This is a genomic window from Ruegeria sp. AI2 (assembly GCF_056541275.1).
In genome coordinates this window covers 57,672-112,070 of sequence record NZ_JBQFYB010000007.1, presented here as the reverse complement: position 1 = coordinate 112,070, position 54,399 = coordinate 57,672, and the positions used below count along the sequence as shown (strand labels likewise).

At 58.2% G+C, this 54,399-nt stretch carries 59 protein-coding genes, 1 tRNA gene and 1 riboswitch (2 of these 61 running past the window's edge); of the genes, 26 read left to right on the top strand and 34 right to left on the bottom strand.

Annotated features, from left to right (window positions below; all coding sequences use genetic code 11):
• A protein-coding gene (locus ACR0LL_RS13750) for an adenosine kinase (RefSeq protein WP_480587631.1) crosses the window boundary here: on the top strand, positions 1-719 show its 3' portion. The gene continues 271 nt to the left of window position 1, outside the view; 719 of the gene's 990 nt are visible here — the last part of the coding sequence; its start codon lies off the left edge, out of view; its stop codon occupies positions 717-719.
• 446 nt (positions 720-1,165) lie between these two features.
• Here the strand turns inward: ACR0LL_RS13750 and ACR0LL_RS13745 are convergent, their stop codons facing one another.
• Complete coding sequence (locus ACR0LL_RS13745; RefSeq protein ID WP_480587628.1) at positions 1,166-2,071, bottom strand: LysR family transcriptional regulator; 906 nt, start codon at positions 2,069-2,071, stop codon at positions 1,166-1,168.
• 97 nt (positions 2,072-2,168) lie between these two features.
• Between ACR0LL_RS13745 and ACR0LL_RS13740 the strand changes: the two genes are divergently transcribed.
• The gene (locus tag ACR0LL_RS13740) at positions 2,169-3,695 is read left to right on the top strand and encodes a sulfatase family protein (RefSeq protein WP_480587625.1); all 1,527 of its coding nucleotides are present in this window, start codon (positions 2,169-2,171) and stop codon (positions 3,693-3,695) included.
• Positions 3,696-3,733: 38 nt separating this feature from the next.
• Positions 3,734-5,320 (top strand): ABC transporter substrate-binding protein, encoded by a 1,587-nt coding sequence (locus tag ACR0LL_RS13735; RefSeq protein ID WP_480587622.1) that lies wholly within the window; start codon positions 3,734-3,736, stop codon positions 5,318-5,320.
• Positions 5,321-5,768: 448 nt separating this feature from the next.
• Here ACR0LL_RS13735 and ACR0LL_RS13730 read toward each other — a convergent pair whose 3' ends face one another.
• Positions 5,769-5,942, bottom strand: a complete 174-nt coding sequence (locus tag ACR0LL_RS13730; protein WP_480587618.1) for a hypothetical protein — start codon at positions 5,940-5,942, stop codon at positions 5,769-5,771.
• Positions 5,943-6,097: 155 nt separating this feature from the next.
• A tRNA-Lys gene (locus ACR0LL_RS13725) sits at positions 6,098-6,173 on the bottom strand.
• Between the two features lie 220 nt (positions 6,174-6,393).
• Between ACR0LL_RS13725 and dapF the strand changes: the two genes are divergently transcribed.
• Entirely contained in the window at positions 6,394-7,227 is an 834-nt protein-coding gene (gene dapF / locus ACR0LL_RS13720) for a diaminopimelate epimerase (protein WP_480587615.1), read from the top strand.
• Positions 7,224-8,480: a tRNA (N(6)-L-threonylcarbamoyladenosine(37)-C(2))-methylthiotransferase MtaB gene (mtaB, locus tag ACR0LL_RS13715; RefSeq protein ID WP_480587612.1), complete on the top strand. Its 1,257-nt coding sequence runs from the start codon at positions 7,224-7,226 to the stop codon at positions 8,478-8,480. The genes dapF and mtaB overlap by 4 nt, the downstream gene beginning before the upstream one ends.
• Here mtaB and ACR0LL_RS13710 read toward each other — a convergent pair.
• From ACR0LL_RS13710 to petA, 6 genes are all read right to left on the bottom strand, one after another.
• A complete protein-coding gene (locus ACR0LL_RS13710; RefSeq protein WP_480487822.1) occupies positions 8,462-9,007 on the bottom strand; it encodes a helix-turn-helix transcriptional regulator in 546 nt (181 codons plus the stop codon). The two genes, mtaB and ACR0LL_RS13710, sit on opposite strands and share 19 nt — an antisense overlap.
• Positions 9,004-9,579, bottom strand: a complete 576-nt coding sequence (locus ACR0LL_RS13705; protein ID WP_480474557.1) for a cytochrome b/b6 domain-containing protein — start codon at positions 9,577-9,579, stop codon at positions 9,004-9,006. The genes ACR0LL_RS13710 and ACR0LL_RS13705 overlap by 4 nt, the downstream gene beginning before the upstream one ends.
• Positions 9,580-9,584: 5 nt before the next feature.
• Positions 9,585-9,836 carry a PepSY domain-containing protein gene (locus ACR0LL_RS13700; protein WP_480587609.1) on the bottom strand — a complete coding sequence of 84 codons (252 nt, stop codon included), beginning with the start codon at positions 9,834-9,836 and terminating at the stop codon, positions 9,585-9,587.
• Between the two features lie 199 nt (positions 9,837-10,035).
• A complete protein-coding gene (locus ACR0LL_RS13695) occupies positions 10,036-10,827 on the bottom strand; it encodes a cytochrome c1 (RefSeq protein ID WP_480482771.1) in 792 nt (263 codons plus the stop codon).
• A 17-nt stretch (positions 10,828-10,844) separates the two neighbouring features.
• Positions 10,845-12,176 (bottom strand): cytochrome b, encoded by a 1,332-nt coding sequence (gene petB, locus ACR0LL_RS13690; RefSeq protein ID WP_267363184.1) that lies wholly within the window; start codon positions 12,174-12,176, stop codon positions 10,845-10,847.
• A 15-nt stretch (positions 12,177-12,191) separates the two neighbouring features.
• Complete coding sequence (gene petA, locus ACR0LL_RS13685) at positions 12,192-12,776, bottom strand: ubiquinol-cytochrome c reductase iron-sulfur subunit (protein ID WP_267363183.1); 585 nt, start codon at positions 12,774-12,776, stop codon at positions 12,192-12,194.
• Between the two features lie 461 nt (positions 12,777-13,237).
• On the opposite strand from petA, the gene ACR0LL_RS13680 reads away from it, so the two are divergent.
• Positions 13,238-13,684, top strand: coding sequence for a c-type cytochrome (locus ACR0LL_RS13680; protein WP_480587606.1), 447 nt, complete (start codon positions 13,238-13,240; stop codon positions 13,682-13,684).
• Between the two features lie 19 nt (positions 13,685-13,703).
• On the opposite strand, the gene ACR0LL_RS13675 is transcribed toward ACR0LL_RS13680, so the two are convergent.
• Positions 13,704-14,315, bottom strand: a complete 612-nt coding sequence (locus ACR0LL_RS13675; protein WP_480587603.1) for an FMN-binding negative transcriptional regulator — start codon at positions 14,313-14,315, stop codon at positions 13,704-13,706.
• 54 nt (positions 14,316-14,369) lie between these two features.
• A riboswitch (FMN riboswitch) is annotated at positions 14,370-14,517 on the top strand.
• A gap of 130 nt (positions 14,518-14,647) precedes the next feature.
• Between ACR0LL_RS13675 and ACR0LL_RS13670 the strand changes: the two genes are divergently transcribed.
• The 5 genes from ACR0LL_RS13670 (at position 14,648) to cobO (ending at position 18,599) form a co-directional block, all read left to right on the top strand.
• A complete protein-coding gene (locus tag ACR0LL_RS13670) occupies positions 14,648-15,088 on the top strand; it encodes a 6,7-dimethyl-8-ribityllumazine synthase (RefSeq protein WP_480587601.1) in 441 nt (146 codons plus the stop codon).
• A 127-nt stretch (positions 15,089-15,215) separates the two neighbouring features.
• On the top strand, positions 15,216-16,316 hold the full coding sequence (gene aroC, locus ACR0LL_RS13665) for a chorismate synthase (protein WP_480482762.1): 1,101 nt from the start codon (positions 15,216-15,218) through the stop codon (positions 16,314-16,316).
• Positions 16,300-16,962 (top strand): HD domain-containing protein, encoded by a 663-nt coding sequence (locus tag ACR0LL_RS13660; RefSeq protein ID WP_480587599.1) that lies wholly within the window; start codon positions 16,300-16,302, stop codon positions 16,960-16,962. The genes aroC and ACR0LL_RS13660 overlap by 17 nt, the downstream gene beginning before the upstream one ends.
• 45 nt (positions 16,963-17,007) lie before the next feature.
• Positions 17,008-17,943, top strand: coding sequence for a DMT family transporter (locus ACR0LL_RS13655; RefSeq protein ID WP_480560140.1), 936 nt, complete (start codon positions 17,008-17,010; stop codon positions 17,941-17,943).
• Positions 17,944-17,999: 56 nt separating this feature from the next.
• Positions 18,000-18,599, top strand: a complete 600-nt coding sequence (cobO, locus tag ACR0LL_RS13650) for a cob(I)yrinic acid a,c-diamide adenosyltransferase (RefSeq protein ID WP_480560138.1) — start codon at positions 18,000-18,002, stop codon at positions 18,597-18,599.
• A 34-nt stretch (positions 18,600-18,633) separates the two neighbouring features.
• On the opposite strand, the gene ACR0LL_RS13645 is transcribed toward cobO, so the two are convergent.
• The 4 genes from ACR0LL_RS13645 to ACR0LL_RS13630 all read right to left on the bottom strand — a co-directional run bounded on the left by ACR0LL_RS13645 (position 18,634) and on the right by ACR0LL_RS13630 (position 21,416).
• Positions 18,634-18,840: a hypothetical protein gene (locus tag ACR0LL_RS13645; RefSeq protein ID WP_480587595.1), complete on the bottom strand. Its 207-nt coding sequence runs from the start codon at positions 18,838-18,840 to the stop codon at positions 18,634-18,636.
• 172 nt (positions 18,841-19,012) lie between these two features.
• Positions 19,013-19,378 (bottom strand): SPW repeat domain-containing protein, encoded by a 366-nt coding sequence (locus tag ACR0LL_RS13640; RefSeq protein WP_050604526.1) that lies wholly within the window; start codon positions 19,376-19,378, stop codon positions 19,013-19,015.
• Between the two features lie 111 nt (positions 19,379-19,489).
• The gene (locus tag ACR0LL_RS13635; protein ID WP_480587592.1) at positions 19,490-20,440 is read right to left on the bottom strand and encodes an AraC family transcriptional regulator; all 951 of its coding nucleotides are present in this window, start codon (positions 20,438-20,440) and stop codon (positions 19,490-19,492) included.
• A gap of 109 nt (positions 20,441-20,549) precedes the next feature.
• Positions 20,550-21,416, bottom strand: coding sequence for a branched-chain amino acid aminotransferase (locus ACR0LL_RS13630; protein ID WP_480506925.1), 867 nt, complete (start codon positions 21,414-21,416; stop codon positions 20,550-20,552).
• A gap of 159 nt (positions 21,417-21,575) precedes the next feature.
• On the opposite strand from ACR0LL_RS13630, the gene ACR0LL_RS13625 reads away from it, so the two are divergent.
• From ACR0LL_RS13625 to dxs, 6 genes are all read left to right on the top strand, one after another.
• Positions 21,576-22,088, top strand: coding sequence for a MarR family winged helix-turn-helix transcriptional regulator (locus tag ACR0LL_RS13625; protein ID WP_209598920.1), 513 nt, complete (start codon positions 21,576-21,578; stop codon positions 22,086-22,088).
• On the top strand, positions 22,085-22,786 hold the full coding sequence (locus tag ACR0LL_RS13620; RefSeq protein WP_209506983.1) for a response regulator: 702 nt from the start codon (positions 22,085-22,087) through the stop codon (positions 22,784-22,786). Before ACR0LL_RS13625 ends, ACR0LL_RS13620 begins: the two co-directional genes overlap by 4 nt.
• A 68-nt stretch (positions 22,787-22,854) precedes the next feature.
• A complete protein-coding gene (locus ACR0LL_RS13615) occupies positions 22,855-23,781 on the top strand; it encodes a histone deacetylase family protein (protein WP_480587589.1) in 927 nt (308 codons plus the stop codon).
• Positions 23,778-24,020: an exodeoxyribonuclease VII small subunit gene (locus tag ACR0LL_RS13610; RefSeq protein ID WP_480587586.1), complete on the top strand. Its 243-nt coding sequence runs from the start codon at positions 23,778-23,780 to the stop codon at positions 24,018-24,020. Before ACR0LL_RS13615 ends, ACR0LL_RS13610 begins: the two co-directional genes overlap by 4 nt.
• Positions 24,021-24,887: a polyprenyl synthetase family protein gene (locus ACR0LL_RS13605; RefSeq protein ID WP_480587583.1), complete on the top strand. Its 867-nt coding sequence runs from the start codon at positions 24,021-24,023 to the stop codon at positions 24,885-24,887.
• Between the two features lie 16 nt (positions 24,888-24,903).
• Entirely contained in the window at positions 24,904-26,832 is a 1,929-nt protein-coding gene (dxs, locus tag ACR0LL_RS13600; protein WP_480587581.1) for a 1-deoxy-D-xylulose-5-phosphate synthase, read from the top strand.
• A gap of 281 nt (positions 26,833-27,113) precedes the next feature.
• Here the strand turns inward: dxs and ACR0LL_RS13595 are convergent, their stop codons facing one another.
• The 4 genes from ACR0LL_RS13595 to ACR0LL_RS13580 are packed head-to-tail and all read right to left on the bottom strand — an operon-like array spanning position 27,114 to position 31,952.
• Complete coding sequence (locus ACR0LL_RS13595) at positions 27,114-28,565, bottom strand: aldehyde dehydrogenase family protein (protein ID WP_480587578.1); 1,452 nt, start codon at positions 28,563-28,565, stop codon at positions 27,114-27,116.
• Positions 28,562-30,196 carry an ABC transporter ATP-binding protein gene (locus ACR0LL_RS13590; RefSeq protein ID WP_480587576.1) on the bottom strand — a complete coding sequence of 545 codons (1,635 nt, stop codon included), beginning with the start codon at positions 30,194-30,196 and terminating at the stop codon, positions 28,562-28,564. The genes ACR0LL_RS13595 and ACR0LL_RS13590 overlap by 4 nt, the downstream gene beginning before the upstream one ends.
• Entirely contained in the window at positions 30,193-31,008 is an 816-nt protein-coding gene (locus ACR0LL_RS13585; RefSeq protein ID WP_480487846.1) for an ABC transporter permease, read from the bottom strand. The genes ACR0LL_RS13590 and ACR0LL_RS13585 overlap by 4 nt, the downstream gene beginning before the upstream one ends.
• Positions 31,005-31,952 (bottom strand): ABC transporter permease, encoded by a 948-nt coding sequence (locus tag ACR0LL_RS13580; RefSeq protein ID WP_480587573.1) that lies wholly within the window; start codon positions 31,950-31,952, stop codon positions 31,005-31,007. Before ACR0LL_RS13580 ends, ACR0LL_RS13585 begins: the two co-directional genes overlap by 4 nt.
• Before the next feature lie 263 nt (positions 31,953-32,215).
• On the opposite strand from ACR0LL_RS13580, the gene ACR0LL_RS13575 reads away from it, so the two are divergent.
• Positions 32,216-33,220: a GlxA family transcriptional regulator gene (locus ACR0LL_RS13575; protein WP_480482737.1), complete on the top strand. Its 1,005-nt coding sequence runs from the start codon at positions 32,216-32,218 to the stop codon at positions 33,218-33,220.
• Positions 33,221-33,228: 8 nt separating this feature from the next.
• Here ACR0LL_RS13575 and ACR0LL_RS13570 read toward each other — a convergent pair whose 3' ends face one another.
• From ACR0LL_RS13570 to ACR0LL_RS13545, 6 genes are all read right to left on the bottom strand, one after another.
• The gene (locus ACR0LL_RS13570) at positions 33,229-33,789 is read right to left on the bottom strand and encodes a sarcosine oxidase subunit gamma (protein WP_480587571.1); all 561 of its coding nucleotides are present in this window, start codon (positions 33,787-33,789) and stop codon (positions 33,229-33,231) included.
• Complete coding sequence (locus ACR0LL_RS13565; protein WP_480587569.1) at positions 33,782-36,727, bottom strand: sarcosine oxidase subunit alpha family protein; 2,946 nt, start codon at positions 36,725-36,727, stop codon at positions 33,782-33,784. The genes ACR0LL_RS13570 and ACR0LL_RS13565 overlap by 8 nt, the downstream gene beginning before the upstream one ends.
• A complete protein-coding gene (locus ACR0LL_RS13560; RefSeq protein ID WP_267366303.1) occupies positions 36,724-37,011 on the bottom strand; it encodes a sarcosine oxidase subunit delta in 288 nt (95 codons plus the stop codon). The genes ACR0LL_RS13565 and ACR0LL_RS13560 overlap by 4 nt, the downstream gene beginning before the upstream one ends.
• Positions 37,012-37,024: 13 nt before the next feature.
• Positions 37,025-38,275, bottom strand: coding sequence for a sarcosine oxidase subunit beta family protein (locus tag ACR0LL_RS13555; protein WP_480474535.1), 1,251 nt, complete (start codon positions 38,273-38,275; stop codon positions 37,025-37,027).
• 248 nt (positions 38,276-38,523) lie between these two features.
• Entirely contained in the window at positions 38,524-39,483 is a 960-nt protein-coding gene (locus ACR0LL_RS13550; RefSeq protein WP_480587567.1) for a ligand-gated ion channel, read from the bottom strand.
• A 167-nt stretch (positions 39,484-39,650) separates the two neighbouring features.
• Positions 39,651-41,138 (bottom strand): ABC transporter substrate-binding protein, encoded by a 1,488-nt coding sequence (locus tag ACR0LL_RS13545; RefSeq protein WP_480587564.1) that lies wholly within the window; start codon positions 41,136-41,138, stop codon positions 39,651-39,653.
• A 168-nt stretch (positions 41,139-41,306) separates the two neighbouring features.
• Between ACR0LL_RS13545 and panB the strand changes: the two genes are divergently transcribed.
• The 3 genes from panB to glpK all read left to right on the top strand — a co-directional run bounded on the left by panB (position 41,307) and on the right by glpK (position 44,541).
• On the top strand, positions 41,307-42,146 hold the full coding sequence (gene panB / locus ACR0LL_RS13540; protein WP_480487855.1) for a 3-methyl-2-oxobutanoate hydroxymethyltransferase: 840 nt from the start codon (positions 41,307-41,309) through the stop codon (positions 42,144-42,146).
• On the top strand, positions 42,143-42,994 hold the full coding sequence (gene panC, locus ACR0LL_RS13535; RefSeq protein ID WP_480587562.1) for a pantoate--beta-alanine ligase: 852 nt from the start codon (positions 42,143-42,145) through the stop codon (positions 42,992-42,994). Before panB ends, panC begins: the two co-directional genes overlap by 4 nt.
• A 68-nt stretch (positions 42,995-43,062) precedes the next feature.
• Positions 43,063-44,541, top strand: coding sequence for a glycerol kinase GlpK (gene glpK / locus ACR0LL_RS13530; protein ID WP_480587559.1), 1,479 nt, complete (start codon positions 43,063-43,065; stop codon positions 44,539-44,541).
• Here glpK and smpB read toward each other — a convergent pair.
• From smpB to arfB, 6 genes are all read right to left on the bottom strand, one after another.
• Positions 44,538-45,014 carry an SsrA-binding protein SmpB gene (gene smpB, locus ACR0LL_RS13525; RefSeq protein WP_209505165.1) on the bottom strand — a complete coding sequence of 159 codons (477 nt, stop codon included), beginning with the start codon at positions 45,012-45,014 and terminating at the stop codon, positions 44,538-44,540. The genes glpK and smpB overlap by 4 nt on opposite strands.
• 58 nt (positions 45,015-45,072) lie before the next feature.
• A complete protein-coding gene (gene idi, locus ACR0LL_RS13520; RefSeq protein ID WP_209505166.1) occupies positions 45,073-45,615 on the bottom strand; it encodes an isopentenyl-diphosphate Delta-isomerase in 543 nt (180 codons plus the stop codon).
• 200 nt (positions 45,616-45,815) lie between these two features.
• Positions 45,816-46,229 carry a c-type cytochrome gene (locus ACR0LL_RS13515; protein WP_480587556.1) on the bottom strand — a complete coding sequence of 138 codons (414 nt, stop codon included), beginning with the start codon at positions 46,227-46,229 and terminating at the stop codon, positions 45,816-45,818.
• Positions 46,230-46,342: 113 nt separating this feature from the next.
• Positions 46,343-47,359 carry a P1 family peptidase gene (locus ACR0LL_RS13510; RefSeq protein ID WP_480587553.1) on the bottom strand — a complete coding sequence of 339 codons (1,017 nt, stop codon included), beginning with the start codon at positions 47,357-47,359 and terminating at the stop codon, positions 46,343-46,345.
• An 82-nt stretch (positions 47,360-47,441) separates the two neighbouring features.
• Complete coding sequence (locus ACR0LL_RS13505; RefSeq protein ID WP_480587550.1) at positions 47,442-48,188, bottom strand: SDR family oxidoreductase; 747 nt, start codon at positions 48,186-48,188, stop codon at positions 47,442-47,444.
• Positions 48,189-48,248: 60 nt separating this feature from the next.
• Complete coding sequence (arfB, locus tag ACR0LL_RS13500) at positions 48,249-48,668, bottom strand: alternative ribosome rescue aminoacyl-tRNA hydrolase ArfB (protein ID WP_480587748.1); 420 nt, start codon at positions 48,666-48,668, stop codon at positions 48,249-48,251.
• Between the two features lie 203 nt (positions 48,669-48,871).
• On the opposite strand from arfB, the gene ACR0LL_RS13495 reads away from it, so the two are divergent.
• Positions 48,872-49,240, top strand: coding sequence for a Cif family virulence factor (locus tag ACR0LL_RS13495; RefSeq protein ID WP_480587547.1), 369 nt, complete (start codon positions 48,872-48,874; stop codon positions 49,238-49,240).
• On the opposite strand, the gene ACR0LL_RS13490 is transcribed toward ACR0LL_RS13495, so the two are convergent.
• Both ACR0LL_RS13490 and mgtE read right to left on the bottom strand, forming a co-directional pair.
• Positions 49,229-49,729, bottom strand: coding sequence for a CBS domain-containing protein (locus tag ACR0LL_RS13490; protein ID WP_480587544.1), 501 nt, complete (start codon positions 49,727-49,729; stop codon positions 49,229-49,231). The genes ACR0LL_RS13495 and ACR0LL_RS13490 overlap by 12 nt on opposite strands.
• An 8-nt stretch (positions 49,730-49,737) precedes the next feature.
• Positions 49,738-51,102 carry a magnesium transporter gene (mgtE, locus tag ACR0LL_RS13485; protein ID WP_480587541.1) on the bottom strand — a complete coding sequence of 455 codons (1,365 nt, stop codon included), beginning with the start codon at positions 51,100-51,102 and terminating at the stop codon, positions 49,738-49,740.
• Positions 51,103-51,198: 96 nt separating this feature from the next.
• On the opposite strand from mgtE, the gene ACR0LL_RS13480 reads away from it, so the two are divergent.
• Genes ACR0LL_RS13480 through ACR0LL_RS13465 form a run of 4 tightly spaced genes read left to right on the top strand, consistent with a single transcriptional unit; the run spans position 51,199 to position 53,925 of the window.
• Positions 51,199-51,477 carry a hypothetical protein gene (locus tag ACR0LL_RS13480; protein WP_480482704.1) on the top strand — a complete coding sequence of 93 codons (279 nt, stop codon included), beginning with the start codon at positions 51,199-51,201 and terminating at the stop codon, positions 51,475-51,477.
• Positions 51,478-51,482: 5 nt separating this feature from the next.
• Entirely contained in the window at positions 51,483-51,983 is a 501-nt protein-coding gene (locus ACR0LL_RS13475; protein ID WP_480587538.1) for an ATP-dependent zinc protease family protein, read from the top strand.
• A complete protein-coding gene (gene rimK, locus ACR0LL_RS13470; RefSeq protein WP_480487873.1) occupies positions 51,980-52,885 on the top strand; it encodes a 30S ribosomal protein S6--L-glutamate ligase in 906 nt (301 codons plus the stop codon). Before ACR0LL_RS13475 ends, rimK begins: the two co-directional genes overlap by 4 nt.
• A 5-nt stretch (positions 52,886-52,890) precedes the next feature.
• Positions 52,891-53,925 (top strand): succinylglutamate desuccinylase/aspartoacylase family protein, encoded by a 1,035-nt coding sequence (locus ACR0LL_RS13465; RefSeq protein ID WP_480587535.1) that lies wholly within the window; start codon positions 52,891-52,893, stop codon positions 53,923-53,925.
• 48 nt (positions 53,926-53,973) lie between these two features.
• Here the strand turns inward: ACR0LL_RS13465 and ACR0LL_RS13460 are convergent, their stop codons facing one another.
• Positions 53,974-54,207 carry a hypothetical protein gene (locus ACR0LL_RS13460; RefSeq protein ID WP_480587532.1) on the bottom strand — a complete coding sequence of 78 codons (234 nt, stop codon included), beginning with the start codon at positions 54,205-54,207 and terminating at the stop codon, positions 53,974-53,976.
• Positions 54,208-54,357: 150 nt separating this feature from the next.
• On the bottom strand, positions 54,358-54,399 hold the 3' end of the coding sequence (locus ACR0LL_RS13455; protein WP_480587530.1) for an EF-hand domain-containing protein. It continues 207 nt past the right edge of the window; 42 of the gene's 249 nt are visible here — the last part of the coding sequence; its start codon lies beyond the right edge, outside the window — the gene reads right to left on this strand; it ends in the stop codon at positions 54,358-54,360.

Sequence of the window (54,399 nt, the reverse complement as noted above, 5' to 3'; positions counted from 1 at the left end):
CGGATGCGATGAACGAAGATGGCGTCGATTTCGTCAACCCGCCGGTTCCGGGCGGGGAATTGCCGACCTCGCGCTCGATGATCTTTGTCTCGCCCGATGGCGAGCGGTCGATGAACACCTATCTGGGCATCTCCTCGGAACTGTCGTCGCATGACGTGCCCGATGAGGTCGCCGGAAGCAGCCAGATCATGTTCCTTGAGGGCTATCTGTTCGACAAGGAAAAGGGAAAGGCCGCGTTTCTTGAGGCCGCGCGCGCCTGCCACAAGGGCGGCGGCAAGACCGGGATCGCCATTTCCGACCCGTTTTGCGTGGAACGCCACCGGGTCGATTTCCTGCTGCTGATCGAGAATGAGCTGGATTTCGTCATCGGCAACGAGGCTGAAATCAAATCGCTGTTTGAAACCGACGATCTGGAAGAGGCGCTGATCAAGACCGCCGAGATTTGCCCGCTGGTGGTTTGCACGCGCTCGGGTGATGGCGTGACCGTCCTGAACGGAGGCGCGCGCATCGACGTGCCGGTCAAGAGGATCGTGCCGGTAGACGCAACCGGTGCCGGTGACCAGTTCGCCGCGGGGTTCCTGTATGGAATGGCCACAGGGCGCGATTACGAGACCTGCGCCAGGATCGGCAACGTCTGCGCCCGCGAGGTCATCAGCCATATCGGCCCAAGACCCGAGGCGGATATGCTGGAATTGTTGCGGGACGAAGGGCTGCTTTGAGCCCATTTTGTTGAAAAACCCCTCCTTTATCGAAGGCTGAACGGCCAATCCGCATGTTGCGGGCTGGGTATTGCTTTGTGATCCGGTCCGCGCGGTGGTTTTGTGAAGAGGCGCAACTGGCTTGAAGTCATTCGGACTATGGTTGCCCACTCATTGAAGCGTGCTGCTTTTTTGAGCGTCCAATCATTCTTACCCTTGAGGGTGTTTGCTTGATTTAACCTCTGTCTGCGCGCAAGTGCCTTGGATTTTGGTCTTCGTTGCCCCAAGTTTGCGCCGGAGTACACAACGCAGATCCAGAAACACGTGCGGCGTGCCAGTGTCGATTGGCGCGTGGACGAGAGGCATATCCTAGTCGGCGGCAAAAGCGGGACCCATCAACGCATGCAACAGTCCCGCAATGCCGGTGTATCCGAAGAAGTCTGAACGTCAATGAACGCTCTTGTATTTTAGCCGAGTTGTTTGGTCCACAAAACAACGCGTTCGATCTCTTGGATCAGGCAATCTTGAAAATCCCTGTCTATCTGTGAAGCGTTGATGCCAATTGGTTCAACGACCGCAAACCGATAGAGAGGAAGGTCCTCTACGATCCGCGGCCGTCCTTTGTTCCCTTGCAACCAATGAAAAGCCGTAAAAGCATCCACGAGAGGCAACCCACCGCAGGATTTGCTAAGAGTAAGTGCAGCTAAAGATGTTTCGACAGTCACCGGTGGGCGCTCACCCTCTAGCAAGTCACTTAGCGACAAAGCACTCTCAACTTCGTTGCGCAGCCCGATGATCTGACAGGGCGCCATCTGTTCCAGTGTCAGCGCTCCCTGACCTGCGGCTAAAGGGTGACCTTCGTGAACAAAACAAATATGTGGTAAGCTTCCCTCAAACAGGACGTTCATTTGCTTCAGAGAGCGCGAAACATAGGCGAAGCCTGTTCTCATCGCGCCGAAACGGGCATAGTCCAGTATCCAGTTTGAAGATCGTACCCGCCAATCGATCCGGATGTTCTTTTCCGCTATGTTCAGCCGTCTTAGGGCCTGAGGCACGAGGTCTAATGAGGCGGCGGTTATTGTGGCAATTGACAAGGACCCGCGATCCTTCCGAGCGATCTGAGAGGCGATCTCGTCCAAGTTCGCAAGGGCCGAAAAATTGCGTTTAACCTCTTGATAGAATTCTTCTGCTTCGGGGAGCGGTGTCACACCCTTACTTCGGCGACGAAACAAAGGAACGCCAAACTCCCGCTCCAGATCCGACAAAAGCCGGCTGACGCTGGGTTGTGACAGATTCAACCTGCGACCAGCAGCGGAAACCGACCCGGTTTGCATGATCGCAGAGAAGACGTTGAGTTGGTTATGGGTGAACATAGGTATTCGATTAACAAATATCAGTCGAAACAGATAGTATTATTTCAAATGTAGGGTCTGTGGTACTGTCCCGTTGTTTCGGAGGGCAGCGCCAAGAATGAAGAAAAATGTCATTTTGATTATGACGGACCAGCAACGCGCGAACAGTCTGGGCTGCACCGGAAACAAGCATGTCAGGACACCGAATATAGACGCACTGGCCCAGCGGGGCGCCGTCTTTACCAAGCATTTCACACCGCACCAGATCTGCTCTCCAAGCCGGTCCACTTTGTTCAGCGGTCAGTATGCAAGGTCGCACGGCCTGACGCGCAACGGGGTTGCCCTGCCTGAGGATCTGAAACTGATCACCCATGACTTTCAGGCCATGGGGTACAAGACCCATGGGGTTGGGAAATTCCACTTCCAACCTATTCTGGCCGGGCCAGAGCATCTTATGCCGGATTCAAACGCCTTTTGGGACTTACCGGAAAGTGAGGGATGGTGCGGCCCCTTTTACGGGTTTGACGCGGTCGACATTCTGATTGGAGAATCCGTTAGTGCCACAAAAGGTGGGCATTATGCCCGTTGGCTGGAATCCGTCGCGCCGGGAGCGGCCGAGCTCTATCTCCCGGAAAACGCGCTTGAACCGCGATGTGGGGATATTGACGAAGTTTGGAAATCGGCCATCCCTTTCGACTTGCATTACAACTCTTGGATCACAGATCGGGCCTGCGAGTTCCTGACTGAAAATGACGGGTCAGACCCGTTCTTTCTGTTTGTTTCCTTTCCCGATCCGCACCATCCTTTTTCCCCCCCTGCGCCATGGTGCGACATGTACGATCCGGCGGACATGCCAATGCCCTCATATGTGCCTGATGAGCTGTCAGCGATGCCGTCTTTCCTGCGCGATGGCGATGATGAGGAAAAAAGTAAAAGCTATGTGGACTTCCTGCGCGATCCGGGGCCACCGCGAGAACAGGGTTTTTTACAGACAACATCGAACTTCTCGGACGATTCAATTCGCCGCGCGATCGCATATACCAATGGAATGATTTCGATGATTGACGCTTGCGTCGGGCGGATCATGGCACAGACGGAGCATCAGGGTCTCCTTGAAGACACCGTTGTCATTTTCACCTCGGATCATGGCGAGTTGTTGGGTGATCACGGGCTTATCCGAAAAGGCCCCAGCCCCTACAGATCGCTTTTGCACGTACCGCTGATCGCTGCAGGTCCGGGGATCGAGCCTGGCGAACGTCACGGGACAACAAGTCATCTGGATCTGCGCGCGACCCTGCAGGATTTTTTGGAGCTGGAGCATCAGCCGACCGAAGGGGTCTCTTTCGCTCACCTGATGACGCAGGCAGATGGCCCGGGGCGTCGCGAGCTTTTTGCCGAATATCACCCACGCACGCGCATGGACACTTACAACCAGACGGTAATGACAGACGAATGGCGTGTCACAATCTATCCTCAAAACGCAGACTGGGGAGAGATGTTCGATCTTCGCAACGATCCGGGTGAACACGTCAATCTCTTCTTCAAAGAAGAATACCGCAGCACGCGTGACGAGATCATTGAAAAATTGTCACGACACTTTCCGCCAGCTGCGGATGCAGGCGGAGTGTCACTTGCAACCTACTAATCAAATCTGAGCTCTCAAACGACAACGGGGAAGTCACCATGAACGAACATATCAAATATCTGGCAAAACAGGCAGCGCTTGGCAAAATGCCCCGCCGTGAATTTCTTGGGAAGGCGTCCGCCTTGGGGCTGGCTGCTGCAACAGCCAATCTGGCGATGTCGTCAGCGGTCAAAGCCGCTGGTCCACAAAAAGGTGGCACCATTCGCGTTGGCATCCAAGGCGGCGGCACAACTGACAGCCTTGATCCTGCGACCGCCGCAAACTCAACCGCTAATATGGTCGCCCGCCTTTGGGGTGAGACGCTCTTGACGCTTGCACCTGATGGCGGCCTTGAGCCCAAGGTCGCAGAAAGCTTTGAGGCTTCTGCCGACGCAAAAACGTGGACGTTCAAGATACGAGACGGCATCACCTTCTCAAACGGTCAGCCCGTCACTGCCGAGGATGTTCTACAGACCATCGACCGACACTCGAACGAAGAGACCAAATCCGGGGCGTTGGGCTTGTTGCGTGGTATCGCAAATATGCGAACGGATGGCGACCTGTTCATCGTCGAGCTGGAAGCGCCCAATGCGGACCTTCCATATCTGCTTTCGGATTATCATCTCGTCATTCAGCCTGGTGGCGGTAAAGAGGACCCAGCTGCTGCAATTGGCACCGGTCCTTATGTTTTGAAAGCCGCCGATATGGGTGTGCGTTTCGTGGCTGAACACAACCCCAACCATTGGGATGACACGATTGGTCATGCCGGCACGATCGAAGTGATTGTCATCAACGACAACACCGCACGCGTCGCGGCGCTGCAATCTGGTCAGGTCGACATGATTGACCGTGTGCCGCCCCGTACTGCACGTCTTGTTGACCGCGCGCCCGGTATCACGGTGCGCTCTACGTCTGGCGCAGGTCATTACGTGTTTATCATGCACGTCAATACCGCGCCGTTCGACAACCATGATCTGCGTATGGCCTTGAAATACGCCATCAATCGTCAGGAAATGGTGGACAAGATCCTCTTCGGCTACGGCTCTGTGGGCAATGACACACCCATCAACAGCTCTTATCCCCTCGCAACTGAGTTCGAACAGCGCGAATACGATGCGGACAAGGCGGCGTTCCACTTCAAGAAATCGGGTCATAGCGGGCCGGTCACGCTTCGGTCGTCCGAGAACTCGTTCCCCGGCGCATTGGATGCGGCTGCGTTGTTCCAGCAGTCCGCAGCTGCCGCGGGCATAACGCTGGATGTGAAGCGCGAGCCCAATGACGGCTACTGGTCTGAAGTTTGGAACAAGCAACCTTTCTGCACCAGTTACTGGGGTGGCCGTCCGGTTCAGGACCAAATGCTGTCCACAGCATATTTGTCCACAGCGGATTGGAACGACACCCGGTTCTTCAACGAGCGTTTCGATCAAATCGTCACCGCAGCGCGCGCCGAACTCGATGATGCGAAGCGCAAGGAAATGTACACAGAAGCCTCAGCGTTGATCCGTGATGATGGTGGTCTGATCTGTCCGATGTTCAACGACTTTGTCGGTGCGACTTCAGATCGGATCAGCGGTTGGGTTGACGATCACAAGGGCTTTGACCTGATGGATTTCCGCGCACCGTTGAAGATGTGGGTCGCCGCTTAAACGCGCGGTTTTCGAGTTTGACCATGAACAGGCGCAGTTCTTATCCCGAACTGCGCCTGTTCAATTGCGGCTCGAACCAGCGTTTCAAAAGAAATGGCACGTGTCGGGCATTGATTGGCATCCCATGCCCTGGCGAGAGGAACTACGACTTGAATAGAGCCGCTGCGGGTCTGATCCGATCCGCGCTGGTAAGGAGGGCTCAAGGATCACTTACTGTGAGTGCCAACCCGCAGCGACTGAGCGCATGTAAGAGTTGCAAACTGACACGAAAGGGGGAAGAAAACGCCGTCTGACGTCACTTTTTGAGCGACTAGTCGAAAAATCAAATCGCTTCTTACGTTTGCGTAAATTTCTTAATGGCCACAAAAACTGAAGCGACGTTGCGTCAATAAAACGATACGCGAAAAACGCGAGAAGATACTCACCGCGACAACTGTTTATCACGAAGTCAGGCCAACTCCTGCTCGGTTGGTTTGGCACTGCTGCGCCGCTCATATTTCTCCACTGCCGACGGATATTCTCTGAGCTTTTGACCCTCGTCGGTATCCGGCTCAGATCCCCATAGATACTCAATTTCCCTGAGCGCGGCGCGGTACTCTGAAAGGGTAAGAACTGTCGGCATAGTAAATCCTCAAAGTGTAAATCAATACTCAGCTTCTTACCGGACAAGCACATTTCAACCGTTGTCACAGTGCTTCCGTATTGCTTCCGGCAGGTCGCACCTGGCGAAGCGCACTCTACACACATCCGAGTGAATACTTGGTTTTCTTGAAAAAGTGGTGAGCCGTGCAGGATTCGAACCTGCGACCCACTGATTAAAAGTCAGTTGCTCTACCAACTGAGCTAACGGCCCACTCTTTTATTGGATCTTCTCGATCCGTGGCGCTCTTTACGGCAATTTCCCAACCGGGTTCAAGCCCTTAATTTGCGCCTCGTTTCGCTGAAACAACCTGTGTTTCCGGCGACCCGATAGGCGGCCTACTTAGGCAGGTGGCGCAGGGGGGTCAACCCCTTTTTTCACGATTCGACGCGACAGGGTGGATTCATGTTCCGACCGACGCTATATCGCCGCCATGCAACAGAAACTCGATACCGGATTGCCCTTTGTTAAGATGCATGGGCTGGGAAATGACTTCGTCGTCGTTGACGCGCGCATGCAGGATGTTTCGATTACCCAGGCTCTGGCCCGAGGAATCGGGCATCGGCATTTTGGTGTGGGATTCGATCAGCTGGCCGTAATCGAAAACGGTGCGGCGGACGCGCATCTGGTGTTTTACAATTCGGATGGATCAACTTCGGCGGCGTGTGGCAACGCCACAAGATGCATCGCACGAATGTTGATGGATGAGACGGGCAAAACCCAGCTGACGTTGACAACCGAACGTGGAACACTTTTTGCGCAGGACGCAGGTGATGGGCTGACCTCGGTCAATATGGGTCTTCCTCAGTTGGAATGGCACGAAATTCCGCTGGCTGAAGAGATGGACACGCTGGAACTGCCCATCGAGGGCGCCCCGACAGCGACGGGTATGGGCAATCCGCACTGCACGTTCTTTGTTGAAAACGCCGAGGCGATTCCGTTGGCCGAGTTCGGCGCGCGCTATGAACACCATCCTTTGTATCCCGAGCGCACCAATGTGCAGATGGCTCAGGTTGTGGGTCCGGATCACATCCGCATGCGGGTGTGGGAACGGGGCGTGGGCATCACCCTGGCATCAGGGTCGTCATCCTGTGCAACCGCGGTGGCTGCGGCGCGGCGTGGGCTGACGGGGCGAAAGGTGCAGATTGATCTTGATGGGGGAACCCTGTGGGTTGACTGGCGCGAGGATGGTGTCTGGATGACCGGGTCAACCTGTCACGTCTTCTCGGGCACGTTGTCGCCCGAGTTCTTAGGGACGCTGGGATGAACCCGCCTAAATTCACCACATTGGGTTGCCGCCTGAACGCCTATGAAACCGAGGCGATGAAAGAGCTGTCGCAACAAGCCGGACTGACGGATGCCGTGGTGATAAACACCTGCGCCGTCACAGCTGAGGCTGTGCGCAAAGCGCGACAGGAGATCCGGAAACTGCGTCGTGAAAATCCGAACGCCCGGCTGATTGTTACCGGGTGCGCCGCCCAGACAGAACCCGACACCTTCGCGCAGATGGCCGAGGTCGATGCGGTGATCGGCAACACGGAAAAGATGCGACCAGAAACCTGGAAAGGCATGGCCGCCGACTTTATCGGCGAGACCGAGGCCGTTCAGGTCGATGACATCATGTCTGTCACCGAAACGGCCGGGCACCTGATCGACGGGTTTGGCACACGCTCACGCGCTTATGTGCAGGTTCAGAACGGCTGCGATCACCGCTGTACCTTCTGCATCATTCCCTATGGCCGGGGCAATTCCCGCAGCGTGCCTGCCGGTGTTGTGGTGGATCAGATCAAGCGGCTGGTGGACCGGGGCTATCATGAGGTGGTGCTGACTGGCGTCGATCTGACCTCATGGGGGGCCGATCTGCCTGCACAGCCCAAACTTGGCGATCTGGTGATGCGCATCCTGAAGCTGGTGCCGGATTTGGCTCGCCTGCGGATCAGTTCGATCGACTCGATCGAAGTGGACGAGAATCTGATGCAGGCCATCGCAACCGAACCACGCCTGATGCCGCATCTGCACCTGTCGCTTCAGCATGGCGACGATCTGATCCTGAAGCGCATGAAGCGTCGCCACCTGCGCGACGATGCCATTCGATTTACCGAAGAGGCCCGGAAACTGCGCCCCGACATGACCTTTGGTGCCGACATCATCGCAGGTTTCCCGACCGAGACCGAAGCGCATTTCGAGAACTCGCTGAAACTGGTTACCGATTGCGATCTGACCTGGCTGCATGTTTTCCCATATTCGAAACGCGAAGGTACTCCAGCGGCTCGCATCCCGCAGCAGGTGAACGGCAATGTAATCAAGGATCGCGCCGCCCGTCTGCGTGCGGCTGGGGACGTTCAGGTCAGGAAACACCTGTCAGATCAGGTCGGTAAAACCCACCGGATCCTGATGGAGAACCCGCATATGGGGCGGACGGAACAATTCACCGAGGTTTCGTTCAATTCACCCCAACCCGAAGGCCAGATCGTAACCGCCCGAGCCATTGGGGCGAATGATCACAGTTTGGTTGTCTGAAGGTCCGCAGCCTCGCCATCTGCGACAAGCAATTCTTCCATGAATACGCTTATCAGCTGCGCACGCCCGTCAACCCCGGCTTTGGCATAGATCGAGGCGGTCTGCGCGCGCACGGTTCCTACGGCCCGCCCCCGGATGCGCGCGATGTTTTCGTTATCCAGCCCTTTCAGAACCAATAGACCCACATCACGCTCGGCGGTGGTAAGTCCCCAACGGTCGAAGAACGTGTTGATGACGACGCTCATTTCACCCTGCGCGGCCTGTAGGCCAAGCTTGGTCTGTTCCACCCTTGCCAGCAGGCGTCGAAGTTCAATCATGAAAAAAACAACTCCGGCAAGCAAAACAAATGCGACAAAAGCCTCAAGACTTACATGAGAAGGCCCCTCGCCTTCCTTCAAATCCAGAGCAACGTCGCCAAGGTAAAACACCACGCAAAGTACCTGAACAACGATCATTATCGACATAAGTACAGCCCGGTGAGCGTCTGCATCGCCGGGCCGCCAATGGCTGCTGATCCATTTGATCATTTGGTTGACCAATCCTCAGGTATATTCTTCCGCCCTGTTATCATAGCTTTTGCCAAAGCGACACCTGTTCGCCTCTGATCAATGACAACCCCGGCAACATGCAGCAGAACAGACAGCATCAGCCAGTTGAAGGCCAGTTCGTGCAGGTCTTCGACCCATTCGATGCCAAAGAACCGAACCGTCCCCATCATGAACCCTGTCACACACAAAGCCAGCAGTGTCGCCCAGAGGTTATAGACCATAAGGGCTCCCAGAGGGTTGTGTGAAAGGTGCACGCTTTGGTCACCCCGCCCCATGTCGCGCAGGTGGTTGAGTGCCGAACGGGGGCTGAAAGGGAAGGCTGCGAACCTGGCGAAAGCCGGACCCGTTAACCCCCAAAGCAACCGCAACAAGACCAAAGCCAGCACGACATAGCCCACATATTCGTGGAACGCGCCCTCGGGATTGGATATCGCCGCATTGATCAGAACGCACAAGGCTACGACCCAGTGAACCAGCCGGACCAAAGGATCCCAGACCTGAACTTCGTGGGCGCCTGTGCGCCCACGATGCATCAATTCTGTTTCGGACATTCTGGTTACTGATCCTCAATCTTGACGACTTTGCCGCTTGCGGGATCAACGTAAACCTCGGCCAGTTTACCATCCTTGACGACATAGGCTTCGATCTTGCCGTCTTCCGTCTCGATTTTGCGGACATCGAATCCCATGCCTGTCAGAGTTTGCCGAATTTCGGCTTCGGATTTTCCAAGCTCGGCATCGGGTGCGAGATCCAGTGCCAATACCGGCGTTCCAAATAGAATTGAGGCAAAAAGAATAGGAAGTTTCATTGTCGTGACTCCGTGTTTCAGACAAACGGCAGTTGATCAGCCGTTGTGGCTGATGTGCGCCTGTGAAGCTGTCCAATCCATTGACCCGGCGCTTATTTCGGTCAAATAAGCGCGCGCTGATGGAGGCTTGGAAAAAGAAAACCCCCGCAACCTGACGGCGCGGGGGCTGATTTAGTAAAATCCGGTAGGACGGATCGGATCAATCTTCCTTGCGGAGTTTGCCCTTGTGCGGTGCCCAGAGGCGCTTGTTGACCAGGTACAGCAGCACCGACAGAACGGTCAGGAAGATGACACCGACAAAGCCTGCGTTCTTGCGGTCTGTCAGCTTTGGCTCGGCCGCCCACATCAGGAATGCAGCAACGTCCTCGGCCATATGCTCAACCGTGTTCGAGTGCCCGTCCGCGAACTCGACCTGCTCGTCAGCCAGCGGAGGCGCCATCGAAATCCAGCCGCCGGGGAAGGCGGTGTTTTCGTAGAGCACTGCACCCGCTTCTTCTTTTTCGTGGCCAGTGTAGCCGTGTAGCAGCGAGGCGATGTATTCCGGGCCACCCATGCCTTTGACCAGCTGGTTTATGCCCAGGCCGTAAGGCCCGTGGAAGCCAGCCCGCGCCTTTGCCATCAAGCTCAGGTCCGGAGCGCCGACGCCGGTATTGGCCGGGAAGTGATCGGTGGGAATCGCCGGGCGGAAATCGTCCAGCTCGGGGTCGAAGACTTCGAAGTTGCCAGCAGCGTATGCGATGACTTCTTCTTCCGAGTAACCCAGCGCTTCCAGATCGCGCAGCGGCACGTATTGCAGACCGTGGCAAGCCGCGCAGACCTCGGTATAGATCTGCAGGCCGCGTTGCAGCTGATGCTGATCCCAGGTGCCGAACGGGCCTTCGAACGAGAAGGCGAAATCTTCGATATGCTGCTCACCACCACCTGCTGCAATGGAAGCAGCAGGGGTCAGGGCCAGAGCAAACGCGGCGCCGATTGCAAGTTTCTTGAACATGTTTCCGGTCCCTCTTCTTACTCGGCCGGCGTGGCGTCGGCGTCAGCCTTGCCATAATGCGCGTTGAAGTCTTCTTCGATAGTCTCGGGCTGGGCCAGAGGTTTCTCGATCACACCAAGGATCGGCAGGATCACGAAGAAATAGGCGAACCAGTAGGCCGATGCGATCAGCGAGAAGGTCGCATAGGGTTCTTCCGCAGGCATCGCGCCCAGCCACATCAGGGCGAAGAAGTCGATGATCAGCAGGTAGAACCACCATTTCAACATCGGACGGTACTTGCCCGAACGCACGCTCGACGTGTCCAGCCAAGGCGCCAGCGCCATGGCCAGGATCGCACCAAACATCGCCAGAACACCAAAGAACTTGGCGTCAACGATACCACCGGTGATGAAGCTGGCAAACTGAACAACCCAGACTTCACCGGTAAAGGCACGCAGGATCGCGTAGAACGGCAGGAAGTACCATTCAGGCACGATATGTGCGGGTGTCGCCAACGGGTTGGCTTCGATGTAGTTGTCCGGGTGGCCCAGATAGTTCGGCATGAAACCGACAACGGCCCAGAACACGACCAGGATCACGGCCAGCGCGAACAGGTCCTTGATCACGAAATACGGCCAGAACGGCAGCGTGTCTTTCTTCGCCTCGTCCTTCGAGCCGCGACGCACTTCAACACCTGTGGGGTTGTTGTTGCCCGTGGTGTGGAAGGCCCAGATGTGTACCACGACCAAAGCCGCGATGATGAACGGCAGCAGGTAATGCAGCGAGAAGAAGCGGTTCAGCGTGGCGTTGTCCACCGCGGGTCCGCCCAGCAGCCAGGTCTGGATCGCGTCACCCACAAACGGAATGGCACCAAACAGACCGGTGATCACAGTCGCACCCCAGAAGGACATCTGACCCCATGGAAGAACATAGCCCATGAAGGCGGTGCCCATCATCATCAGGTAGATCAGCATGCCGACGATCCACGTGATCTCGCGCGGGGCTTTGTATGAGCCGTAGAACAAGCCGCGGAAGATGTGGATGTAGACTGCAACAAAGAACAGCGATGCGCCGTTCATGTGCAGGTATCGGATGAAGTAACCGCCATTTACGTTGCGCATGATGTGTTCGATGCTGGCAAATGCCATGTCGACATGCGGCGTATAGTGCATCACCAGAATGATACCGGTGACAATTTGCAGCGCCAGGCAGAACGCCAGAACGATGCCCCAGATCCACCACCAGTTCAGGTTCTTGGGGGTCGGGATCATGAGGGTGTCATACAGCAGGCCAACAATCGGCAGGCGGCTGTTCAGCCATTTCTCGCCGTTTGTCTTCGGCTCGTAATGATCGTGGGGAATTCCGGACATAAGTTTGGGTCTCCCTTAGCCGAGTTTGATTGTGCCGTTGTCCACCCACTCTGCGGGCGGAATGGGCAGGTTCTCAGGCGCGGGGCCTTTGCGGATACGACCGGCAAGGTCGTAGTGTGAACCGTGGCAAGGGCAGAACCAGCCACCGAAGTCGCCTGCATCACCCAAAGGCACACAGCCGAGGTGGGTGCAAACACCCATCTGAACGACCCATGCACCCGGCGCTTCGCCTTCCGGCGACGGCATCACACGGTTTGCGTCGGTCGCAGGGGCATCGGCGCTCAGGTTAAAGTTGCGGGCCAGCGGATCGGGCAGCGCATCAACACCTTCGGCGTCCTGTTTCTGAGCTTCCTGAATCTCGGCACCGGTGCGGTGACGGACAAAGACGGGTTTTCCCAACCATTTGACGGTCAGCTGCGTACCCGGCTCAACACCGCTCACATCCACACGGATCGAGGACAGCGCCTGAACGTCTGCCGATGGGTTCATTTGGTTGATCAGGGGCCATACGGCTGCACCCGTTGCAACGACACCTGCGCCGCCAGCGACGTAGTACAGGAAATCTCTGCGGGTGCCTTCGTGGTCTTCTGCGTGGGACACGAGGTTATCTCCGATTGTCTGGCGCCCGCGGACGGGCAAATAGCTCGCGCACCGCACGAATGCGGTGTCTTAACCGCGCTTACTATCGGGGAGAATAGTGTTCGTCCAGCGTTCATAAACGCGCAATACGCCGCATGTGTCGTTTCCAGCAGCTGCGGAGAGTGTTTTTTGGTGAATCTCGCGTGCGACTTTGTCGGCAACTTCGATTCATGCGTCATTGATTCGCTTTCGCACCCCGCCTTCCGCCACCCGGGTTGGGTATTTGAAGCCTGTCCTGGGTGCCGCTGATTTGCGCCCAAAAGGTACATAATCAAGACTTCCAAACGGGGATTGTTTTCAGCAAAAACATACTCGCTAAATAGATGATTTAAATTACAAATTGCACGCGCCTCACCTGTTGCACTTTCCGCGCGAATAAAGGACAGCGCAAAAGGCGTGCGAACTCCTGCAAGGAGACCCCAATGTCAAAGATCATTCTGGCCGCTGCCTTGTGCACAATGGCCCTGCCCTCTCAGACCCTTGCCGCGGGCGACCCCGCGAAAGGTGAGGCGATATATAACCGTTGTTCTTCGTGTCATGCGATCATCAAGGATGGTGAAGTTCTGGTCAAAGGTGGAATCACCGGCCCGAATCTGTATGGCGTCGTCGGTCGCGTGGCCGGGTCCGAAAACGATTATCGCTATGGCAGCGAGCGCCTGCCGATCGGCATGTTCACGGATGACATGATCCGTGCCGGCGAAGCGGGTCTGGTCTGGACCGAGGAAAACATCGTTGCTTATGCGCAGGATCCGATCGACTTCATCAGGGAATTTCTGGATGACGAAACTGCCCGTCCGAACATGAGCGTCAAACTCAAGACGGGTGCAGACGATATTGCCGCTTATCTGGCGACCTTCAGCCCCCAGTAAACCCGGCGCCTGATGCTGGTTAAGCCTTGTGCATCAAGGCGGCCAGTCGGGCGATTTCGCTGCCAAAGCCAGAGGACACCTGATCAGCGGCGGCATTTCGCGCACCTTCAGGTTTGTTCTGACCAAGCTTCCAGGTGCCCTGAATATCTTCAACGCGCATGCGGCACGGAACGATCATGCGCATCATCTTGTTCAGCGCGTCCGAGGACATTTTTCCCGTGACCCATGGGACCTTGGGCAGCAGCCGCTTTTCGTAGAATGCAGATTGGCGGTCAAGTACGTCACGCAACTCGTCCTGCGGGCGTAGCTCAAGCTTTCCGATCAGGTGTACGGCGACATAATTCCATGTCGGAACCTGATCTTCGACACCGTACCAATCGGGCGAAATATATGCATCCGGCCCCTGCACCGCGATCTTTGCGCGCTGCGGTTCGTGCAGCGCACGCACGATAGGGTTCGAGCGCACAAGATGCAGGTCAGCCATTGATCCGTCTTCGGACAACAAAAACGGGACATGACTTAATAACGGGCCCTCTTCCGCAGAGAGTGCCAGAGCGCCAAACGCCCGCTCGCGGGCGAGTTCAACATGACGCGCACGATCCTCGGCGCGAAAAACGGGGTTAGGGTGCATGAGTGTCCTCCTGTCAAATCTCTTGCAGCGTCGGACAGTTCTTGGCAAGGTCCGCCTCGTTCTCAGGGCGGGGTGGAATTCCCCACCGGCGGTATGCGGGCCACGGCCCGTAAGCCCGCGAGCGGCCCCGGCTTTCGGGGTGTCAGCAGATCTGGTGAGATACCAGAGCCGACGGTTACAGTCCGGATGAAAGAGAACGTGCAAGCCGCGCCGGTAATACGGCGCGCCTGCTCGTGATCGCCTTGGGTGACGTGTCATGCCGGGCTGGCAGCGAAAAGTGGGAACCGGTTCTCGCGACTGCCAGCAGGCCACCAAACTGAAAGGAGATCATGATGACACACACCCGCTATGCTTTTGTCAAAGCCAACTGGCATTCCGATATTGTTGACCGCGCGCTCGACGGCTTCCTCGAACTCGTCCCCTCGGAACAAGTCGATGTCTACGACGTTCCCGGCGCGTTCGAGATGCCCCTGCTGGCCCGTGATCTGGCCCGGACCGGGCGCTATGCCGCCGTCGCCTGCGCAGCCTTTGTCGTTGATGGCGGCATCTACAGGCACGATTTCGTTGCGCAGGCCGTGGTCGATGGCCTGATGCACGCCGGGCTTGATACAGGGGTTCCTGTCCTTTCGGTCTCGCTGACCCCGCACCAATATCAGGAAACTGATCATCACAATGCGATCTACCGCGACCATTTCGTACAAAAAGGGCGCGAAGCGGCTCGGGCCGCGCTGATGATCTCGGAAACCCGTGCGAAAGTCGCGCAGGCCGCCTGATCTTCATCTTTTCGAAAATACTCAAAAATGCGCCGCCCGACGGGCGGCGTTCAAACCGTCAACGGCCAAATCCGCTTGAGGCCGGGGGCCTTGCCCGCTAATCACGATCCGCAAAGGAGCACGCCCCATGTCGATGAACAGCTTTGGCCATCTTTTCCGCGTCACCACCTGGGGTGAAAGCCATGGGCCTGCCTTGGGCGCCACTGTCGACGGTTGCCCGCCGGGCGTTGCGATTGACGAGGCGATGATCCAGCACTGGCTGGACAAGCGCAAACCGGGGCAAAACAAGTTCACAACGCAGCGGCGCGAACCGGATCAGGTCAAGATCCTTTCTGGCGTGTTCGAAGGCCAAACTACAGGCACGCCCGTGCAACTGATGATCGAAAACACCGATCAGCGCTCGAAAGACTACGGCGATATCATGGACAAGTTCCGTCCGGGCCATGCCGATATCACCTACTGGCAGAAATACGGCATCCGCGATTATCGCGGGGGTGGGCGCAGTTCAGCCCGGGAAACCGCGTCGCGCGTGGCCGCGGGTGGACTGGCGCGCGAGGCCATCCGGCAGATCGCGCCGAATGTGCAGATCACCGGCTACATGACCCAGATCGGTCCGCACAAGATCGACCGCGCCAAATTCGACTGGGCGCAGATTGAACAGAACCCGTTCTGGGCGCCTGATGAACAGGCGGCCGGGGATTGGGCGACCTATCTGGATGACCTGCGCAAATCCGGCAACTCGGTCGGGGCCGTGGTCGAGGTTGTGGCACGCGGTGTCCCCGCAGGGCTTGGGGCGCCGATCTACGCCAAGTTAGACACTGATCTTGCGGCCGCGATGATGTCGATCAACGCTGTCAAAGGTGTCGAGATCGGCGAAGGCATGGCTGCCGCCGAACTGACTGGCGAAGCCAACGCCGACGAAATCTTCATGGGTCAGAATGGTCCGCAATACAGCTCAAACCACGCAGGTGGGATTCTGGGCGGCATCTCGACCGGGCAGGACATTGTCGTGCGCTTTGCGGTCAAACCGACCTCTTCGATCCTGACCACCCGCAAAACCATTACAAAATCCGGTGAAGAGACCGAGATCATCACCAAGGGCCGTCATGACCCCTGTGTTGGCATCCGCGCTGTCCCTGTCGGTGAGGCGATGATGGCTTGTGTCATCCTGGACCACCTACTGCTGCACCGTGGTCAGATCGGAGAAAACCGTGGACGGATCGGCTGATCTGCGCGCGCGTTTGCGTGCCATTGTCGCGCAACGCATGGAAACTGATCCGGCCCATGACCTGGCCCATCTGGATCGTGTTTGGACCAATGCTCAGGCCATTGCAGACGCTCAGGTGGACATCCCCGTCCTGTTGGCAGCCTGTTATCTTCATGATCTGGTCAACCTACCCAAGAATGACCCGAACCGACTGTTTGCCTCACGCCGGTCAGCTGCTGAATCAGGGCCTATTCTGGCAAAACTGGGCTTTTCCGACGATCAGGTTCAGGCCGCGCAACATGCGATAGCGGCCCATAGCTTCTCGGCCAACATCCCACCCGAAACGCTCGAGGCGCGGATTCTGAGGGATGCGGATCGCCTTGACGCCTTGGGGGCCATCGGGATTGCGCGCACATTTTCTGTATCAGGTGCTTTGGGGCGTGTTCTCTATGATCCGGCCGATCCATTCGCAGAAGCGCGCCCGCTGGACGATCTGCGGTATTCGATTGATCACTGGAAGGTTAAGCTGCTGACCCTTCCGGACGACATGCTGACGGATGCAGGCAAGCAGATTGCGCAGGTAAGGGCGGGCCGAATGTTTCAGTTCCTTGAGGATTTTGCAGCGGAAATCGGCGCATCGATACCGAACTCGTGGACCATCACCTGATCCACCCCGTTGATCTTTTTTCTGCAAAGGCGCAGGGTCGCGCCGATGACAAAACCCTTAACATCGCATCGACCTTTGCTGGCTGTGGCGCTGAAACTTGGCGCGCTGTTCCTTTTCACGTCGATGTCGGCCCTGGTCAAAGCCTTATCTGACGAATTCCCGCCGGGCCAATTGGTGTTCTTCCGGTCCCTGTTTGCTATTCCGGTCATCATTCTGTGGCTGACCGCGCGCCGAGAGCTGGCGCAAGGCTTTGTCGTCAAGAAACCCATGGGGCATTTCTGGCGCGGTGTTCTGGGGACCAGCGCCATGGGGCTGACATTCACCGGCCTTAGCCTGTTGCCGCTGCCCGAAGTCACCGCAATCGGTTACGCCACGCCGATCTTCACCCTGATTTTGGCCGCCGTGATGCTGGGCGAGCGCATCCGCATGATTCGCATCGGTGCCGTGGCACTTGGGTTGCTTGGCGTGATGATCATGATCTGGCCCCGGCTTGGCAGCACTCAGATGGAAACGGCTGCAACCATCGGAGCGCTATGCGTACTGGGCGCGACCTTTGCCCGGGCCTTTGTGCAGATCCACATCCGCCAACTGGTCAAGGTCGATCACCCTGCTGCAATCGTGTTCTATTTCTCGCTGACAGCGACGCTGCTTTCGGCGCTGACGGCGATCTGGGGATGGACAATGCCTACGCTGAATCAGGCTCTAATACTGATCACCATGGGGCTAGTTGGCGGAGTTGCACAGATTTTGGTCACGTCCTCGTATCGGTTTGGACAGGCATCGATGCTGGCACCTTACGACTATGCAACAATGCTTTTTGCGATTGTGATCGGTTATTTCGCGTTTGATGAATTGCCCACCGTTGCGATCCTGATCGGGGCCGCATTGGTGATCGCAGGCAATGTTGTTGTGATCTGGCGCGAACACCAGCTGGGGCTGGAGCGTGGCAAGGCGCGGTCTGTCACGGACCCCAAAGCGTGACTTTACCTTTTGCATTCTTTCCCTAGGTTGGGCCGGACAATCAAAGAGGTTCCCCAATGAGCGACGCGCACGACCACAAGGAAAAGATGCAAAAGGTGCAGGCCCAGCACCGCAAGAAAGTGTCCGAGGCCGTCGACCCCGAACGCGGCCTTGTTCTGATCAATACCGGCAAGGGCAAAGGCAAGTCATCAGCGGCCTTTGGCGTGGTCATCCGCGCGCTTGGTTGGGGTCAGAAGGTCGCCGTGGTGCAGTTCATCAAGGGCAAGTGGAAAACCGGCGAGCGTCGTTTCTTCGAAGAACGTGATCTGGTCACCTGGCACACGATGGGTGAGGGGTTTACCTGGGATACACAAGACCGCGAACGCGACATTGCGGCCGCCAATGCCGCCTTCGACAAGGCTTGCGCCCTTATGGCAAGTGGCGAATACGATCTGGTGGTTTTGGACGAGATCAACATCGCGCTTCGCTATGAATATCTCTCGGTCGAGCAGGTGATAGAAGGGCTGAACGCGCGTTCGGACAAGACGAGTGTGTTCCTGACAGGCCGTGACGCACCGCAGGCGCTGCGTGATTATGCAGATCTGGTCACCGAGATGACCGAAGAAAAGCACCCGTTCCAGGCGGGAATCAAAGCCCAGCGCGGGGTGGATTTCTGAACCTTGCAACAGCGCAGCCTAAACTGCTGCGCTGTTATCCTCTGTCGCTTAGCGCAGTTTCAAAGATGTATCGCAACGACTTGCGTTGATGGGCGGTGCCTTGTGTGCGGGCTTCTTCGGTGGTTGCTGTGTCCCGGCTCTGACGGTCGGCATAGGCGCAATAGTCGCCTTCGCAACAATTGCACCCGCACGCAACCAGCGCATCATGCCGGGCCATGATTTCGTCAAGCGTGTCTGTCATCTGTGACCTCACCCCGCGCAGGGATAAATCTGATGAATTCAGTCGGCTTTTTCAAGTAAATTCGCCCGACCGGTCAACACGCTTCTCCGCTCTGAGCCGCCGATTTGCAAAACGGGCGGCTCAGCTATTTCGGTAGTATTTGGACAAAGTTGCCAGTGCTGAGAAACAGCGCTCAGGCAGCGACTTCCTGCTCGGGCGCGCTGAGCGAGATGACGAGAACCACAGCCGCACCGTTCAGCCAGTAGAACGCCGCATCCAATCCTGAAAACCCCAGTACACTGGGTGCAAACAGAAAGGTGATGCCGACAATCAGGTCCACGGCCAGGTGAAATTTATAGGGTAGAACGCGCCAAATTCCCAAATGATGGTCGGTCAGAACCGTCAGGACAAAGGCGGCGACGCCGGTGACAACCGAAAGCCACAGCGCCAGCGGGTTGGACTGACCCAATCCCAGCAGGAATGGCAGTGTCATCAGGGCAATGGCAACCGGGTAGTCCAGATACGCGTGGACAGAGCGGGTAACGAAACGCAGGGACATAGGATTTTCCTCTTTTCAATCAGTGATGAAAGAAAGATAGAAAGCCTGACCCGAACGATGAATTCTCGATCGTTTCAAAAATCTTGCAGATCGTACAAAATTCTTGGCGTATTAGTGCATGGACCTGTATGCGGCTGGTGACAGGCCGACCTGCTTCTTGAAAACACGGGAAAACGCGGCCTCAGAGGCATATCCAACTTCGGCTGCTGCATCTGCGACGTTCCATCGTGCCTCTGTAAGGCCATGGCACGCAATCTGCATGCGCCAGTCGGTGAGGTATTGCATCGGCGTCGTGCCCATCTTCTGGGCAAACAACTGAGAAAAGGCTGTGCGCGACATGCCGGATTCGCGTGCCAGTGCCGCAACGCTCCAGTCTTGCGCTGGCGCTTGGTGGAACGCCGTCAAAGCGCGTGAGATGCGCGTATCCGCAAAGCCCGCAAGGGCGGTGTCCTGCGGGCTTTGCCGTTCCAGATAGGTTCGGATCGCCTGCGCAAACAGAACTTCGGACAGCTTCAGCGCAATCAGATCGCCGCCAATACGGGCCCCGGACACTTCGGAACCGATCATACGCAGGGTCGATTCCATCCACGATCCGGCCTCTTCACCATAATTCTCGATCAGGATGTAGGGTGGCAGGCGGTCGATCAGCATATGCCCGGTGCCTTTTCGCCCTGCTGGGCCGGTGAAAGAAAAATGGCCGCAGATCAGTTGCGTGTCCCGGTCCTCGTCTGCACCGCCATAGACAAGGACGCCATCGCCCTTGTAGCCGGCAATCTCAAGAACCTGCTCCAGAGGAAGCGCATCCGGTGGCCTGACCTCGGCACACAACAACGCATGTGGCGCCCCATGAGGGATCAGGATCAGATCCCCCTGCCGCAACCGCAACGTTTCCCCGGTGGATGAGACATGGACCTTGAGCTCACCCCGTTGAACAAAATGGAACCGCGCGACGTTTTCGAATTCCGGCACCTGAATACCAAATGGTGGTGTGAACGAGGAGCGGAAGTAGAACGTGCCACGCAGGGACAGACGGGTGAGAATATCGCTGAGAAGGTCCAACATGCGGTGAAGATACGGGAACTGATCCGATCGTCCAGATCACGGAACGCTTTGCACGACAATTTGCACGATCTGCAACAAAAACCCCGCCGAAGCGGGGTTTTGCAAGTTATTACGAGCGGACCAGCTTTTCGTAATCTTCTGCGATTTCGCGGGTCAGGTCGCCGACTTCGAAAGTGTAATCGCCGATTTGCCCGACCGGAGTGACCTCGGCCGCGGTTCCGGTCAGCCAGCACTGTTCGAAATCAGCCATTTCTTCGGGCTTGATGCGCCGCTCATGCACAGTGATGCCTTTATCCTTCAGCATCTGAATGACGGTCTGACGGGTGATGCCGTTCAGGAAGCAATCCGCCAGCGGGGTGTGAACCTCTCCATCCTTGACGAAGAACACGTTGGCACCTGTTGCTTCGGCCACGTAACCACGCCAGTCCATGAACAGCGCGTCCGAGCATCCCTTGGCTTCGGCCTTGTGCTTGGAAATGGTGCAGATCATGTAGAGGCCCGCCGCCTTGGCGTGAACCGGGATGGTTTCCGGGCTGGGGCGTTTCCATTCGGCGATGTCCAGTTTTGCGCCCTGCATCTTGGCGTCGCCGTAATAGGCGCCCCAGGGCCAGACCGCGATGGCCATCCGTACCGGGTTGCGGGCCGACGCCACGCCCATGTCTTCGCCAGACCCGCGCCAGACCAATGCGCGGACATAGGCATCCTGAAGGCCACTGGCTTTCAGGGTCTCTTCCTTGGCCGCTTCAATCTGATCGACGGTGTAAGGCATCGGCATGTCCAGCGCCTCGGCGCTGGCGATAAGACGTTCGGAATGTTCGCGGCTTTTGAAAATCTTGCCGTTATAAGCCCGTTCGCCCTCGAACACGGATGAGGCATAGTGCATCGCGTGGGTCAGAATATGCACATTGGCATCGCGCCAGGGCACCAGCTTACCATCCATCCAGATGACACCGTCACGATCATCATACCCCGCCATGCGAAACCTCCTGAACCGGGTTAAATTTCCGATTGTTGCGCCACTTAGGTCCGATGCGGACACAATGTTGCGCAAAAACTGCGATTCGATACCGCTCCGCCCTTGGAATGTCAATAACGCTGACATAAAGTCAAACCCGAGTAACGAATGAGGCATGATATGTCCGAAATCCGCCCAGCCCCGCGATATGGGGGCGAGAGCCTGTTGTTTTTGACGGATGAACAGTTACGGCAGGGGATCGAGGCCATGTTCTTTGCCTATCGCGGCTTTACCGCGGATCCTGATCGTATCCTGTCCGAGATGGCCTATGGCCGCGCCCATCACCGCGCGATCCATTTTATCAACCGTGCGCCGGGCACCACGGTGAACAATTTGCTGGCGATCCTCGGGGTTACAAAACAGTCTCTGAACAGGGTTCTTCGGACATTGATCGAGGATGGTCTGGTGGAAAGCCGGGTCGGAACCGTGGATAAACGCGAACGGCACCTATTTCTGACGGAAAAGGGCGAAACGTTGGAGGCCACGTTGTCAGATGCGCAACGAACAAGAATGCGCGCAGCCTTCAAGGATGCCGGTCCCGAGGCCGTGGCCGGGTTTCGCAAAGTACTTGAAGCAATGATGGATGCTGATATGCGTCATGCCTATACGAAATTGCGGGATACGAGTTCATGAGCGAAATGGATGCCCATCTGCTGATTGTTGATGATGACGAACGCATTCGCGATCTGCTCAAGAAATTCCTGATGCGAAACGGGTTTCTGGTGACAGCGGCACGGGATGCGGCCCATGCGCGGCGGGTTCTGTCGGGATTGGATTTCGACATGATCGTCATGGATGTGATGATGCCGGGCGAAGATGGCGTCAGTCTGACCAGATCACTGCGTGACACCCATACGACACCGATCCTGTTGCTGACCGCCAAGGGCGAGACCGAGCATCGGATTGCGGGGCTTGAAGCCGGGGCGGATGATTATCTCGCCAAACCTTTCGAGCCGAAAGAACTGTTGCTGCGGATCAATGCGATCCTGCGTCGAATGCCGGAAACCCCGGCCGAGGAAACAGCGGCGAAGATCCTGCATCTTGGTCCCATCCGGTATGACATTGAACGTGGTGAAATGTGGCAGGGCGAAATGCCGGTCCGCCTAACGGCAACCGAAAGCCAGCTGATGAAAATTTTCTCGGCCCAACCTGGCGAGCCGATCAGCCGTGCAAAACTGGTGGAAGATCTGGGCCGGGATAAAGGACAGGCGCAAGAACGTGCCGTGGACGTGCAGATCACCCGCCTGCGCCGGAAGATCGAACAGGACCCGAAACAGCCCCGGTATCTGCAGACAGTCCGGGGCGCAGGCTATATGCTGGCACCCGATTGAATGAGCCGCTGCGCGGCGATTAATGCCTTCGGCGAGGATATTTTTAGCCAGATGAAGATGGGATCCCGATGAAAACCGCCCTTTTGACACATGCCGATTGCCTTGGACATGTCACACCCCAGGGTCATCCGGAACAGGTGGCGCGGCTAGACCATATCCTGCACGCGCTGGAGGGGCTGGATCTGAAGCGCGTGACCGCTCCGCTGGCGGCAGACGATGATTTGCTGCGTGTTCATCCCGAAAGCCATATCCGCGACATCAGATCGTCGCGCCCCACTGACGGGTTTGCGCAGATCGACGGGGACACCTTCATGTCGCCGGGTTCCGTGGATGCGGCCTATCGCGCGGCGGGTGCGGCGGTGCGGGCCGTTGATCTGGTTTTGGGCGGTGAGGCACCGAACGCATTTTGTGCCATTCGCCCACCTGGGCACCATGCCGAAGCCGAGAAAGCCATGGGGTTCTGCCTGTTTGGCAACGCGGCGCTGGCTGCGAAACACGCGCTGGATTACCACGGGCTGAAGCGGGTCGCTGTGGTCGATTTCGACGTTCATCATGGCAACGGCACGCAGGACCTGCTTTGGGATGAAGATCGGGCCCTTGTGATCACCAGCCAGCAAATGCCGTTATGGCCCGGATCAGGCCGCCCGGACGAGGCAGGCGCTTACGATAACGTTCTGAATATCCCGCTGGCCCCGGGCACCGGCGGGGCTGAGATGCGTTCCGCCTATGAAACGCAGGCCTTTCCGCGCCTGCGGGCATTCCGGCCGGAGCTGATCATCATCTCGGCCGGGTTCGATGCGCATCAGGACGACCCTCTGGCCAATCTGAACTGGTCGACTGGCGATTTCGCCTGGATCACGGCAGAGCTGTGCGGGATAGCCGATGAGGTGTGTCAGGGCCGTATCGTCTCGACTCTGGAGGGCGGGTATGATCTGAACGCACTGGCCGAGGCGACACGCGCCCATGTGGAAGAACTGATGAAGGCAGCACGATGACCGATACCCCAGTTGAGCAGATGACATTCGAGCAGGCCATGAAAGAGCTTGAGACCGTGGTTGGTCAGCTTGAGCGCGGCGACGTGGCGCTGGATCAGTCGATTGCGCTTTATGAACGCGGGGCCGCTTTGAAAAAGCGTTGCGAGGACGAGTTGCAGCGGGCCGAGGAAAAAGTGGCCGCGATCACTCTGGACGCGAATGGCCAACCGACCGGGACCACACCTGTCGAAGGTCAGTAAATGTTTCAGGAAAGACTGGCGCAGGACGCGGCACGCCTTCAGGATCATTTTGACCTGATAATGGGCGCGCTGGACGATCTGGATGTGACACGGGCAATGGCCTACGCCACCCGGGGCGGTAAACGGCTGCGCGGGTTTCTGGTTCTGGAAAGTGCGCGCCTGCACCAAATCGACGAGTCCCGCGCGATCTGGCCCGCGACCGCGATCGAGGCCCTACACGCCTATTCGCTGGTTCACGACGATCTGCCCTGCATGGATGACGACGATCTGCGGCGCGGACGCCCCACGGTGCATGTGAAATGGGATGAAGGCACGGCTGTACTTGCCGGGGACGCGCTGCAAACACTGGCCTTTGAGCTGTGTACCCGGCCCGAGGTTGGAGATGCAGACGTTCGCGTTGATCTGGCACTGACACTGGCCAGGGCAAGCGGTGCGCAAGGTATGGTTTTGGGGCAGGCGCTTGATATCGCGGCGGAAACCGCTTCTGAGCCTCTGACGCTGAATGCGATAACACAGCTTCAGGGCGGCAAAACGGGCGCTTTGATCGAATGGTCCTCCTGTGCGGGTGCGCGTCTGGCGAAAGCGGATCCAGAGCCCTTGCGCCAATATGCCCGAGCCCTTGGTCTTGCTTTTCAGATTGCAGACGACATCCTTGATGTTGAAGGTGATGCGACAAAGGCAGGCAAACGTCTTCAGAAAGATGCGGATGCGGGAAAGGCCACTTTCGTATCGCTTCTGGGTTTGGATGCTGCCAGAACCCGCGCCAGTGAACTTGTTGATCAGGCCTGTGCCGCACTGGACGGGTATGGCCCGACGGCAGAAACCTTGAAGGAAGCCGCTCGCTTCGTTATTGCCCGGGACAGCTAAGCCAGGAACGCGCCAAATGTCTGACCGCCCCAAAACGCCCCTGCTGGACCTTGTGAACCGCCCCGCTGATCTCAAGCGGTTCTCGGACGCGCAGCTGCATCAGGTTGCGCAGGAATTGCGGGCCGAGACGATTTCGGCGGTTTCTGTGACCGGCGGGCATCTGGGCGCGGGTCTGGGTGTTGTGGAACTGACAACCGCGCTGCACGCTGTTTTCGACACGCCGCGCGACAAGATCATCTGGGATGTGGGCCATCAGTGCTATCCGCACAAAATCCTGACCGAACGGCGCGACCGCATTCGCACGCTGCGCATGAAAGATGGCCTGAGCGGTTTCACCAAGCGCAGCGAAAGCCCCTATGACCCGTTTGGCGCCGCGCATTCCAGCACCTCGATCAGTGCTGCACTGGGTTTTGCCGTGGCGCGTGATCTGGGCGGTGTAACCCCTGAAGGGTTGGGTGACGCGATTGCCGTGATCGGTGATGGATCGATGTCCGCAGGCATGGCCTTTGAGGCGATGAATAACGCAGGTCACCTGAAGAAACGCCTGATCGTCATTCTGAATGACAATGAGATGAGCATCGCCCCCCCTGTTGGTGCCCTGTCCAGCTATCTGTCCCGAATCTACGCCGAGGCCCCATTCCACGATCTGAAAGCCGCCGCAAAGGGCGCTGTTTCACTTTTGCCAGAACCGTTCCGCGAAGGGGCCAAGCGCGCCAAGGAAATGCTGAAAGGTATGGCCGTGGGCGGGACCCTGTTCGAAGAGCTCGGGTTTTCCTATCTCGGGCCTATTGATGGGCATGACCTGGATCAGCTGCTGCCGGTTCTGCGCACCGTCAAGGCGCGGGCAACCGGGCCGATCCTGATCCACGTTTTGACCAAGAAGGGCAAAGGGTACGCACCAGCCGAACAGGCCCGCGACAAAGGCCACGCGACAGCCAAATTCGATGTGGTTACGGGCGAGCAGAAAAAGGCCCCTTCAAACGCCCCTTCTTACACGTCTGTCTTTGGCAGGGCTCTGGTGGATGCCGCCGCGCGCGATGACAAGATCGTTGCGGTGACTGCCGCGATGCCAGATGGTACCGGGTTGGGCCTGTTTGCCGAACGGTACCCGTCGCGCTGTTTCGATGTGGCGATTGCCGAGCAGCACGGCGTGACCTTCTCGGCTGCGCTGGCGGCAGGCGGAATGAAGCCTTTCTGCGCCATGTATTCGACCTTTCTGCAGCGGGGGTACGACCAAGTTGTGCATGACGTCGCAATCCAGCGCTTGCCCGTTCGGTTTGCCATTGACCGCGCGGGTTTGGTGGGGGCTGACGGTGCCACCCATGCCGGGTCGTTCGATATTGCCTATTTGGCCAATCTGCCGGGCATGGTCGTCATGGCCGCCGCGGATGAGGCGGAATTAATGCACATGGTGGCAACCGCTGTCGCGCATGATGAGGGGCCGATTGCCTTCCGCTATCCACGTGGTGAAGGTGTTGGAGTGGACCTGCCCGAACGCGGTGAGGTACTGGAGATCGGCAAAGGCCGCATGATCCGGAAAGGCGCGCGCGTCGCACTTTTGTCTTTTGGCACGCGGCTGGCTGAAGTTCAGAAAGCAGCCGAGTCTCTGACCGCCAAAGGCATTAGCCCAACAATCGCAGACGCCCGCTTTGCCAAGCCGCTAGATCGGGACCTGATCCTGGACCTGGCTGCGGATCATGAGGCGTTGATCACCATCGAAGAAGGCGCTGTTGGCGGGTTTGGCAGCCATGTGGCACAGCTTCTGGCGGATGAGGGTGTTTTTGATCGGGGCTTGAAATACCGCTCGATGGTCTTGCCTGACATCTTCATCGATCAGGCCAGCCCCGCAGACATGTATGCCGTTGCGGGTATGAATGCCGAGCAGATCGAAGCCAGGGTGCTGGATGTTCTGGGCGTAACCTCGATCGGTGAAAAGCGCGCGTAATAGCGGCGTTGAGACGCCCGCTTTTGGTTTCGACGCTTTTACAAGCAGGAGGCCAGCAATCCAGAACAGAGCGGGAATGCCAAGCGCCACCCGGGTCCTTCATTGCGATTTTCGGGTCCTGACCCGAACGGTCTTTGCTTCAAAAGTGACTTGAGACGACAAATCACTGATACCAACCGCCCTTTGGATTGTCCGTTGCCCATTCCCTTAAAGAGATCAAGGAGATTGTTCTGGGGCGCATATGCGCGAAAGAAACGTTGATCTGACAGACCGGGGCGCTGTTACCCGTGATAGGCAGCCACTGTCTTGAGTTGCGAAAAGCCATAAAGCGCCTCAAAGCCTTTCTCGCGGCCATGGCCGGATTTGCCCACGCCTCCAAAAGGCAGTTCAACGCCGCCGCCTGCCCCATAGTTGTTGAGGAAGACCTGACCCGCGTGCAGCCCTTTTGCCAACCGCATCTGCCGCGCACCGTCACGTGTCCAGACGCTGGCGACAAGACCGTAATCAGTGCAATTTGCTATAGTTAGAGCCTGTTCTTCGGTGTCGAACGGGATCAGAACCTGAACGGGACCGAAGATTTCATCGCGGGCAAGCGGGTGATCCGGTGGCACGTCCGCAAACAAGGTGGGCCGGACATAAGCCCCGGTTTCCGGCGCATCCTTTGCGATCGTCCCTTCCGCCGCAATAATCAGATCGGCGCCTTTGTTCAGAAAGCTGTTTACGATCTGCTTTTGCCGGTCCGAGATCAGCGGTCCCACACGAAGATCCTGCATCGCGGGTCCAACGCTGAGCTGTTCATAGGCCTCGGCCATGCGGGATTTGACCTGATCATAGACACCGCGCTGTAATAGAATGCGGGAGGAGGCCGAGCAGGTCTGCCCCGCGTTCTGAATGCCCGCATTCACCAGAAACGGCAGGGCGGCATCCAGATCGGCATCGTCAAACACCAGTTGCGGGGATTTTCCGCCCAATTCCAGCGTCACCGGCACAACGTTTCGCCCTGCAGCCTGCTGAACCAATGCACCAGTAGCCACCGAACCAGTGAACGAGATATGGTTGACCCCCGGATGCCCGGATAATGCGGCACCGGCCTCGGCCCCCAGACCGGGCACAACATTCAGCGCACCTGCTGGCAGACCCGCTTGCTGCGCGAGATGGGCAAAGGCCAGCGCGGTCAGGCAGGCCTCCTCTGCCGGTTTCAGAACGCAGGCATTGCCCATGGCCAGCGCGGCCCCGACCGAGCGCCCAATGATCTGCATCGGATAGTTCCAGGGCACGATGTGGCCCGTCACCCCATGAGGTTCGCGCAGGGTATAGACGGTGTAGCCATCGAGATAGGGAATAGTCTCACCCATCACCTTATCCGCTGCACCGCCGTAGAATTCACAATAGCGCGCCAGCGCGATGGCATCGGCGCGGGCCTGCGTCAGGGGCTTGCCGACATCCATCGCCTCAAGCCGCGCCAGATCGTCCACCCGTTCCAGCACCAGCTGGCCCAGCCGGGTCAGGATGCGGCCGCGCTCCAAGGCCGTCTTGCGCCCCCAATCGCCCTTTAGCGCAGATCTGGCGGCGGCGACCGCCGCGTCAATATCCACACCCGAGCCGCGAGCTATCCTGCATATCTCGGTCCCGTCTGACGGGTTGGTCAAAGCCAATGAGTCGCCTGATGTCGCAGGTATCCAGTTTCCACCAATCAGGCACAGGGTGGGATCAAACCAGAGTGGTTGGGTCATTTTGGCCTCCGTTCAGGCTCTAACAAATGGTTTTGCGCCGATAACTTCCCGATTTCAGGCAATTGGGGCGCGGCGGCGATCAGGGTTTGCGTGTAGGGATGCTGCGGGTCCGAGAATACCTGTTCGGTCTTGCCTTGTTCGACAATTCGTCCGGATTGCATCACCAGAACATGATCGGTGATGGTGCGCACCACACTCAGGTCGTGGCTGATGAACAGGTAAGTCAGATCATATGCCTCGCAGAGTTCAGCAAGCAGATCTAGGATTTGGGCGCGCACCGATACATCGAGGGCTGAGACCGCCTCATCGAACAGGATCAGTTCCGGCCGAATGATCAGAGCGCGGGCAATAGCGATCCGCTGGCGTTGCCCGCCCGAAAACTCGTGAATGTATTTGCCCGCATCATCAGGGCCAAGGCCCACTGCCGTCAGCATCTCTGCAATCCGGTCCTGGCGTTCGGACCCCTTTGGTGGCGTTCCCAACAGGTGAAAAGGTTCAGTAATCAGGCGCGCGACACGGTGGCGGGGATTGAAGCTGCCATAGGGGTCCTGAAACACGACCTGCATCTTGCGACGTACCGCAAGGTTGGGCCTGTGGCCGGTGAAAACCGGCTGACCATCCAGCATAATCTGACCGGATTGGATCTCTTCCAACCCTAAAATAGCCCGTGTTAGGGTCGATTTTCCGCAACCTGACTCGCCCACCAGCCCTAAACGCTCCCCTCGGTTGAGGGTAAAGCTGACACCATCCACCGCGCGGTGGTGGCGCGGCGCATCCAGCAGACCTTTGCGGGGAAGGCGGTAATCCCGGACGACCTGCGAAACCTCCAGAAGCGGGCGTTGCTGTGTAGGTTCAGGCAGGGTGACCTGATGACCCGAAGCTTCGAACAACATACGGGTATAGGGGTGCTGCATATCTCGAAACAGGTTTCGCGTCGCGCCACTTTCGACGACCTCGCCGTGACGCATGACGACAATCTGATCGGCCATGTCCGAGACCACAGCCAGATCATGGGTGATCATCAGCAGGCCCATATCATATTCGCGAACCAGTCCTTTCAGCAGATCAAGGATCTGCGCCTGCGTGGTGACATCCAGCGCCGTGGTCGGCTCATCCGCGATCAAAAGCCTGGGCCGCAATGCGATGGCCATTGCGATGACCACACGCTGACGCTGCCCGCCCGACAGCTCATGCGGATAGCGCGACAGAGGAAACCTGTCGGGTGGCAGGCCAACCCGGGTCAAAACCTCTGCCGCGCGGGTCCGGGCCTGAGCAGGAGGCATCGCCTTGTGGATCAGGATGGTCTCCATCACCTGATCGCCGATGGTTTTCACCGGGTTGAGCGCCGTCATCGGTTCCTGAAATACCATCCCGATGGACGCGCCGCGCAAGGCGCACATCTCGGCCTCGGATTGGGCCAGCAGGTCTTTGCCGTCCAACCGGATTACGCCGTCTGCCGTTGCCCCGTTTGGCAGAAGCTGCATCACAGCCAGTGCTGTCATGGATTTGCCCGAGCCGCTTTCACCTGTCACCGCCACGATCTGGCCCGGGTCGATGGACAAGTTGACCCGCTTCAGGATCGGCACCCCGTGGATCGACAGGGACAGGTTGTCGACTTGCAGCAACGTCATGCCCGCGCCACCCTGATCCTTGGGTCCAGCCAGTCGCGCAGACCATCACCCAGCAGGTTCAAACCCAATACCGTGACAATAATCGCCAAGCCCGGAATCAGAGCCAAATGCGGGGCAAAACTGACCATTGTCTGGGCGTCCGCCAGCATCCGGCCCCAACTGGGCGTCGGAGGTTGCGCGCCCAGACCGACATAAGACAGGCCCGCCTCGGCCAGTATGCCCAGCGAAAATTGGATGGTGCCCTGAACGATCAGCAAGTTGGCGACATTGGGCAGGATGTGTTCGGCTGATATCCGTGCGGCACCTTTACCCGACACACGGGCGGCAAGGATGAACTCGCGCTCCCACAGCGACAATGCGGCCCCTCGGGTGATGCGGGCAAAGACGGGGATGTTGAAAATACCGATCGCAATGATCGCGTTGATGGCACCGGCACCGAACACAGCCGTGATCAGGATGGCGATGACCAGCGAGGGAAAGGCAAAGACCAGATCGTTTCCACGCATGATCACCTCATCCAGCCACGACCCTTTGCGTGCGGCGGCTGTCAGGCCAAGGGGTACGCCCAGCGCCATGCCAATCCCCACGGCCACCAGAGCCACCGCAATCGAAGTGCGTGCACCGACCATGATCATCGAGAACATGTCGCGGCCGAAGTGATCCGTTCCAAACCAGTGTTGTGCATCGGGCGTCTGAAGTTTGTTGGGGATATCCAGCGCAGCATAGTCGTAGGGTGTCCAGACAAACGAGATCAGCGCCGCCAGCACCACCAGCGACGACAGCGCGGCGCCAAGGATCAGGTTGCGGCTCATGACCGGCTCCTTAGCCTTGGGTCAACGGCTGCATAGGCCAGATCCACCAGAAAATTCACGGTGATCACCGCAAAGACCAGCAGCATCACCACCGATTCAACCACGATCAGATCGCGGGCCGAAATGGCCTGAAACACCAACCGCCCGAGGCCCGGCAGGTAGAACACCTGTTCGATGATGATCGACCCGGCCAGCAGGAAGGAAAACTGCAAGCCGATGATTGTCAGCACGGGGATCAGCGCGTTCCGCACCCCGTGCCGCCACAGAGCCTGACGACGCGACAATCCCTTGGCCCGCGCGGTGCGCATGAAATCCTCGCCCAGAATATCCAGCAGCGCCGATCGCATGACGCGGGCCAGGATCGCGGCCTGAGGAAGGGCCAACGCAACGGCGGGCAAAGTCAGCGAACGCAACCCCGCCCAAAGGCCCTCACTCCAGCCAACAAACCCACCGGCATTGAACCAGCGCAGGTTAATGGCGAAGATCAGCACCAGCATCATCGCGAACCAGAAATTGGGCACAGCGATACCAAGCTGTGTCGCCCCCATCACCGCCAGATCCCCGGGCTTGCCCCGGCGCGCGGCGGCATAGATCCCGGCGGGAAAGGCGATCAGCGTGGACAGCGTGAGCGCATACAAAGCCAAGGGCAACGATACCCACAGCCGGTCCGCAATCATCTGCGACACCGGTGTACGATAGGTGTACGAGGTGCCGAAATCTCCGGCCACCATCCCTCCGACCCAGTTGAAATACCGCTGCACCCTGGATCCATCCAGACCCAATTCAGCCCGCAGCGCGGCCAACGTATCCTCCTGCGCGTTGACACCCAGCATGAACGATGCCGGATCCCCCGGCGCGACCTCGATCACGGCGAAGATAACCACCGAGGCGACGGCAAGGCTGACAAGCAATGAGATCAGTCGTTTAAGGGTATAGCGAAGCATTGAGGCCACGTTAGGGTCTCAGCCGTCACGGGTCCAGCATCTACGGCACCGGCAGACCGGCAAATGGCGCTGCGCAACCTTTGTCCCTTTCCGCCTGTTAATCCGCATGCAGGACCTGACCCCGATTTTCACCATGTTTGTTGCGCGTTTTTTCGATTTCGCACGTTCCGTGTTTTGCTACACTTGTTCGAACCGTTTCCGCAGGCCAGAGCGGCCAAGGAGCAATCCGGGCCGAACCAGGATTTACTGATAGTGTAGCGCTCATGCTGACAGAAAATAGAATTGAGATCGGGTTTCTGCTGTTCGATGGCTTTCCGATGGCTTGCCTGACCTCGGTCATCGAACCGCTGCGCGCTGCAAATGAGATCGCCGGGCAAGAGGCATTTCGCTGGTCTCTTGTGGCGGAAAACGGGGGAAAGGTCAGCTCCAGCGCTCATGTGCGTTTTGAGGCTGAACGCAACCTCGCAGACTGTAAACCGATTGATATTCTGTTCCTGCTCAGCAGTCCGACCTCGGGCTTCAGAAACCCGGCCCAGGGGAATGGTGCGTTGAGGGCTTTGTCACGACACGGGACAATTCTGGGCGGTATCAGCGGCGGCGTTTTCCCGCTCGTGCGCTCGGGGGTCATGACCGGCCATCCGGTATCGGTGCACTGGTGTTACGAAGCCGCGTTTCTGGCCGAGTTTCCACAGATCGATGCACGGCGCGAAGTGATCGTGTCGGATGCCACGCGGTATACTGCGGCCGGCGCGGCCGCCGCGTTTGATCTGGCCCTGCATCTGATTCAGGACCGGTTGGGCGGCGAAGTCGCGCATGAGGTGGCCTGCTGGTTCCAGCATCCGATGATGCGAGGGGAAGGTGTTCAGCAACAGGTGCCCAGTGCAAGCAAACCTGCCACGGGTGAAAAGCTGCCGCCGCTTGTGGCCCGATGTGTCGACCTGTTCGCAAGCCGTATCGGCAATCCGATCTCGATCGCGGACATAGCGGATCAAACGGGCGTCACCCCCCGCCAGATCGAGCGCGCCTTCAAACAGGCCACAGGGCAAAGCCCCAGCCATTATTTCCGCTCCATGCGGATGAAGGCGGCCCGTCAGATGGTTGTCTATACCAAAGACCCTATTGCCGACATTGCCGCGGCCATCGGATACAGTTCGGTCACGCCGTTGGTGACGCACTACCGATCTGCCTTTGGTTTGAGCCCCAGCGAGGACCGGCGACGGATCAACCGGTTTCGGGTCGAGGATAACGCTCCGCTGCCCTCAAGCTGATCTTGCCCTCAAAGCGCCGAATTCATTGCGGCCACAATCGCATGATGCAGTGACCCGGCAGACGATCTTGGCCCGTAAATACTGAACGAACCAGAAGCACGGCACAGGACGAAACACCCCAGGTGATGGATAGATGTGCGGGATGCGGCACCGGCCGCCATCTTTCGGCAATCCAGACCGCTTAGCAATTCCAGCACTGCCAACACGCCTTCTCCGTCCAGATCAAACCTGACCCATGCGTCTGTCTGTTCGGAAACCGATGCGTTGTCCCCAGTGCGTTCTTTCACCAGATGCGCCAGATCTTCATGTGTCTCAAAGGGCGCTTCTATCATCCATTGATCAGGCCCGGTCCAGAAGGCAACGATCGGCCCGCCGGTAAACTTACCAACGCCAGGCGTTTCCACCCCGATCACTTGGGATACGGCGCTCCGGGTCTTGTCTTCCCGACCCTGCCGAGCGGCGACCGAGGTCAGCGCCACACCCGGGGTTTCGGTACAGGTCACGCTTCCGACCCTGTCGATCTTGGGTTCGGTTCCACCCAGCGCGGTTATTGCTACAAGATCATGCACGGAGCCGTTCTCCCTCAGGGTCGACGAAATGGGCCGAGACGATTTCAACCTCGACCGTCAGATCGGTCACTGGCGACACAAGGCGCATCTTTTCACCCTGACGTGTGCCGCCGTTTTTCAAAAAGCCAAGGCCGATATGGCTGTCCAGCGACGGCGAAAATGCCGCCGATGTGACATAGCCCTGATCATTGGCAGCATCCACGGGACCCGTGGCATTCATCAGATGCCCTCCGGCGGTTACCTTGTCGTCAGGGTTCACAGGCTTGATTCCAACCATCATCAAAGCATCTGGTTCGTTCAGCCCTTCACGCTCGGACAGGATTGAGCCGATGCTGTCTTTTTTCTTGGATACCATCCGACCCATTCCAAGGTTCAGGGCGGTGGTGGTTCCGTTCAACTCGTTGCCTGCGGCGTGACCCTTTTCGATCCGCATGACGCCCAGCGCTTCGGTGCCGTAGGGTATGACATCGAACTCTTCACCTTCCTGCATCAAACGCCGCATCAGCGCGTCGCCGTAACGCGATGGCACCGCGATTTCAAAGGCCAATTCGCCCGAGAAGGAAATACGGAACAACCGCGCGCGCAACCCGCCGCATACGGTGATGTTGCCGCAAGCCATGAACGGGAAGCCTTCGTTCGAGATGTCGAACTCGGGATCCACGATCTTTTGCAGAAGTTTGCGCGAATTGGGCCCGGCTACCGCGTATTGTGCCCAGGCTTCGGTGGTCGAGATCAGCTGTACATCCATGTCCGGGAACAGGCATTGCCGGACAAATTCCATATGCTGGTAGACCTTGACCGCATTCGCGGTTGTGGTGGTGACCACGAAATGATCCTCGGCCAGACGCGCGGCGGTACCGTCATCCATCGCAATTCCGTCTTCGCGCAACATCAGCCCATAGCGGGTTTTGCCGACGGCCAGTTTAGCAAATCCGTTGCAATAGACCCTGTTCAGGAAATCCGCCGCATCCGCACCCTGAACATCAATCTTTCCAAGCGTGGTGCAGTCGCACACCCCGACCGAGGCACGGGTCTGGCGCACCTCACGGTCAACGGACTCGCGCCAATGGGTTTCACCGGGCAACGGGAACCACTGTGCGCGCAGCCAATTGCCGACCTCGACAAACACCGCGCCGCGTTCCTTGGCCCAGTAATGTGACGGGGTCAGGCGAGTTGGATGAAACTCTTTGCCTTTCATCCGGCCAGCAAAGGTTGCAATCGGAACGGGCGTATAGGGCGGGCGGAAGATCGTTGTGCCGGTTTCCGGAATGGACTTACCTGCAAGTTCGGCCATGATCGCAAGCCCGCCCATGTTCGATGTCTTGCCCTGATCGGTGGCCATGCCCAAGGTGGTATAGCGTTTCAAGTGCTCGACCGAACGGAACCCTTCCTGATGGCTGAGCTTCACATCCTTGACGGTCACGTCGTTCTGCTGATCCAGCCACGCGCGGCTGCAACCCTGAACATACCAGAACGGTGTCTGCGAGATCGGGGTATCCTCGGCCTTAGGCAGATCGGGCAGCGGGCCTTTCAGGCCCAGCGCCTGCGCCGCACCTTCTGCCCCGGATTGCAGGGCGCCATGGGTGGACATCACACCATTCGCCGCCCCTGCGACGGACAGCTTAGGCGGCAAGTCCGCGCCGGGCACGAAAGCCGCCAGATCGTCGTTCCAGGCGGGACGCCCCCGTTGGTGGCAGGTCAGATGCACGTTGGGGTTCCAGCCACCCGAAACGCCAAGCGCCCCGCAGTCCAGCGTGCGCGACGACCCGTCTGCCAGCTCAACCTCGACAAAGGTCAGCCCCAGTCGGCCTTTGGTGTCCCTGACCTGCGCGCCGCGCAGAACTTCATAGTCATGGCTGGTCGGGGCGTCGTCACGGACGTCGACGACGGCAGTAATCCTGACGCCTTTTGCGTGCAAGTCCGCAGCGGTGCGGTGGCCGTCATCGTTGTTCGTAAAGATGGCGACACGTTGCGCCGCCGTGGTTGCAAACCGATTGGCATAGGTGCGCAACGCACTTGCCAGCATGATGCCGGGTCTGTCGTTGTTTTCAAACGCGATGGGCCGCTCGGTCGCGCCAGCGCACAATAGGGCGCGTTTGGCGTAGATGCGCCAGAGTATCTGGCGCGGTTTACCGGAAGGCAGAGAAGCAAGATGATCGCCCGTCCGCTCAACCGCACCGTAAATGCCGTGATCAAAGGCACCGATCACGGTCGTGCGCGGCATCAGGCGGACGTTGGGCATTGCTGACAGTTCAGCGACACTCTGCTTAACCCAATCGGTCGCATCGTCATCGTTCAGCGAAAAGGTTTCACTGTTGAGCCGCCCACCAAGTGCGAAATCCTCATCCGCAAGAATGACCTCGGAACCGGCCCGGCCCGCCGTCAGTGCCGCCATCAATCCGGCTGGACCCGCGCCGATAATCAGCAGATCGCAATGCCGGAACCCCTTGTCATACTCATCGGGATCTTCCTGCATCGACAATGACCCAAGACCGGCCGCGCGGCGGATCATCGGCTCGTACAGCTTTTCCCAGAACGCGGCAGGCCACATGAAGGTTTTGTAGTAGAACCCCGCCGTCAGAAAGGTCGAGAATCTGTCGTTGATTGCCAGAGCATCGAATTTCAGGCTGGGCCAGCGGTTTTGGGAATGGGCTTCAAGCCCCTCGAACATCTCAACGGTCGTGGCTCGGGTGTTGGGTTCCTGACGATTGCCGGTGCGCAGCTCGACAAGGGCATTGGGTTCTTCCGAACCGGCAGTCAGCACGCCACGCGGGCGATGGTATTTGAACGACCGGCCCATCAGGCGCACGCCATTGGCCAGAAGGGCCGAGGCCAGCGTATCGCCCGGATGCGCAGTGTAACTGCGGTTGTCGAATTTGAAGTTCAGGGTTTTGGTGCGGTCGATCTGACCGCCGCTCAGCCTGTTGTCTTGAGTCATTTGGAGCGCCCCTGTGCCCGGGCCACGTCACGGGCCAGTTCCACTTTGGAAATCTCATGTGTCGCGGTATTGCGGGTCACGACCAGCCAGGATCGGTCGCCCCCCTCGTGGAACCACAACTCGCGGTGTTCGCCAGCTGGATTGTCGCGCAGATAGGCGTAGTCAAAAAACGCTTCGGCCGCGTCTTCGGCCTGCCAATCGGGCCTGTTGATCAGCGAAGCGTCTCCCAGATAGACGAATTCGGAACTGTCACGCGGGCCCAGCAAGGGATGATGGATGATCATGGTGCTGCTCCCCTCAGTGCAGGTTGGGCTGATTGCCCATACCTTTTTCGTCGATCATACGGCCGGTGCGGAACCGGTCGAACCGGTAGGCGGTGGCTGTCGGGTGCGGTTCATCCTTTGCCAGCAGATGCGCAAAACAATACCCCGACGCCGGAGTTGCCTTGAACCCGCCGTAACACCAGCCGCCGTTGAAATAGAGGCCATCGATGCCGGTCCGGTCGATGATGGGCGATCCATCCATGGACATATCCATGATCCCGCCCCACATCCGCAGCAGGCGCGCGCGACCGATCATCGGCATCAGGGCCATGCCGCCCTCGCAGACATCTTCGACCACGGGCAGGTTGCCGCGTTGTGCGTACGAATTGTACCCGTCGATATCGCCACCAAAGACCAGCCCGCCCTTGTCGGACTGGCTGACATAGAAATGCCCCGCGCCAAAAGTGATCACCCCGGGCAGAACCGGCTTCAGACCTTCTGACACGAAGGCTTGCAGGACATGGCTTTCGATTGGCAACCGCATACCCGCCATGCCCATGACACGCCCCGAATTTCCGGCCACGGCACAGCCAACCTTGCCTGCGCCAATGAACCCTTTCGACGTCTCAACCCCCAGACATTTTCCGTTTTCGATCCGGAAACCGGTCACTTCGCAGTTTTGGATGATATCGACACCGTGGCTGTCTGCTGAACGGGCATATCCCCAGGCCACCGCGTCGTGCCGAACCGTGCCACCACGCCGCTGGGCCAGCCCGCCCTTGATCGGGAACCGGGCATCGTTGAAGTTCAGGAACGGGTATTCCTTGCGCACCTGTTCGGCATCCAGCAGCTCGGCATCCGCGCCGTTCAGGATCATGGCGTTGCCACGTCGCGTAAAGGCGTCGCGCTGGGCGTCTGTGTGGATCAGGTTGATGATCCCGCGCTGGCTGACCATCGCGTTATAGTTTACGTCCTGCTCAAGACCTTCCCACAGTTTCAGCGAGAACTCGTAGAAAGGTTCGTTGCCGTCCAGCAAATAATTCGAGCGGATAATGGTTGTATTGCGCCCGACATTGCCGCCACCGATCCAGCCTTTTTCAATCACCGCCACATTGCGGAGGCCAAATACCTTTGACAGGTAATGCGCCGTTGAAAGGCCATGACCGCCACCGCCGATGATCACAATGTCGTAATGTGGCTTGGGCTCCGGCTCGCGCCAGGCCGGTGTCCACCCTTTGTGCCCGGTAAGAGCCTCTTTGATGACTTTGAAACCAGAGTATCGCATGAATCGGACCTTTTTTTTCAGAATCCGCGAAAAAACCGAATTTGGATACTCTAGAATCCGACATCTGTTGTGTTGAATCAGACACCACGACAATCAGCGGTGCATGCTTAATCTTGCGATTTTTTTTACTGTTGCTTTCAGCGCGCGGTGTCCGCCACGCCGTCCTGCTGCGCCGACAAGGGTCAGAACAGCCGGTAGCCAAAGCTATACACGCGATTTCAGAACCACATAGTTGTGGGGTTCAGCGCCTAAGACGTCATCAGAAAGACAACGACGGCATAGCCGATGATGGCGGCATATCCCAACGGGTAAATCCATTTGATCGCGTAATTGTCGAGCTTTCTGGCCGTCTCTTCCCGACCGGAAACTTTCAGTTTACGCAACATCACGCTGAAGACGATAATCGTTCCTGTCATCAGGAACATGCATTGCAGAATGAAATCCAGAAACGTCAGATAGCCAAGCTTGGGCAAGTCAGCGGAAATGGCCCAGTTGAAGGCCACAAAGACCAACAGGTTGCCGCCTGCGATCTCGATCCGTTTTCGGTATTCATCCAGAAAGAAAAGCGCCCATCCTACCGTGATCAGCACTAGCATCGGCAGGAATATGCGGATGGTGTAATATGTCAGGTGCCGGGTGCCTTCGAAGACAAGTTCGACCCGGTCGCTTTCGTTTCCTGACAAACCGGTCGTCGTTGACGTCAGAGCCCTGGCATTGCCAAGTATCCATTCCTCTTCGCCCAGCATGTCACCCAGGCCGGAGTATTCATCAAGCGCGTGATAGTGAACGAATTGCGAAGGAAACACCGATACGACCTCAAAGTGAAATTCCTGCGTATCGAACGGGTATTTGCGAAAGTTGAAATGCGGAGCCTGCAAGGTCAGCGAGGATTTTTCGACAAAAGTCACGTGACCGTCATGACGCACGGCAACTGCGGATTCATGAATCCATCGATTGGACTGTTGGTTGTGGATAACAAAAGCCGGGGTTACCACATCCAGCTCCGCGGCGTATTGCACGAAAGCGGGCGGTTCAAAAACCCGAAAATCACGACCAAGGCTTGCTGCATCAAACGCCAGTTCCGGGTCTGTCCATTCGAACCGCAGTACAACCACGGCACCATAGTTTTCGGATTGCTGATCGACGCCGGTAATCTGGTCGATCTTGATACCAACCCCGACCTGCAGTGGGTTGTCCGGGGTTCCCACCAGCGTATCCTGCTGCCCTTGGAACAAACCCTGCGCAAAAACAGCGCCTGGAAGGACAGACGCGAAAAGCAAAAGAACGAAACCTGCAAACAAGCTTTTCATGATCGTTAGAAACGCATTTCGCGATTGTGAGACTGGGCCTGAAAAGCAGGCCCAGTCAACTGATGTCATTCAGACCAGGAAATGGCGGTCAGGTCGATTGCCGCAGTTGGTGCGTTCTCCCACAGGCCCTGAACACCGGCCTTGGCGACGCCCAGCTTGGCCAGCTGGAACAGGTACCCGTTGACATAATCGTTCGAGATGAGGCGCTGCGCCTCACTCAGAAGACGGGTCCGTTCCTCGGGGTCGGTGGTGGTGTTCAGCGTCTCCATCAGCGTCTGAAAGTCGATGCTGTCATACTGGAAGTAATAGTCGGGCCGCGCATAGATGCCGATATCCATCGGTTCGGTATGGCTGACGATGGTCAGACCAAATTCCTTGCCCTTGAACACCGATTCCAGCCACTGGGCCCATTCGACGTTGATGATCTCGGCCGTGATGCCGACCTCGGCCAGCTGTGCGGCGATGATTTCACCGCCCCGGCGCGCATAAGATGGCGGTGGCAAGTGCAGAGTTGTCTCGAACCCGTTTTCAAACCCGGCCTCTGCCAGCAAGGCCTTGGCCTTTTCGGGATCATACGCGGACTGGCCCGTCAGATCGACATAAGCGGGGTTGTGTGGCGCAAAATGCGTACCGATTGGGGTGCCGTATCCGAACATGGCGCCGTCGATGATGGCCTGTCGGTCAATCGCATGGGCCAACGCCTGCCGGACACGAATGTCATCGAATGGCGGCTGTTTGTTGTTGGTGGACAGGATCGTTTCACCCTCGGTCGATCCAACCAGAACCTGAAAGCGCAGGTCAGCCTCGAACTGAGGCAGGTTCTCCGGTGCCGGGAAGTTGTCGAACACGTCCACATCTTCGGCCATCATGGCCGCAAATGCGGCGGTCGGGTCCGAGATGAATTTGAACGTCGCAGTCTCTAACGCCGGTTGGTCGCCCCAATAATTGGGGTTGCGGTTCAGTGTTATGCTGTCGCCCTGAACCCAGTCGCCAAAGGTAAAAGCGCCGGTGCCAACCGGGTTTGTCTTGATGTTCTCGATGCTTTCAGGCGCGACGATCACCGCGTCACCCCAGGCAAGGTTGAACAGGAAGTTGCCGTTCGGATCGGCCAGGGTGATCCTGACCGTCAGTGGATCCACGGCCTCGACGCTTTCGATCCCTGCAAACAGAGCTTTCTGCGCGTTGGCGCTGTCCTCGGCCGTGGCCCGGTCAAGGCTGAATTTGACATCCTCGGCATCCATGGTCGTGCCGTCATGGAAGGTCACGCCGTCGCGCAGTTTGAAGGTATAAGTTTTGCCGTCTTCGGAAATCTCCCAGCTTTCCGCAAGGCCGGGCACGACCGAGCCGTCGCCCATGAAACGGGTCAGACCTTCGAAGATGTTGGTGTAGACAACCGAATCGATGGCCTGAGCTGCTGCGCTGGTCGGATCCAGATGCGGGGGTTCCAGCTGCATGGCGATGGTGATGTCGGATTTGGCCAAAACCTGCGTCGCCAACAGGCTGGCGCCGATCGCCACGGTCGACGCGAATGTTCGAAGCACGTGTTTTGTCATGTGAACTCTCCCAACTGAAAATCTGCGCCCATGTTTTTCGGGCCGTTTTATCGGCAGTGTTCCTTTAAACCTGAGGTCAATCAAGGGAATGTTCGCGCAACCGGGGTTTCTTTGGCCCCGGCCGATCTGCTATGCCGCACTGCAACATAAGCCCTGCAGGAGCCAACCATGAGCGCCACCGCCCGCAAAAAGGCCCCGAACGCCGAAGATATTCGCGCCCGAAAAGGCGGCGTGCCTCTGGTCTCACTGACCGCATACACAACGCCTATGGCGCGCCTGATGGACACGCATTGTGACTTTGTTCTTGTGGGGGACAGCGTCGGGATGGTTTTGCACGGGCTGGAATCCACCCTTGGTGTCACGATGGAGATGATGATCCTGCACGGTCAGGCCGTCGCACGCGGGTTGAGCACGGCGATGATGGTCATCGACATGCCGTTTGGCAGCTATGAGGAAAGCCCGGCACAAGCGTTTCGCAACGCGGCGCGGCTGATGGCGGAAACCGGTGCGGGGGCAGTCAAGCTGGAAGGCGGTGCCGAGATGGCCGAAACCATCCGCTTTCTGGTCAAGCGCGGAATCCCGGTGATGGCGCATATCGGTCTGACCCCGCAATCGATCAACACGCTGGGCGGCTACAAGGTGCAGGGGCGCGACGAACAGGCCGAAACCGTCATGGCAGATGCCCGCGCCGTGGCCGAGGCCGGTGCGTTTTCCGTGGTGCTTGAGAAAGTGCCGCAAGGCCTGGCCGACAGGATCACCGAACAGGTTGCCATCCCCACCATCGGAATCGGAGCGTCCGCCGGTTGTGACGGGCAGATTCTGGTCGTCGATGACATGGTTGGCTTTTTCACCGCCTTCAAACCCAAATTCGTCAAACGCTATGCCGAGCTTGGCCCGTTGGCCGAAGCCGCCATCGCAGATTACGCGGCCGAAGTGCGTGCGCGAACATTTCCGGCGGACGAACATGTGTTTGCTGATCAGGCTCCGGCGAAAGGACCAAAGACGTGACCGCGCCGATCCTGCGCTCGCTGGCGGAACTGCGGACCAAGACGACAGAATGGCACCGCGCAGGTGACGTTATCGGCGTTGTTCCGACCATGGGCGCATTGCACGAAGGGCATTTGTCGCTGGCGCAGGCCGCCGAGGAGAACTGTGACCGGGTGATCGTGACGATCTTTGTGAACCCCAAGCAGTTCAACAACCCCGAAGACCTGGCGAACTATCCCCGCACGGAACAAGAAGACGCGCAAAAGCTGGCCCCCTATGGCGTGGATGCGATCTATGTGCCCGACCCTCAGGAAATCTATCCCGACGGCTTTTCCACCACGGTATCCGTGACCGGTTTGACCGACATGATGGAAGGCCCGTTTCGCCCCGGCCATTTCGAAGGCGTAGCAACTGTAGTGGCCAAACTGTTCCTGCAAACGCAGGCGGATCGAGCCTATTTCGGGGAAAAAGACTATCAGCAGCTGCTGGTGGTGCGCCGCATGGCCCGCGATCTGGACATTCCCATCGAGGTTGTCGGCTGCCCAACCGTGCGCGAGCCTTCGGGGCTGGCAATGTCGTCGCGCAATCTGCTTTTGTCGCCCGGGGGCGTAAAGGTCGCGTCCCGCATGAACGAGATCATGCGGCGAGTGGCGGAAAAACTTGCCGCGGGCAAGGATTTCGCGGCGCTGGCGCAAGACGCAAAAACCACATTGCTGGACGCCGGTTTTACCGAAGTGGAATATATCGATCTGCGCTGCGCCGAGACGCTGGAAAGCCTGCCCAATGCCAGCAAACCCGCGCGCTTGTTCGTTACGGCCTGGGCCGATGGCGTCCGCCTGATCGACAATATTCCCGTCGATCCGGTCTGATTTCTGCTCTGGCCCCGGCGCTGTTGTTTGCGCTAAAGTCGCGCAAAATGACACCGGGGAGAGCGGACATGACCTTTATTCTGGCAATTGATCAGGGCACCACGTCCTCGCGCGCGATCCTGTTCGACGGGCAGATGAACCGTGTTGGCACCGCTCAGCAGGAGTTCCCCCAGCATTTCCCGCAAGAAGGTTGGGTTGAACACGACCCCGAGGATATCTGGTCCAGCGTCCTGCATGTGTGCCGCGAGGTGATGGAAAGCGCCGGTGTTTCGGCTGACCAGATCACGGGCATTGGTATCACCAACCAGCGTGAAACGACCGTGGTCTGGGACAAGCAGACCGGCAAGGCCATCCATAACGCGATTGTCTGGCAGGACCGCCGTACCGCCGAAATCTGCGCCCGCTACAAGCAAGCCGGATGTGAAGATGACGTCACCGCCCAGACCGGTCTGCTGCTGGACCCTTATTTCTCGGGCACCAAGGTCAAATGGCTGCTGGACACCGTTTCAGGCGCACGCGCGCGGGCAGAGGCCGGAGAGTTGCTGTTCGGCACCATCGACAGTTTCCTGATCTGGCGTCTGACCGAAGGTCGTGTCCATGCCACTGACGCCACCAACGCCGCCCGCACCCTGCTGTTCGACATTCACAAAGGCGCCTGGAGCGCTGAGATTTGCGAGTTGCTGGATGTGCCCGTTCATATGTTGCCGAATGTGCAGGATTGCGCCTCGGATTTCGGCGCAACCACCTTGCTTGGCGGGAACATCCCCATTCTGGGTGTGGCAGGCGATCAGCAGGCAGCCACCATCGGTCAGGCCTGTTTCCAGCCCGGTATGATGAAATCAACCTATGGCACGGGCTGTTTCGCGCTGCTGAACACGGGTGCGCAGCCAGTTGAGTCGAAAAACCGCCTGCTGACAACAATCGCTTACCAATTGGACGGTCAGCGCACCTATGCGCTGGAAGGGGCGATCTTTATCGCCGGGGCCGCCGTGCAATGGCTGCGCGACGCGTTGCAGATCATCGATTCGGCCCCGCAAAGCGGCGATCTGGCTGCGCAGGCCGACCCGAACCAGCATGTGATTCTGGTGCCGGCGTTCACGGGCCTCGGAGCGCCTTACTGGAAGCCGGATTGCCGCGGTGCAATGTTCGGGCTGACACGCAATTCCGGCCGGGCCGAGATTGCCCGCGCCACGCTGGAAAGCATCGCCTTTCAGACCCGCGACCTGTGGCACGCCATGCAGGGCGACTGGGGGGCAGAGGCGGATGTCATCCTGCGCGTCGACGGCGGGATGAGTGCATCTGACTGGACCATGCAGGGTCTTTCAGATTGTCTGGGTGCCCCGGTGGATCGCCCGGTTATGCAGGAAACGACCGCCCTTGGCGCCGCATGGCTGGCAGGTATGAAAGCCGGGATTTACCCGGATCAGGCCGGTTTTGCCGAAACATGGGCGCTGGACCGCCGGTTCGAACCAACGCAAGAGCAAGCCGAACGCGACGCGGCCTATGATCGCTGGCAACGGGCGGTTCAGGCGGCGATGGCGTTCTAGCTGTGATCTTTCAACAAGCGCTGCTTTTGCCGTGACCAGTCGCGCTTGGCCTGGGTTTCGCGCTTGTCGTGGGTTTTTTTACCCTTGGCGATGCCGATTTTGATCTTGGCCAGTCCTCTGTGGTTGAAATACAGAACCAGCGGCACCAGCGTCATGCCCTTGCGCTGCGTCGCGTTCCACAGGTTCGACATCTGCTTGCGGGATACAAGCAGTTTCCGGCGGCGACGTTCTTCGTGCTTGAACATCTTGGCCTGCTCATACGGCGCGATATAGCTGTTGACCAGCCACAGTTCTCCGTCATCGACCGTGGCATAGCTTTCGGCGATGTTCGAGCCACCCGCGCGCAGTGATTTGACCTCGGACCCCTGCAGGATGATGCCACATTCAATGTCCTCTTCGATTGCGTAATCGAAGCGGGCGCGCCGGTTTTCGGCGATTACCTTGTAATTCGGGTCTGTCTTCTGCTTGGCCATGACGCGTTGATTTAGGCGGCTTGGGCCGCCCTTGCAAGGCAGGGATTTTCGGTGTGCCTCAGGATTTAGCTGAAATGATCAGGTCCGGGCCGAAAATCGTGTCCGCATGGTTGTGCAGGTAGATCTTGAGCCACGGTGTAAACCGATCCGGGTGGCGGGCCACTTCGGCCAACAGGTCATGGTAGTCGATCCAGCGGATATCCATGACTTCGTCCGGGTCAGGCGCGATTTTCAGCGGTCCGCGCACATGGGCCAGAAAAACGTCGACCACTTCGTTTTCCACCATGCCGTTCCCAACATCGGCGTGGTATTCCAAACGGTGACGGTATTCAGGATAAAGACCTGTGATCCCCAGTTCTTCATTCAAACGGCGCACGGCGCAGGTTGACGAGCTTTCGTCCCAGTCGGGGTGTGTACAGCAAGTGTTCGCCCACAGGCCGGGCGTGTGGTACTTGCCCAGCGCCCGACGCTGCAACAAAATCTCGGTGCCCCTAACGACAAACACCGACACGGCCTTGTGCTTGAGGCCCTTTTCGTGAGCTTCAAGTTTGTCTACCGGAGTCAATTCACCATTGACCCAAGCCGGGATCATAATGCCCATCTGTCCTCTCCTGTTGCCAATCCGCCTGACGGGCGCTGATGTTGGGTTTAGCTGTTGCCGGGTCGGCTTGGCGTTGCGGCACACTCTGCGGTTTGCCGTCAGATACCAAAGTGGCGCTGTTCTACACTGGTATCAATCGCACCAAAGGCCGCAGGGGCTGCGGCCTTTGGTCCTTGTGCGTGGGTGCACAATGCTAGCGTTTATTCGCCTGATACACTGACGATATAGGCGTAGACGTCTTCACCGCCGCTTTTCAACTTGAAGGTCATTTTCGACTTGGCAGCGGTGTCGTCCAGATACGATTTCAGGAAGCCCTTAGGGTCCTGCGTGTATTCCGCAAAGGAGGCCTCATCCCAGACCAAACCCTTCTCACCGGCTGCGACGATGCTGTCGCCATATTTGAAGTCTTCGTAGGTTCCGGCAGTGCGGCCGGCGACACCAAAGAGGTTGGGGCCGGTTTTTCCGCCTTTGACGATGACTTCTCCGGCCGGGTCGGCGATCATGTGGCAGGACTTGCATTTGTTGAAAGCTTTCTCACCGGCTTCGGCATCGCCTTCGGCATGGGCGGGCAGCGCCAGCAGGCCAGCGATTGCAATAGCAAGGATACGATTCATAGCTTGTGCTCCGATACAAATTGGCTGCACCGAATGGACCCCCGGCGCATAAAAGTGTCAACGCGCGGATTGCCGCGCGCATCTACAGTGCCACTGCGACACATGGTGTGTCCTTAACTTAAGTCATGTACAGCGGTCCAGCAGGGCAACAGGTCTCCTTCCGCCGGGGTCGCCAGATAAACCGCCCGCGCGATGGCCCGGGACAGGCACAGCGAAGCCGCGTGCCCGATCAGAGCAAGATCGGCTTCGGATGCGATGGGGCGGGCGCCGGTACTGATGCCAAAAACCAGATCACCGTCGCCGGGTGTGTGTGCGGGAAGGATCGCCCGGGCAATTCCGTCGTGGGCGGCAACGGCCAATCTTTGGCATTGGGGTTTGGTCAATGCGGCATCGGTGGCAACGATTGCGATGGTCGTGTTTGTCTGTTCGGGTTGCGCTGGCCTCATGGCCATCGCTTTGCGGCTGGGGCGGATCCGGCTTTGATCCGGCGACATATCGGGGCCCAGCCCGCCAAATTCTGCACCTTGTTCAAAGGGTGCCGCCCAAAAATGCCGGTCACCCGGTGTTGTGACACTGCCCAGCGGGTTCGCCGCAACGAGGGCCCCGACCGTGACCCCATCAGGCAGAATGGACGAGGCAGAGCCAAGCCCGCCCTTCTGCATTGCGGCCAACGCCCCGGTGCCTGCCCCGACGGACCCCAAATCAAATTCTTTTGAAGCGCCCAGATAAGCAGCCCGCCCCAGCGCACGATAGGGGTTTTCCACCCAATCCTTCGCACCGCCATTGAGCAGATCAAACAGGATCGCACCGGGAATGATCGGAACCTTAGCGGACCCGACGGGAAATCCGCGCCCCTCGACCCGCATCGCATCTGAAACACCCGAGCAGGCGTCGAGTCCAAAGGCCGATCCGCCGGACAGAACCAGCGCGTCCACCTTTGTGACGGTTTTATCAGGCGCAAGCAGATCGGATTCGCGTGTACCCGGTGCCCCGCCCATGATATGAACCGACGCAACAAACGGTTTATCTGCCGTAAGAACCGTGGTCCCGGACTTCAGCGCATCGTCCTGGGCGTTTCCAACCTTCAGGCAGGAGACATCGGTAATCAGGTTTCTTGGTCCAGGGATCATCTTGAACTCGGGATTGGTGCCGGGAAGCGCGCGGGCGCGCGCTGCCTACGGCGGGGATATTTTTGGCCAGATGAAGAGCGGATCAGATACATCGGCCGCCATCGACCTCGAGCGCGGTGCCGGTGATCATGCTGGCCTCGTCCGAGCACAGGAAACAGGCGGCGTTGGCCATGTCTTCGGGTGTTGAAAACCGTCCCAGTGGGATGGTCGCCAGAAATTTGGCGCGAATCTCGGGCGTGTCCTCGCCCATGAAAGATTTCAACAGCGGTGTTTCGCCCGCCACTGGGCAGATCGCGTTCACGCGAATGCCGGTTGGGGCCAATTCGACCGCCATGGTTTTGGTTGCTGTGATCATCCAACCTTTGGACGCGTTGTACCAGTTCAGATTCGGGCGCGGTGACAGGCCCGCTGTCGAGGCCACGTTCAGAATTGCGCCCGCGCCGCGCGCCTTCATATGCGGAACAAATGCCCGGGCGGTCAGATAGACGGACTTCATGTTCACGTTGAAGACCCGGTCGAAATCATCCTCGGTGACGTTTTCCAGAGGGGTTGGCAAGTGGGTGACACCTGCGTTGTTTACCAGAATATCGAGCGCCCCAAAGGCGGCAAGTGCCGTGTCCGCCATCTTTTGAACCGAAGCCCCGTCGCCGACGTTGACCTGATGCCCCAACGCCCCGGCCCCAAGTTGCGCCGCCATCTCAGCGGCTGCGTCACCATTGATATCCGCGATCATGACGCGTGCGCCTTCGGTCAGGAATTTCCTCACAATCCCCGCACCGAACCCGGATGCGCCGCCGGTGACGATTGCGGTTTTTCCCTCCAGCCTCATGACGTTGCCCTTTTGCAGCCTTTGCGGGCCAGACTATCAACGCCCCGGCAAGATGCCAGATCAATCTTCAGACACCTTGCCCCGCAGCGCCTTGACGTCGCCACGCGCCTTTTTCGCGGCGAGCCGACGCTTGACCGAGCCATAGGTCGGTTTCGTTGCAATCCGCCGTTTGGGTTTGAGCAGCGCGCGGATGATCAGTTCTGCCAGCCTAGCGCGCGCGATTTCACGGTTGCGGGCCTGCGAGCGTGTTTCCTCACATTGAATGATGATTGCGCCGTCTTTGGTCCAGCGTCGCCCGGCCAATCGCTTTAGCCGGGCCTTGACCGGATCGGGCAAGGACGGCGAGCGTGCGGCTTCGAAGCGCAGCTCGACTGCGGTCGACACCTTGTTGACATTCTGCCCTCCGGGACCGGACGACCGTACAAAGCTTTCGGTCATTTCCCAATCTTGCAGCGCGATATCATCGGTGATGTGCAGCATGGCAGTGTCAGCTTGGTGACTTGGGCGAATGAAAAGGAAGAGTGGCGATCCCGACCCGTGCCGTCGGATACCAGCAATATGCGGGCGGGCGTAAGCCATTGCGGCACAGCATTTCAGCAAGTCTCCTCATCCTCGGTGCCTAACGCAGTGCATATGTGCGATCAAGCCTGCTTTGGCAGGTCGCGCAATTCAGAATCCTGGCGGTGGCCGGGACGTTTGTTCGCGTCAGCTGCGTTCTTTACCGAAGACGTCATGTTGTTGGCGCCCGGAGAGCCCTGCTGCGCGGGCGCGAAGCGTTCATCGAAGCCTATAAGGAAAGAATGAAGGAAAACATCGGCGGAACACATACAAATGAGTTGATCGATTTCGGTGTCGATGGCGATACCGCCTATCAGGTCGGATCCTTTGCAATTGCTGACTCTGATCCGCCGGAAAAAGGGAAGTTTTTGAACGTCCTGAACGCCAGACGGACGGCACCTGGAAAGTCAGCATTTCCATTTCCAACAGTGACCTTCCATAGCGGCCCTGAGTGGAGAGCGAGCAGACATGGAACCGAGGTGTCAGGCGATTGACTGGCCCTGAGCAGCACCGCGGGCGATATCCCGCAACACCTTCAGCTCCAGCTCGTCTTCCTCATGCACCCGTGCCAGGATTTCTTTACTGCTCACGACGGCAATTGCTTTCCCATTCTGAGTTACGACAAGATTTCGGATCTTGTGTTTGGCCATCAGATTAAGGCCATTGGACAGCTTCGAACCCAGCGCGCAGGTGACGGGTTTTTCCGTCATCCAGTCACCCACAGTCTGCTTGTAAAAAGCCGAGCCGGAATCCGCCAGGCACAGCAGCACGTCATGATCCGTGATAATCCCGACCAGCTTCCCATCGCTGAGAACTGCCAGCGCATTCACGTCCAGCAACGCAATGGTGACGGCCGCATCGAACACCGTAGCGTCAGTGTCGCAAAATGGCGGCTTTTTCAGGTTCTGCGTTTTGACAATGCTTGAGATCGTCATGTCTTCCTCGTGGTTGAGCGCCCGACCCTTGTGTTGATCAGGGCGCATGAAAAACACTAATTCAGGAGCGGCATCATCGCCGTTGCAAGGCTCAGGACCAGAAAAAATCCCGCCATGTCAGTGATCGTTGTCAGCAAAGGGCCACTGGCGACCGCCGGGTCCTGACCGATGCGCTTTAACAGCAAAGGCAGAACGCCACCGATCGATACCGCGATGATCGTGTTCAGGCCCAGCGCGCCGCCAATCACCAAACCCAGAAACGGGTTTCCTTTCCACATCCAGGCAACGAGTCCGATTAGCAGGCCAAGGACACAGCCGTTGATGATGCCGACCGAGACCTCTTTTAACCAGACCCGCATAGCATCAATGGGCCGAACCAAACCAAGCGACAACTCGCGCATGCTGACAGCAACGGCCTGATTGCCGGAACAACCGCTCATATCCGAGACCATCGGCAGGAATACAGCCAGAGCGATCACGGCAGCAAGGGTTTGTTCATAGGCGGCAATCACGCTGGCCGCGATCACGTTGAGCACGATGTTGGCCGACAGCCATTGAAGCCGCCGCCGCGCCCTGAGCGGCAAGGGCATCGATCGCAGTTCGTCCCCAAAGACACCCTGACGTTTCAGGCTTGCCGATTCCGCGCGCGCTAGCAGGGCCTCATCCACGGCAGAGCGGGAAACGACACCCACAAGGTTCCCGCCCGTTTCGACAACCGGCAACCCAAGAAAAGGGTGCTCATCGAAAAGGTCCTCCAGTTCTTCCAGCGGCATGCTGGCCGGAACCGTGATAGGGGGCACCATGATATCGGTGAGTTTGATGCTTCGCCGTGTGGACAGCAGGCTGCGTAAGGACAGCACCCCGACAGGCACGCCATCGGAATTCAAAACGTAGGGGTGCTGGCCACGGTAACGTTCCAGATCGTATTCTTCATGAGCGAAACGCCGCAGAACCTTTCCGACTGTATCGCCATCGGAAAAGGTAAAGGCTTCGGCCACCATCAGACCACCGGCGACATCGTCGTCATATTCAACCAGCCGCCGGACATCCGCCGCATCTTCCGGGTCCATCCGGGCAAGGATCGCTTCTGCATCGGCGTCTTCTAGTTCACCGATCACATCCGCCTGAATGTCGGAATCCAGCTCAAGGATGATCTCGGCGGCCTGTTCGGATACCAAGCGTTCGACAAGATCGACCGCCAGCGCGTTTGGCGCTTCTTCGACCAGTTCGGCCGCACGTTCCGGTGGCAGCAACGAGAGCGCGGCGCTTCGCTGGTCAACGGGCAGGTTGAGCAATTCCCGCAGTGCATCGCTTAACGAAAGCGGATCAAGCAGGTCTGCCAGCGCCGCCCCGTCGCGATTTTCCAACGCCAGCTGAAGCTGCGTCCCTGTTTCCTTTGGTAAGGAGTCCTTATCGCTCATCCGCCGACCTGTGGGGGTATAGATTCGCAACTTACGCCGATATAGCAGAAATTATTTGCCTATAGACAAAAAAATTTTTGATTTGTAAGAAAGTGCATGCAGGAAAATGACTGGATATCCGCCGCAGCCGAACGTCTGGCCGTCTTGTACGATCAGGAGTTTGGCGGCAAGGCCAGCGGACGGTATCGCATTCCGGACAAGTTGGTGCGTCGGATCGCCGGGCGCAGGCGTTTGTATGAAGCAGATATCCGCGCCCTGTCGATCGCACTTTTTGAACTTGGGTATGTGTTAATCGATATGGATAGTTTTTACGTTGTGATGAGCGCGAATTCGTTTGTGAATTACCGGCGCGCCAATGATGACTGCGTGGCTTAGTCGCCATGGCTAAACAAACAGGATACCCCGAAGTCATAGGATGGCGCGAGCGGATCAGCCTGCCCGAGTTCGGGATCGAGCATATTCCAGCAAAGATAGACACAGGCGCCAGAACCGCGGCCCTGCATGCCGTGGACCAGACCGTGTTCGAGGTTGATGGCGAACGATGGGTCGAGTTCATGATCCCGGTCCATAACCGCCGTTCATCGGGTCGGGTGCGCACGCGGGTTGTAGACGAGCGGGAAATCAAGAACACTGGTGGCATTCCGGAACGCCGGTTGATTGTCAGAACGCAACTTCTGCTTGGACGGCATCGCTGGCTGATCGACGTTTCGCTGGCCAATCGCGCGAAGATGGAGTTTGATCTGATCCTTGGCCGTACCGCCATTCGAAGGCGTGGGATCCTTGTCGATCCCGGTCATTCATATCTTTTGGATGCAAGAAAAGACCCGAAAAAGATGAAGAGCAAGACAAGATCCAAGGACGCAGAAGGACGACATCAATGAAGCTTGTCATGCTTGCCCGGAACCCAAACCTGTATTCCCACCAGCGTCTGAAAGAGGCTGCAGAACAACGCGGGCACCAGCTGGATATTGTGAACACGCTGCGCTGTTACATGAATATCGCGTCGCGTCGACCCGAGGTTTATTACGACGGCAAAAAGCTTGGGCGCTATGACGCGGTGATCCCGCGGATTGGCGCTTCGGTCACATTCTATGGGCTGGCCGTTTTGCGGCAGTTCGAGATCATGGGTGTCTTTCCGCTCAACGAGTCGGTTGCGATTGGCAGATCCCGTGACAAGTTGCGATCCATGCAGCTGATGGCGCGTGACGGGATCGGATTGCCGGTCACCACCTTCGCGCATGACCCGAAACAGACCGATGAAGTTCTCAAACTAGCGGGGGACGCTCCGCTGGTGGTCAAGCTGCTGGAGGGCACGCAGGGCATCGGCGTGGTGCTTGCGGATTCAAACCGGTCGGCAAAATCCGTGGTCGAGGCGTTTCGCGGCGCCAAGGTCAACATCATGGTACAGGAGTTCATCAAGGAAGCAGGCGGCACGGATATTCGTGCGCTTGTGGTCGGTGGAAAAGTGATCGCGGCGATGCAACGAAAAGGGGCCGAGGGCGAGTTCAGATCAAATCTGCATCGCGGTGGCAGCGCCAAGCCTATCAAAATCTCACCCGAGGAACGCTCGACAGCCGTGCGTGCGGCCAAGGCCATGGGTCTTAATGTGTGTGGTGTCGATATGCTGCGCGCCAATCACGGTGCGGTGGTGATGGAAGTGAACTCCTCACCCGGGCTTGAAGGGGTTGAAAAGGCCACCGGCATTGATGTCGCCGGCAAAATCATCGAGTTTCTCGAAAAGAATGCAGCCAAAGGCAACACGAAGACACGAGGCCGTGGGTAGAGGCAATGCGCGGTCCCTTTGAAATCGGAGGTTTTCGCGTACCGCCCGGTACACGAACCACTCTGGATTTGCCGGTTAGCGTGCTGTCGGATCATACACCGGTGAGCATGTCAGTACACGTGGTTCACGGCCGCCGCCCAGGACCGGTCCTGTTCGTCAGTGCCGCCGTTCACGGTGATGAGGTGATCGGCGTGGAAATCGCGCGGCGACTGCTTCGGGCGCCACAGCTTGACAAGCTTGCGGGTACCTTGCTGGTTATACCGATCGTGAATGCCTTTGGTTTCATGACACATTCCCGATACCTTCCCGACAGGCGCGACCTGAACCGTTCCTTCCCCGGCAGTGAGGGGGGGTCGCTGGCCGGTCGGCTGGCGCACCTTTTCATGACCGAGATCGTCGAGCGGTCGGACCTGGGGATCGATCTTCATTCTGCCGCGATTCACCGCACCAATCTGCCGCAGATCCGCGTCTCTCCGGCTTCGGATGTCACCCTTAAATACGCGGATTCGTTCGGTGCGCCCGTGGTGATGATCTCAAAGCTGCGCGACGGATCGCTGCGCAAGGCCGCGCAAGAGCGTGGTGTGGATATTCTGCTGTTCGAGGGCGGTGAGGGTCTGCGTTTCGACGAACTGTCTGCACGGGCGGGGGTTGCTGGCATCCTTCGGGTGATGAACGCAAAGGGCATGGTTGCCAAGCGTGGCATCGCCGCTGTGCGCGAAAAGCCTGTCCATGTCCGGTCAAGCTCATGGATGCGCGCGCCCGCCGGTGGCCTGTTGCGGACTTTCAAAGCGACCGGAGAATACGTGGCCGCCGGTGACCTGCTTGGACGCATTTCCGACCCGTTCGGAGAACTCAGGACCGATATCATCTGCGAAACCACGGGTATCATCGTGGGGCGCACTAATCTGCCTGTCGTTCATGAAGGTGACGCGTTGTTTCATATTGCGGAAACGACCGGCTCGGATGTCGAAATGCGGGTCGATACAATTGCCAGCCAGCTTGACGGCGATCCGATGTTCGATGAGGACGAGATCATTTAGACGCCGGAGCCAAAAGAAACGCGGGGCAGTTGCCTGCCCCGCGCCAGCCTACAGGATCGCACGCAATCTGTTGCTCGCCAGCGCCTCCCAAGCGGCGAGCGCGATCAGCGCAGATCCCGTGAGCCAAGCATTTGCCACTGCCACACCATGACCGGTAAAATGCAGCACCCCCGGCGCGGCGATCAGCAATGCCCCGACCGCCAATACCGGAGCCACCCGTGCGAGAAGGTGGCCCCGGCCGCTAGCGCCTGACATGACCAATACACCAATACCGATCGTCATGAAGGCGAGCGACTCACGGTCAGACGAACCGTGAGCTAGGGTTTTCTGGCTGAACAGTACAAATGGGGACAGCACTAACCAGACACCCATCCCGGCAAGCATCCACCTGTAGGGTGGAGCGGGGTTTCTCATGTTCTTGGCAACCCTGGCTTATTCGTCACCTTTGGGTTCAGGAAGCAACTTTGCCTCGAC

What these genes read in the sequence shown, in the direction of transcription:
- ACR0LL_RS13745 (WP_480587628.1), bottom strand. Translation starts at nt 2,071, where the DNA reads ATGTTCACCCATAACCAACTCAACGTCTTCTCTGCGATCATGCAAACC.
- ACR0LL_RS13740 (WP_480587625.1), top strand. Translation starts at nt 2,169, where the DNA reads ATGAAGAAAAATGTCATTTTGATTATGACGGACCAGCAACGCGCGAAC.
- ACR0LL_RS13735 (WP_480587622.1), top strand. Translation starts at nt 3,734, where the DNA reads ATGAACGAACATATCAAATATCTGGCAAAACAGGCAGCGCTTGGCAAA.
- ACR0LL_RS13730 (WP_480587618.1), bottom strand. Translation starts at nt 5,942, where the DNA reads ATGCCGACAGTTCTTACCCTTTCAGAGTACCGCGCCGCGCTCAGGGAA.
- dapF (WP_480587615.1), top strand. Translation starts at nt 6,394, where the DNA reads ATGCAACAGAAACTCGATACCGGATTGCCCTTTGTTAAGATGCATGGG.
- mtaB (WP_480587612.1), top strand. Translation starts at nt 7,224, where the DNA reads ATGAACCCGCCTAAATTCACCACATTGGGTTGCCGCCTGAACGCCTAT.
- ACR0LL_RS13710 (WP_480487822.1), bottom strand. Translation starts at nt 9,007, where the DNA reads ATGATCAAATGGATCAGCAGCCATTGGCGGCCCGGCGATGCAGACGCT.
- ACR0LL_RS13705 (WP_480474557.1), bottom strand. Translation starts at nt 9,579, where the DNA reads ATGTCCGAAACAGAATTGATGCATCGTGGGCGCACAGGCGCCCACGAA.
- ACR0LL_RS13700 (WP_480587609.1), bottom strand. Translation starts at nt 9,836, where the DNA reads ATGAAACTTCCTATTCTTTTTGCCTCAATTCTATTTGGAACGCCGGTA.
- ACR0LL_RS13695 (WP_480482771.1), bottom strand. Translation starts at nt 10,827, where the DNA reads ATGTTCAAGAAACTTGCAATCGGCGCCGCGTTTGCTCTGGCCCTGACC.
- petB (WP_267363184.1), bottom strand. Translation starts at nt 12,176, where the DNA reads ATGTCCGGAATTCCCCACGATCATTACGAGCCGAAGACAAACGGCGAG.
- ACR0LL_RS13680 (WP_480587606.1), top strand. Translation starts at nt 13,238, where the DNA reads ATGTCAAAGATCATTCTGGCCGCTGCCTTGTGCACAATGGCCCTGCCC.
- ACR0LL_RS13675 (WP_480587603.1), bottom strand. Translation starts at nt 14,315, where the DNA reads ATGCACCCTAACCCCGTTTTTCGCGCCGAGGATCGTGCGCGTCATGTT.
- ACR0LL_RS13670 (WP_480587601.1), top strand. Translation starts at nt 14,648, where the DNA reads ATGACACACACCCGCTATGCTTTTGTCAAAGCCAACTGGCATTCCGAT.
- aroC (WP_480482762.1), top strand. Translation starts at nt 15,216, where the DNA reads ATGTCGATGAACAGCTTTGGCCATCTTTTCCGCGTCACCACCTGGGGT.
- ACR0LL_RS13655 (WP_480560140.1), top strand. Translation starts at nt 17,008, where the DNA reads ATGACAAAACCCTTAACATCGCATCGACCTTTGCTGGCTGTGGCGCTG.
- cobO (WP_480560138.1), top strand. Translation starts at nt 18,000, where the DNA reads ATGAGCGACGCGCACGACCACAAGGAAAAGATGCAAAAGGTGCAGGCC.
- ACR0LL_RS13645 (WP_480587595.1), bottom strand. Translation starts at nt 18,840, where the DNA reads ATGACAGACACGCTTGACGAAATCATGGCCCGGCATGATGCGCTGGTT.
- ACR0LL_RS13640 (WP_050604526.1), bottom strand. Translation starts at nt 19,378, where the DNA reads ATGTCCCTGCGTTTCGTTACCCGCTCTGTCCACGCGTATCTGGACTAC.
- ACR0LL_RS13635 (WP_480587592.1), bottom strand. Translation starts at nt 20,440, where the DNA reads ATGTTGGACCTTCTCAGCGATATTCTCACCCGTCTGTCCCTGCGTGGC.
- ACR0LL_RS13630 (WP_480506925.1), bottom strand. Translation starts at nt 21,416, where the DNA reads ATGGCGGGGTATGATGATCGTGACGGTGTCATCTGGATGGATGGTAAG.
- ACR0LL_RS13625 (WP_209598920.1), top strand. Translation starts at nt 21,576, where the DNA reads ATGTCCGAAATCCGCCCAGCCCCGCGATATGGGGGCGAGAGCCTGTTG.
- ACR0LL_RS13620 (WP_209506983.1), top strand. Translation starts at nt 22,085, where the DNA reads ATGAGCGAAATGGATGCCCATCTGCTGATTGTTGATGATGACGAACGC.
- ACR0LL_RS13615 (WP_480587589.1), top strand. Translation starts at nt 22,855, where the DNA reads ATGAAAACCGCCCTTTTGACACATGCCGATTGCCTTGGACATGTCACA.
- ACR0LL_RS13610 (WP_480587586.1), top strand. Translation starts at nt 23,778, where the DNA reads ATGACCGATACCCCAGTTGAGCAGATGACATTCGAGCAGGCCATGAAA.
- ACR0LL_RS13605 (WP_480587583.1), top strand. Translation starts at nt 24,021, where the DNA reads ATGTTTCAGGAAAGACTGGCGCAGGACGCGGCACGCCTTCAGGATCAT.
- dxs (WP_480587581.1), top strand. Translation starts at nt 24,904, where the DNA reads ATGTCTGACCGCCCCAAAACGCCCCTGCTGGACCTTGTGAACCGCCCC.
- ACR0LL_RS13595 (WP_480587578.1), bottom strand. Translation starts at nt 28,565, where the DNA reads ATGACCCAACCACTCTGGTTTGATCCCACCCTGTGCCTGATTGGTGGA.
- ACR0LL_RS13590 (WP_480587576.1), bottom strand. Translation starts at nt 30,196, where the DNA reads ATGACGTTGCTGCAAGTCGACAACCTGTCCCTGTCGATCCACGGGGTG.
- ACR0LL_RS13585 (WP_480487846.1), bottom strand. Translation starts at nt 31,008, where the DNA reads ATGAGCCGCAACCTGATCCTTGGCGCCGCGCTGTCGTCGCTGGTGGTG.
- ACR0LL_RS13580 (WP_480587573.1), bottom strand. Translation starts at nt 31,952, where the DNA reads ATGCTTCGCTATACCCTTAAACGACTGATCTCATTGCTTGTCAGCCTT.
- ACR0LL_RS13575 (WP_480482737.1), top strand. Translation starts at nt 32,216, where the DNA reads ATGCTGACAGAAAATAGAATTGAGATCGGGTTTCTGCTGTTCGATGGC.
- ACR0LL_RS13565 (WP_480587569.1), bottom strand. Translation starts at nt 36,727, where the DNA reads ATGACTCAAGACAACAGGCTGAGCGGCGGTCAGATCGACCGCACCAAA.
- ACR0LL_RS13560 (WP_267366303.1), bottom strand. Translation starts at nt 37,011, where the DNA reads ATGATCATCCATCATCCCTTGCTGGGCCCGCGTGACAGTTCCGAATTC.
- ACR0LL_RS13555 (WP_480474535.1), bottom strand. Translation starts at nt 38,275, where the DNA reads ATGCGATACTCTGGTTTCAAAGTCATCAAAGAGGCTCTTACCGGGCAC.
- ACR0LL_RS13545 (WP_480587564.1), bottom strand. Translation starts at nt 41,138, where the DNA reads ATGACAAAACACGTGCTTCGAACATTCGCGTCGACCGTGGCGATCGGC.
- panB (WP_480487855.1), top strand. Translation starts at nt 41,307, where the DNA reads ATGAGCGCCACCGCCCGCAAAAAGGCCCCGAACGCCGAAGATATTCGC.
- glpK (WP_480587559.1), top strand. Translation starts at nt 43,063, where the DNA reads ATGACCTTTATTCTGGCAATTGATCAGGGCACCACGTCCTCGCGCGCG.
- smpB (WP_209505165.1), bottom strand. Translation starts at nt 45,014, where the DNA reads ATGGCCAAGCAGAAGACAGACCCGAATTACAAGGTAATCGCCGAAAAC.
- idi (WP_209505166.1), bottom strand. Translation starts at nt 45,615, where the DNA reads ATGGGCATTATGATCCCGGCTTGGGTCAATGGTGAATTGACTCCGGTA.
- ACR0LL_RS13515 (WP_480587556.1), bottom strand. Translation starts at nt 46,229, where the DNA reads ATGAATCGTATCCTTGCTATTGCAATCGCTGGCCTGCTGGCGCTGCCC.
- ACR0LL_RS13510 (WP_480587553.1), bottom strand. Translation starts at nt 47,359, where the DNA reads ATGATCCCTGGACCAAGAAACCTGATTACCGATGTCTCCTGCCTGAAG.
- ACR0LL_RS13505 (WP_480587550.1), bottom strand. Translation starts at nt 48,188, where the DNA reads ATGAGGCTGGAGGGAAAAACCGCAATCGTCACCGGCGGCGCATCCGGG.
- arfB (WP_480587748.1), bottom strand. Translation starts at nt 48,668, where the DNA reads ATGCTGCACATCACCGATGATATCGCGCTGCAAGATTGGGAAATGACC.
- ACR0LL_RS13490 (WP_480587544.1), bottom strand. Translation starts at nt 49,729, where the DNA reads ATGCGCCCTGATCAACACAAGGGTCGGGCGCTCAACCACGAGGAAGAC.
- mgtE (WP_480587541.1), bottom strand. Translation starts at nt 51,102, where the DNA reads ATGAGCGATAAGGACTCCTTACCAAAGGAAACAGGGACGCAGCTTCAG.
- ACR0LL_RS13480 (WP_480482704.1), top strand. Translation starts at nt 51,199, where the DNA reads ATGCAGGAAAATGACTGGATATCCGCCGCAGCCGAACGTCTGGCCGTC.
- ACR0LL_RS13475 (WP_480587538.1), top strand. Translation starts at nt 51,483, where the DNA reads ATGGCTAAACAAACAGGATACCCCGAAGTCATAGGATGGCGCGAGCGG.
- rimK (WP_480487873.1), top strand. Translation starts at nt 51,980, where the DNA reads ATGAAGCTTGTCATGCTTGCCCGGAACCCAAACCTGTATTCCCACCAG.
- ACR0LL_RS13465 (WP_480587535.1), top strand. Translation starts at nt 52,891, where the DNA reads ATGCGCGGTCCCTTTGAAATCGGAGGTTTTCGCGTACCGCCCGGTACA.
- ACR0LL_RS13460 (WP_480587532.1), bottom strand. Translation starts at nt 54,207, where the DNA reads ATGACGATCGGTATTGGTGTATTGGTCATGTCAGGCGCTAGCGGCCGG.